General features: G+C 36.8%; 60 protein-coding genes and 11 tRNA genes (1 of these 71 running past the window's edge). 58 read left to right on the top strand and 13 right to left on the bottom strand.

Going from position 1 to position 57,671, the window contains the following annotated elements:
• From GH741_RS13425 to GH741_RS13410, 4 genes are all read left to right on the top strand, one after another.
• Positions 1-217 carry the end of a sensor histidine kinase gene (locus GH741_RS13425; protein WP_153737299.1) on the top strand. The gene continues 1,103 nt to the left of window position 1, outside the view, so only the last 217 of its 1,320 coding nucleotides appear in the window; the start codon falls outside the window, past its left edge; it ends in the stop codon at positions 215-217.
• A 106-nt stretch (positions 218-323) separates the two neighbouring features.
• Positions 324-2,150: a translational GTPase TypA gene (typA, locus tag GH741_RS13420; RefSeq protein WP_153737298.1), complete on the top strand. Its 1,827-nt coding sequence runs from the start codon at positions 324-326 to the stop codon at positions 2,148-2,150.
• A 105-nt stretch (positions 2,151-2,255) separates the two neighbouring features.
• The gene (locus tag GH741_RS13415; RefSeq protein ID WP_338079433.1) at positions 2,256-3,341 is read left to right on the top strand and encodes a PQQ-dependent sugar dehydrogenase; all 1,086 of its coding nucleotides are present in this window, start codon (positions 2,256-2,258) and stop codon (positions 3,339-3,341) included.
• A gap of 70 nt (positions 3,342-3,411) precedes the next feature.
• On the top strand, positions 3,412-3,711 hold the full coding sequence (locus GH741_RS13410) for a YkvA family protein (RefSeq protein WP_153737297.1): 300 nt from the start codon (positions 3,412-3,414) through the stop codon (positions 3,709-3,711).
• A gap of 28 nt (positions 3,712-3,739) precedes the next feature.
• Here GH741_RS13410 and GH741_RS13405 read toward each other — a convergent pair whose 3' ends face one another.
• Both GH741_RS13405 and GH741_RS13400 read right to left on the bottom strand, forming a co-directional pair.
• Positions 3,740-3,886 (bottom strand): YfhE family protein, encoded by a 147-nt coding sequence (locus tag GH741_RS13405; RefSeq protein ID WP_153737296.1) that lies wholly within the window; start codon positions 3,884-3,886, stop codon positions 3,740-3,742.
• 85 nt (positions 3,887-3,971) lie between these two features.
• Complete coding sequence (locus GH741_RS13400; RefSeq protein ID WP_153737295.1) at positions 3,972-5,330, bottom strand: transposase; 1,359 nt, start codon at positions 5,328-5,330, stop codon at positions 3,972-3,974.
• A gap of 186 nt (positions 5,331-5,516) precedes the next feature.
• Between GH741_RS13400 and tnpA the strand changes: the two genes are divergently transcribed.
• Positions 5,517-5,819, top strand: coding sequence for an IS200/IS605 family transposase (gene tnpA, locus GH741_RS13395; protein WP_240795501.1), 303 nt, complete (start codon positions 5,517-5,519; stop codon positions 5,817-5,819).
• 21 nt (positions 5,820-5,840) lie between these two features.
• On the opposite strand, the gene GH741_RS13390 is transcribed toward tnpA, so the two are convergent.
• The 3 genes from GH741_RS13390 to GH741_RS13380 all read right to left on the bottom strand — a co-directional run bounded on the left by GH741_RS13390 (position 5,841) and on the right by GH741_RS13380 (position 7,743).
• Positions 5,841-6,206, bottom strand: a complete 366-nt coding sequence (locus GH741_RS13390) for a cupin domain-containing protein (RefSeq protein ID WP_153737294.1) — start codon at positions 6,204-6,206, stop codon at positions 5,841-5,843.
• 59 nt (positions 6,207-6,265) lie between these two features.
• The gene (locus GH741_RS13385; protein ID WP_153737293.1) at positions 6,266-6,808 is read right to left on the bottom strand and encodes an HD domain-containing protein; all 543 of its coding nucleotides are present in this window, start codon (positions 6,806-6,808) and stop codon (positions 6,266-6,268) included.
• 125 nt (positions 6,809-6,933) lie between these two features.
• Positions 6,934-7,743, bottom strand: a complete 810-nt coding sequence (locus tag GH741_RS13380) for a DUF2935 domain-containing protein (RefSeq protein WP_153737292.1) — start codon at positions 7,741-7,743, stop codon at positions 6,934-6,936.
• A 317-nt stretch (positions 7,744-8,060) separates the two neighbouring features.
• On the opposite strand from GH741_RS13380, the gene GH741_RS13375 reads away from it, so the two are divergent.
• From GH741_RS13375 to GH741_RS13360, 4 genes are all read left to right on the top strand, one after another.
• Positions 8,061-9,269, top strand: a complete 1,209-nt coding sequence (locus GH741_RS13375) for a CapA family protein (protein WP_153737291.1) — start codon at positions 8,061-8,063, stop codon at positions 9,267-9,269.
• 192 nt (positions 9,270-9,461) lie between these two features.
• Entirely contained in the window at positions 9,462-10,277 is an 816-nt protein-coding gene (locus tag GH741_RS13370; RefSeq protein WP_153737290.1) for a DUF368 domain-containing protein, read from the top strand.
• Positions 10,278-10,340: 63 nt separating this feature from the next.
• Positions 10,341-10,661: a thioredoxin family protein gene (locus GH741_RS13365; protein WP_153737289.1), complete on the top strand. Its 321-nt coding sequence runs from the start codon at positions 10,341-10,343 to the stop codon at positions 10,659-10,661.
• Between the two features lie 771 nt (positions 10,662-11,432).
• Positions 11,433-11,927 carry a GNAT family N-acetyltransferase gene (locus GH741_RS13360; protein ID WP_153737288.1) on the top strand — a complete coding sequence of 165 codons (495 nt, stop codon included), beginning with the start codon at positions 11,433-11,435 and terminating at the stop codon, positions 11,925-11,927.
• A 50-nt stretch (positions 11,928-11,977) separates the two neighbouring features.
• On the opposite strand, the gene GH741_RS13355 is transcribed toward GH741_RS13360, so the two are convergent.
• Positions 11,978-12,643, bottom strand: coding sequence for a VOC family protein (locus tag GH741_RS13355; protein WP_153737287.1), 666 nt, complete (start codon positions 12,641-12,643; stop codon positions 11,978-11,980).
• Between the two features lie 162 nt (positions 12,644-12,805).
• On the opposite strand from GH741_RS13355, the gene GH741_RS13350 reads away from it, so the two are divergent.
• From GH741_RS13350 to GH741_RS13290, 13 genes are all read left to right on the top strand, one after another.
• Positions 12,806-16,048 (top strand): winged helix-turn-helix domain-containing protein, encoded by a 3,243-nt coding sequence (locus GH741_RS13350; RefSeq protein WP_153737286.1) that lies wholly within the window; start codon positions 12,806-12,808, stop codon positions 16,046-16,048.
• A gap of 141 nt (positions 16,049-16,189) precedes the next feature.
• Positions 16,190-17,479: a substrate-binding domain-containing protein gene (locus GH741_RS13345; RefSeq protein ID WP_240795500.1), complete on the top strand. Its 1,290-nt coding sequence runs from the start codon at positions 16,190-16,192 to the stop codon at positions 17,477-17,479.
• Positions 17,480-17,605: 126 nt separating this feature from the next.
• Entirely contained in the window at positions 17,606-18,373 is a 768-nt protein-coding gene (locus tag GH741_RS13340) for an ABC transporter ATP-binding protein (RefSeq protein ID WP_153737285.1), read from the top strand.
• Positions 18,357-19,064 carry an ABC transporter ATP-binding protein gene (locus GH741_RS13335; RefSeq protein ID WP_153737284.1) on the top strand — a complete coding sequence of 236 codons (708 nt, stop codon included), beginning with the start codon at positions 18,357-18,359 and terminating at the stop codon, positions 19,062-19,064. The genes GH741_RS13340 and GH741_RS13335 overlap by 17 nt, the downstream gene beginning before the upstream one ends.
• A gap of 11 nt (positions 19,065-19,075) precedes the next feature.
• Positions 19,076-19,939 carry a branched-chain amino acid ABC transporter permease gene (locus GH741_RS13330; protein WP_153737283.1) on the top strand — a complete coding sequence of 288 codons (864 nt, stop codon included), beginning with the start codon at positions 19,076-19,078 and terminating at the stop codon, positions 19,937-19,939.
• On the top strand, positions 19,940-20,956 hold the full coding sequence (locus GH741_RS13325) for a branched-chain amino acid ABC transporter permease (RefSeq protein ID WP_153737282.1): 1,017 nt from the start codon (positions 19,940-19,942) through the stop codon (positions 20,954-20,956). It abuts the gene before it with no gap.
• A gap of 13 nt (positions 20,957-20,969) precedes the next feature.
• On the top strand, positions 20,970-21,149 hold the full coding sequence (locus GH741_RS13320) for a hypothetical protein (protein ID WP_153737281.1): 180 nt from the start codon (positions 20,970-20,972) through the stop codon (positions 21,147-21,149).
• 18 nt (positions 21,150-21,167) lie between these two features.
• Entirely contained in the window at positions 21,168-22,172 is a 1,005-nt protein-coding gene (locus GH741_RS13315) for a 3-oxoacyl-ACP synthase (protein WP_153737280.1), read from the top strand.
• A 16-nt stretch (positions 22,173-22,188) separates the two neighbouring features.
• Entirely contained in the window at positions 22,189-23,100 is a 912-nt protein-coding gene (gene phaZ, locus GH741_RS13310; protein ID WP_153737279.1) for an intracellular short-chain-length polyhydroxyalkanoate depolymerase, read from the top strand.
• Positions 23,097-23,840 carry a 3-oxoacyl-ACP reductase FabG gene (gene fabG / locus GH741_RS13305; RefSeq protein WP_153737278.1) on the top strand — a complete coding sequence of 248 codons (744 nt, stop codon included), beginning with the start codon at positions 23,097-23,099 and terminating at the stop codon, positions 23,838-23,840. The genes phaZ and fabG overlap by 4 nt, the downstream gene beginning before the upstream one ends.
• A gap of 13 nt (positions 23,841-23,853) precedes the next feature.
• Entirely contained in the window at positions 23,854-25,026 is a 1,173-nt protein-coding gene (locus tag GH741_RS13300; protein WP_153737277.1) for a thiolase family protein, read from the top strand.
• Positions 25,027-25,094: 68 nt separating this feature from the next.
• Positions 25,095-26,603, top strand: a complete 1,509-nt coding sequence (locus tag GH741_RS13295; RefSeq protein ID WP_338079430.1) for an acyl-CoA synthetase — start codon at positions 25,095-25,097, stop codon at positions 26,601-26,603.
• Positions 26,604-26,724: 121 nt separating this feature from the next.
• Positions 26,725-27,102 carry a cupredoxin domain-containing protein gene (locus GH741_RS13290; RefSeq protein WP_153737276.1) on the top strand — a complete coding sequence of 126 codons (378 nt, stop codon included), beginning with the start codon at positions 26,725-26,727 and terminating at the stop codon, positions 27,100-27,102.
• 155 nt (positions 27,103-27,257) lie between these two features.
• On the opposite strand, the gene GH741_RS13285 is transcribed toward GH741_RS13290, so the two are convergent.
• Together GH741_RS13285 and GH741_RS13280 are read right to left on the bottom strand one after the other, a co-directional pair.
• Positions 27,258-27,566, bottom strand: coding sequence for a hypothetical protein (locus GH741_RS13285; protein WP_153737275.1), 309 nt, complete (start codon positions 27,564-27,566; stop codon positions 27,258-27,260).
• A gap of 151 nt (positions 27,567-27,717) precedes the next feature.
• Positions 27,718-28,338 (bottom strand): class I SAM-dependent methyltransferase, encoded by a 621-nt coding sequence (locus tag GH741_RS13280; RefSeq protein ID WP_420809403.1) that lies wholly within the window; start codon positions 28,336-28,338, stop codon positions 27,718-27,720.
• A 138-nt stretch (positions 28,339-28,476) separates the two neighbouring features.
• Between GH741_RS13280 and GH741_RS13275 the strand changes: the two genes are divergently transcribed.
• From GH741_RS13275 to GH741_RS13255, 5 genes are all read left to right on the top strand, one after another.
• Positions 28,477-28,944, top strand: coding sequence for a MarR family winged helix-turn-helix transcriptional regulator (locus GH741_RS13275; protein WP_153737273.1), 468 nt, complete (start codon positions 28,477-28,479; stop codon positions 28,942-28,944).
• Between the two features lie 350 nt (positions 28,945-29,294).
• Entirely contained in the window at positions 29,295-29,924 is a 630-nt protein-coding gene (locus tag GH741_RS13270) for an SDR family oxidoreductase (protein WP_153737272.1), read from the top strand.
• 199 nt (positions 29,925-30,123) lie between these two features.
• The gene (locus GH741_RS13265; RefSeq protein WP_153737271.1) at positions 30,124-30,402 is read left to right on the top strand and encodes a glutaredoxin family protein; all 279 of its coding nucleotides are present in this window, start codon (positions 30,124-30,126) and stop codon (positions 30,400-30,402) included.
• Positions 30,403-30,578: 176 nt separating this feature from the next.
• Positions 30,579-30,986 (top strand): YppG family protein, encoded by a 408-nt coding sequence (locus tag GH741_RS13260; RefSeq protein ID WP_153737270.1) that lies wholly within the window; start codon positions 30,579-30,581, stop codon positions 30,984-30,986.
• A gap of 215 nt (positions 30,987-31,201) precedes the next feature.
• Positions 31,202-31,888, top strand: a complete 687-nt coding sequence (locus GH741_RS13255) for an alpha/beta hydrolase (protein ID WP_153737269.1) — start codon at positions 31,202-31,204, stop codon at positions 31,886-31,888.
• A gap of 127 nt (positions 31,889-32,015) precedes the next feature.
• Here the strand turns inward: GH741_RS13255 and GH741_RS13250 are convergent, their stop codons facing one another.
• A complete protein-coding gene (locus GH741_RS13250; protein WP_153737268.1) occupies positions 32,016-32,939 on the bottom strand; it encodes a DMT family transporter in 924 nt (307 codons plus the stop codon).
• A 624-nt stretch (positions 32,940-33,563) separates the two neighbouring features.
• Between GH741_RS13250 and cshA the strand changes: the two genes are divergently transcribed.
• From cshA to GH741_RS13230, 4 genes are all read left to right on the top strand, one after another.
• Entirely contained in the window at positions 33,564-35,048 is a 1,485-nt protein-coding gene (gene cshA / locus GH741_RS13245) for a degradosome RNA helicase CshA (protein WP_153737267.1), read from the top strand.
• A gap of 772 nt (positions 35,049-35,820) precedes the next feature.
• Positions 35,821-36,363: an RNA polymerase sigma factor gene (locus GH741_RS13240; RefSeq protein WP_153737266.1), complete on the top strand. Its 543-nt coding sequence runs from the start codon at positions 35,821-35,823 to the stop codon at positions 36,361-36,363.
• On the top strand, positions 36,356-36,676 hold the full coding sequence (locus GH741_RS13235) for a hypothetical protein (protein ID WP_153737265.1): 321 nt from the start codon (positions 36,356-36,358) through the stop codon (positions 36,674-36,676). The genes GH741_RS13240 and GH741_RS13235 overlap by 8 nt, the downstream gene beginning before the upstream one ends.
• On the top strand, positions 36,666-38,810 hold the full coding sequence (locus tag GH741_RS13230; protein ID WP_153737264.1) for a carboxypeptidase-like regulatory domain-containing protein: 2,145 nt from the start codon (positions 36,666-36,668) through the stop codon (positions 38,808-38,810). The genes GH741_RS13235 and GH741_RS13230 overlap by 11 nt, the downstream gene beginning before the upstream one ends.
• A gap of 53 nt (positions 38,811-38,863) precedes the next feature.
• Here GH741_RS13230 and GH741_RS13225 read toward each other — a convergent pair whose 3' ends face one another.
• From GH741_RS13225 to GH741_RS13215, 3 genes are all read right to left on the bottom strand, one after another.
• Positions 38,864-39,925, bottom strand: coding sequence for a YkvI family membrane protein (locus tag GH741_RS13225; RefSeq protein WP_153737263.1), 1,062 nt, complete (start codon positions 39,923-39,925; stop codon positions 38,864-38,866).
• A 281-nt stretch (positions 39,926-40,206) separates the two neighbouring features.
• Positions 40,207-40,650: a hypothetical protein gene (locus tag GH741_RS13220; RefSeq protein ID WP_153737262.1), complete on the bottom strand. Its 444-nt coding sequence runs from the start codon at positions 40,648-40,650 to the stop codon at positions 40,207-40,209.
• 91 nt (positions 40,651-40,741) lie between these two features.
• The gene (locus GH741_RS13215; protein WP_153737261.1) at positions 40,742-41,506 is read right to left on the bottom strand and encodes a rhomboid family intramembrane serine protease; all 765 of its coding nucleotides are present in this window, start codon (positions 41,504-41,506) and stop codon (positions 40,742-40,744) included.
• A gap of 253 nt (positions 41,507-41,759) precedes the next feature.
• Here GH741_RS13215 and acpS point away from each other — a divergent pair, with 253 nt between their 5' ends.
• The 15 genes from acpS (at position 41,760) to GH741_RS13140 (ending at position 55,036) form a co-directional block, all read left to right on the top strand.
• Complete coding sequence (gene acpS / locus GH741_RS13210) at positions 41,760-42,116, top strand: holo-ACP synthase (RefSeq protein WP_153737260.1); 357 nt, start codon at positions 41,760-41,762, stop codon at positions 42,114-42,116.
• A gap of 164 nt (positions 42,117-42,280) precedes the next feature.
• On the top strand, positions 42,281-43,798 hold the full coding sequence (locus GH741_RS13205; protein WP_338079429.1) for an NAD(P)H-hydrate dehydratase: 1,518 nt from the start codon (positions 42,281-42,283) through the stop codon (positions 43,796-43,798).
• A gap of 58 nt (positions 43,799-43,856) precedes the next feature.
• Positions 43,857-44,873, top strand: coding sequence for a LolA family protein (locus tag GH741_RS13200; protein ID WP_153737259.1), 1,017 nt, complete (start codon positions 43,857-43,859; stop codon positions 44,871-44,873).
• Between the two features lie 716 nt (positions 44,874-45,589).
• Positions 45,590-46,720: an alanine racemase gene (alr, locus tag GH741_RS13195; RefSeq protein WP_153737258.1), complete on the top strand. Its 1,131-nt coding sequence runs from the start codon at positions 45,590-45,592 to the stop codon at positions 46,718-46,720.
• Positions 46,721-47,011: 291 nt separating this feature from the next.
• Positions 47,012-47,287, top strand: coding sequence for an antitoxin (locus tag GH741_RS13190; RefSeq protein WP_226038149.1), 276 nt, complete (start codon positions 47,012-47,014; stop codon positions 47,285-47,287).
• A gap of 4 nt (positions 47,288-47,291) precedes the next feature.
• A complete protein-coding gene (locus tag GH741_RS13185; protein WP_153737256.1) occupies positions 47,292-47,642 on the top strand; it encodes a type II toxin-antitoxin system PemK/MazF family toxin in 351 nt (116 codons plus the stop codon).
• 202 nt (positions 47,643-47,844) lie between these two features.
• The gene (locus GH741_RS13180) at positions 47,845-48,714 is read left to right on the top strand and encodes an RsbT co-antagonist protein RsbRA (RefSeq protein ID WP_153737255.1); all 870 of its coding nucleotides are present in this window, start codon (positions 47,845-47,847) and stop codon (positions 48,712-48,714) included.
• A 4-nt stretch (positions 48,715-48,718) separates the two neighbouring features.
• Entirely contained in the window at positions 48,719-49,075 is a 357-nt protein-coding gene (locus GH741_RS13175; protein ID WP_338079426.1) for an STAS domain-containing protein, read from the top strand.
• Positions 49,076-49,077: 2 nt separating this feature from the next.
• Positions 49,078-49,479, top strand: coding sequence for an anti-sigma regulatory factor (locus GH741_RS13170; protein ID WP_153737254.1), 402 nt, complete (start codon positions 49,078-49,080; stop codon positions 49,477-49,479).
• Positions 49,480-49,495: 16 nt separating this feature from the next.
• On the top strand, positions 49,496-50,506 hold the full coding sequence (locus GH741_RS13165) for a PP2C family protein-serine/threonine phosphatase (protein ID WP_153737253.1): 1,011 nt from the start codon (positions 49,496-49,498) through the stop codon (positions 50,504-50,506).
• Between the two features lie 59 nt (positions 50,507-50,565).
• Entirely contained in the window at positions 50,566-50,895 is a 330-nt protein-coding gene (locus GH741_RS13160) for an STAS domain-containing protein (protein ID WP_153737435.1), read from the top strand.
• Positions 50,895-51,371, top strand: coding sequence for an anti-sigma B factor RsbW (rsbW, locus tag GH741_RS13155; protein ID WP_153737252.1), 477 nt, complete (start codon positions 50,895-50,897; stop codon positions 51,369-51,371). Before GH741_RS13160 ends, rsbW begins: the two co-directional genes overlap by 1 nt.
• Positions 51,343-52,137, top strand: a complete 795-nt coding sequence (gene sigB, locus GH741_RS13150; RefSeq protein WP_153737251.1) for an RNA polymerase sigma factor SigB — start codon at positions 51,343-51,345, stop codon at positions 52,135-52,137. Before rsbW ends, sigB begins: the two co-directional genes overlap by 29 nt.
• Complete coding sequence (locus tag GH741_RS13145; RefSeq protein WP_153737250.1) at positions 52,134-52,724, top strand: SpoIIE family protein phosphatase; 591 nt, start codon at positions 52,134-52,136, stop codon at positions 52,722-52,724. Before sigB ends, GH741_RS13145 begins: the two co-directional genes overlap by 4 nt.
• A gap of 146 nt (positions 52,725-52,870) precedes the next feature.
• The gene (locus GH741_RS13140; RefSeq protein ID WP_338079425.1) at positions 52,871-55,036 is read left to right on the top strand and encodes a Tex family protein; all 2,166 of its coding nucleotides are present in this window, start codon (positions 52,871-52,873) and stop codon (positions 55,034-55,036) included.
• A gap of 88 nt (positions 55,037-55,124) precedes the next feature.
• Here GH741_RS13140 and cmpA read toward each other — a convergent pair whose 3' ends face one another.
• The gene (gene cmpA / locus GH741_RS13135) at positions 55,125-55,238 is read right to left on the bottom strand and encodes a cortex morphogenetic protein CmpA (protein WP_153737248.1); all 114 of its coding nucleotides are present in this window, start codon (positions 55,236-55,238) and stop codon (positions 55,125-55,127) included.
• Positions 55,239-55,326: 88 nt separating this feature from the next.
• On the opposite strand from cmpA, the gene GH741_RS13130 reads away from it, so the two are divergent.
• The 12 genes from GH741_RS13130 to GH741_RS13075 all read left to right on the top strand — a co-directional run bounded on the left by GH741_RS13130 (position 55,327) and on the right by GH741_RS13075 (position 57,530).
• On the top strand, positions 55,327-55,782 hold the full coding sequence (locus tag GH741_RS13130) for a SprT family protein (RefSeq protein ID WP_153737247.1): 456 nt from the start codon (positions 55,327-55,329) through the stop codon (positions 55,780-55,782).
• A gap of 348 nt (positions 55,783-56,130) precedes the next feature.
• A tRNA-Asn gene (locus GH741_RS13125) sits at positions 56,131-56,205 on the top strand.
• 2 nt (positions 56,206-56,207) lie between these two features.
• Positions 56,208-56,298 (top strand) — tRNA-Ser (locus GH741_RS13120).
• An 11-nt stretch (positions 56,299-56,309) separates the two neighbouring features.
• Positions 56,310-56,381: transfer RNA gene (locus GH741_RS13115), tRNA-Glu, on the top strand.
• Positions 56,382-56,399: 18 nt separating this feature from the next.
• A tRNA-Asp gene (locus tag GH741_RS13110) sits at positions 56,400-56,476 on the top strand.
• Between the two features lie 10 nt (positions 56,477-56,486).
• Positions 56,487-56,561, top strand: a tRNA-Gln gene (locus tag GH741_RS13105).
• 252 nt (positions 56,562-56,813) lie between these two features.
• Positions 56,814-56,886 (top strand) — tRNA-Lys (locus GH741_RS13100).
• A gap of 8 nt (positions 56,887-56,894) precedes the next feature.
• A tRNA-Leu gene (locus GH741_RS13095) sits at positions 56,895-56,976 on the top strand.
• Between the two features lie 55 nt (positions 56,977-57,031).
• A tRNA-Leu gene (locus GH741_RS13090) sits at positions 57,032-57,117 on the top strand.
• A 138-nt stretch (positions 57,118-57,255) separates the two neighbouring features.
• Positions 57,256-57,332, top strand: a tRNA-Pro gene (locus GH741_RS13085).
• Positions 57,333-57,370: 38 nt separating this feature from the next.
• Positions 57,371-57,444, top strand: a tRNA-Gly gene (locus GH741_RS13080).
• 9 nt (positions 57,445-57,453) lie between these two features.
• Positions 57,454-57,530: transfer RNA gene (locus tag GH741_RS13075), tRNA-Ile, on the top strand.
• Positions 57,531-57,671: the final 141 nt, after the last annotated feature.

The following is a 57,671-nucleotide window of genomic DNA, read 5'->3' as shown; positions in this document are numbered from 1 at the left end:
AGAGTCTGGTGACTCTGTAAATATTTCGATTGCAGATGATGGAAAAGGAATTTCTGAAGAACTAATGCCACATCTGTTTCACCGGTTTGTTAAAGGCGAAGGTGGGGAAACAGGTCTAGGACTGGCAATTTCACGTGCAATTGTAGAGCGCTCAGGTGGAACTATAACAGTGGGAAAATCGGATCTTGGTGGTGCTTTGTTCACGATCAAGATATAAAATGAAGTATTAACTATACTTCTTTGTATGTTATATGGTATAATTGGCAAGTTGTAATCGGAAATCGGAACTTGAACTCGTTACAAAAGAGGAGAGAATGTACATTATGCAATTAAGAGAAGACATTCGTAACATAGCAATCATTGCTCACGTTGACCACGGTAAAACTACGCTAGTAGACCAACTGCTTCGTTACTCTGGAACTTTCAGAGACAATGAACATGTGGATGATCGTGCAATGGATTCAAATGATCTTGAGAGAGAACGCGGAATAACCATCCTAGCTAAAAATACAGCAATTGAATATAAAGACACACACATAAATATTATGGATACACCAGGACATGCTGACTTTGGTGGTGAAGTAGAGCGAATCATGAAAATGGTTGACGGGGTACTTCTGGTTGTTGATGCTTATGAAGGTTGTATGCCACAAACACGATTCGTGTTGAAAAAAGCACTAGAGCAAAAGTTAAATCCTGTAGTAGTACTAAACAAAATCGATCGTCCAAGTGCTCGACCTCAGCAAGTAATTGATGAGGTACTTGACTTATTTATCGAACTTGGTGCTGACGATAGCCAACTAGAATTCCCGGTTGTTTATGCTTCTGCATTAAATGGTACATCTGGTAATGAACCGGATGAACAAGAAGAGTCTATGGAAGCTGTTTTTGAAACAATAATTGAAAACATACCAGCTCCAGTTGATAATTCTGAAGATCCTTTACAGTTCCAGATAACATTATTGGACTATAATGAATATCTTGGCCGTGTTGGTATTGGTCGTATCTTCCGCGGATCGATCAAAGTTGGTCAACAGGTTTCGTTAATGAAGAAAGACGGATCTGTTAAGAACTTCCGTATATCTAAATTGTTTGGTTTTATTGGATTGAAGCGAATTGAAATCCAAGAAGCTAAAGCTGGTGATATTATTGCATTAGCCGGACTTGAGGATATTAACGTAGGTGAAACAGTATGTCCTACTGATCACCCGGAAGCATTACCAATTCTTAGAATAGATGAGCCTACCCTTCAAATGACATTTGTTGTTAACAATAGTCCTTTTGCTGGTAGAGAAGGTAAATATATTACTTCAAGAAGAATTGAAGAGCGTTTAATGACTCAGCTTGAAACAGATGTAAGTTTGCGTGTTGATCCTACAAGCTCACCAGACGCATGGACTGTATCTGGTCGTGGTGAATTACACCTATCTATTTTAGTTGAGAACATGCGCCGTGAAGGATATGAAATCCAGTTATCTAAACCACAAGTTATTATTAGAGAAATTGATGGTGTTCGTTGTGAGCCAGTTGAACGTGTGCAAGTAGACGTACCAGAAGATCATACTGGTGCTGTTATGGAATCATTAGGTTCTAGAAAAGGTGAAATGATTGATATGGTTAACCAAGGAAATGGTCAAGTTCGTATGGAATTTAAAGTTCCATCACGAGGATTAATTGGTTACTCCACTGAGTTCATGACTCAAACAAGAGGATATGGAATCATCAATCACACATTTGACAAATATGAGCCTCTAATTCCTGGTCAAATAGGTGGAAGACAGCGTGGTGTGTTAGTAGCTTTAGAACATGGAAAAGCTTCAACATACGGTATTATGGGACTAGAAGATCGAGGTACAATCTTTGTAGAACCAGGTACAGAGGTCTATTCAGGAATGATCGTTGGAGAACATAATCGTGAGAACGATTTAACTGTTAACATTACAAAAGAAAAGCATCTTACTAACGTGCGTTCTGCTAACAAGGATCAAACGTCAACAATTAGAAAAACACGTACAATGTCGTTAGAGGAAGCAATTGAATATCTTAACGATGATGAGTATTGTGAAGTAACACCTGAGTCAATCAGACTTCGTAAGAAAATCTTAAATAAAAATGAACGTGAAAAAGCTTCTAAAAGAAAAACTGTATAAGTTGCTTGAAACCAGTGAATTAAATTCACTGGTTTTTTCTTTTGTAATAAAGGTAATAGTGTTTAAAAGAAGAATTAATCAACTAAGCAAAATATTTCATTAGGAGTGATTACTATTAAGTACTACCTAATTATGCTATCATCACTTCTTTTAGTGGCTTGTAGCGGGATGGAAAATAATGAAGATACTTCTACTGTTCAAGAACAAGAAGAAATGGAGGAATCCGTAAATGGAGGCAGTGAAACAGAGGTTACTGCCACCAATTTAGAGGTGCCCTGGGAGATAGTTGAGTTTAACGATACAATTTACGTCAGTGAGCGACCAGGTTCAATAACTAAGGTAACAGCTGATGGCGTTACTCGGAAGTCGGTAAAACTAGAAAAAAGTCTGGCGAATCGATCTGAAGCAGGTTTATTAGGATTGGCATTTCCTAGTTCGTTCTCTGAAAATAAAGAAGCTTTTGCCTATTATTCTTATGCTAATGAACAAGGAGTGTTTCAACGAATTGTTCGGATACAAGAGCAAAGTGAGCAATGGGTAGAAACAGCTGTACTCGTCGATGGTATCCCTGGAGGTCAATATCATCAAGGAGGGCGTATTGAAATAGGACCTGATGATAAGCTTTATGCTACAACCGGAGATGCAACCGTGCCTAATTTAGCTCAAAATAAAGATAGTCTTGCAGGTAAAATTTTGAGAATCAATCAAGATGGCACAATTCCAAACGACAATCCGTTTGCAGATTCTTATATTTACTCTATTGGGCATAGAAATCCACAAGGCCTTGCATGGGATGAAAAAGGTAATTTATATGCTACTGAACATGGTAACCAGGCTCATGATGAGATAAACTTAGTTCAACCAGGTAATAACTATGGGTGGCCTGAAATTGAGGGTGATCAACAAGCAAGTGAGATGCTATCACCAGTAGTTCAATCGGGAAATGATACATGGGCGCCTTCAGGAACTACTTTTTATAATGGCGACTTTTACTTTGCAAGTCTTAGAGGAGAAGCAGTACGAAAATTCGATGTAGTTTCTGAATCTCAGGAGGTCGTTTTGGATGGTTATGGTAGGATTCGTGATGTCCTTGCAACTGATGAGGGGATCTACTTTGTAACCAATAATACAGATGGTCGAGGAAATCCAATCGAACAAGATGATCGTTTAATTTTATGGAAACAGAATTAATGCTAAAGTGGAATGTTGATCGGCCACTTGAATAAAATAATTCACAGTCGAGTAGAGGGAGTTTTGTTAGATGATTAGGTTTACAAGAAGGTTAAAATTTTTATTTAACTTTAAGAAGTCAATTCCTTTTCTGAAGGAATTCTTCTTTTCAAGTCAGGTTAAATCAGCACCAAAGATTTTCTCTATCGTATTAATTTTAGGCTATATTATTTTTCCTTTTGACATTATTCCGGATTATTTGCTAGCGTTTGGAATTTTGGATGATGTGGCCATTGCGGGTTTAATATTACAGCAAATTGTTAAGGTAGCTCCAGAACAATTAAAAGAAAAATATGGTTTAAATAAAGTTAAAAATAAAAAGGTTAGGTAGCTCAGCTACCTAACCTTGTAAAATTCACTTATTCTTCTTTTCTATTCAGTGCTTGCTTTCTATATCCGCCAGCAATATCTGCGTGCTTGAATTCTTTGCTGTAGTGCACCTCTTGGGCGTCAGATAGTTCAACTCCAACCTGTTTAGTCGGTTGATATTGAGCTTTTCTTGCCATGTGTAAACATCCTGTGAACCTCTCCACCTAAATCATAGATTTTGATGGAGCATTCCTTGTCTTAAATACAGTACAAACTAAGCGATTAAGCCACCCTAGGTGCCTCTAGAGCCTGAATAAGACTAATGAATGAAGACAAGGTTTGAGATGTTCTTTTTGCCAATACAGGGACTTTTGCCTGCAAGGACAACCATGACTTTTCAGACATGGATTTTTGGTAAGCTCTAATAAAGTAACGAGCCGCTATATTATAGCTAGCTGAAAGATCAGCATGATATACCTTGCCCGTAGTAAATGTGGCAAGGTCTTTTTTATGGCTACGCACTACTTTTCCTGTGCCATCATAGGCCAATGCACTTGTGTTTCTAGGGTTTACTCTTGAAATTCGCATTCCTAAATAATGCGCCATTTCTTCTACTTTACTTTGGATAGCTGTTTTTCTCCAATAACGTAGTTTAAAACGAAGTTTCTTCGCTCCCCAAAAACCTTTTGGTACGCGCATTTTATTGAGGTACTCAAAGACAACAACATCGCAATTATACTCTTTTGCGAAAGTCGCAATCTCATGCGATGTATGGTTAATGATATGCTTTTGTAGTCCGTTAATTTGTCGCCAGTAATTAGGTGCAGGTACCCAACCTGATATGCGTTGTACTTTTCTTAGTTTATTCGTCATGCGATACAAATGGTCTTTTTCTTTGGCTTGATTAATGAACTTTCTAGCCAAGACAGCGCCTGCTGAATCCACGACCGAACAAACTGCAGAGTTATTAATACCAAGGTCTACCGAGCATACTTTTTGATCTTTCATTATTGTTTTATTTAATGTGACTTCGTTTGTATAACTAAAATTCAGAAAATATTTCTTTCCAACCCTAACAAGCTTCGGATTATGCTCTTTCCAATCCCAAATGTTACGCTTATAAAGGTCTTGTTCTTTGAATGTGATATCTATCCATACCCAATCATTTTGATAAAACACTTTTATTTGAGCGGAAGTATCTGAAGTTCTCTCGAACATGTTACCTTTATAAAACACAGGAAATTCTTTATGTGCTAATTGCAACGTTGGTGCCTTATTTTTAAATTTCTTTCCTTCAGAAAGCGCCATTTCTTTTTCTTGTAGCCAATTTCGATAGTTAGAACGATAGCTTTTCACTTTTCCAAAAGCAGATGCAATGGCCCCTCTTCTAAAGTAACATGGTAATTTATAAAACCTAGAATTAAACTCTCTATATTTGGGGATAGGGTTTGATTTTGTTCGATGTATTAATTTTTCTACAGCCGGAACAATAGACTTCGCCTGAAAATCATCAATAGTATCAAACTCAGTGTCTATCACTTCCATAATAAATGTTAAGGCTTCATTATAGATAGCCAGTGTAGCATCGAAGATGCGAGAATGGTTCGTAATTTTATGTCGTACTGACTTTGCCATCTTCATTATCAAACCCCCTTAACAAACATATGTTCCTATGATAAACTATACCATAAGAGTGAATCAGTTGTAAATGAATAGGTGGTGCACTAATGATCAATTATCAAAAGAATAGACATGCATATTATAAACTTACTTACCACTTAGTTGTCGTAACAAAATATAGACACAAATTTCATATCAGATAACATTATGGACCGCTTGAAAGAGATAACACTTTCTCTGTTTGACAGGTGGGACTGTGATTTAATTGAAATAAATGGCGAGGAAGATCATATTCATATTCTTTTTGATGCTCCTCCACAAATAAACCTCGCGAACACGATTAATAGCTATAAAACAGTTACATCAAGATACATAAGAAAAGAGTTCCCAGAGGAACTCTATAAGTATTATTGGAAACCTTATTTTTTGAGTAGAAATTATATGATATTAACTACAGGTGGAGCAACGATAGATGTGATTAAAAAGTATATTGAAGAACAGGGAAAGTAAAACCTTAGCGCCTAACCCCCGCTAAATCGCAGATTTTGAAGGGGAATGCGGCGCTAATTTTTGTTCAATATGTTTATGGCCAACGCCTGCAGGAATGACAACAGCATCACCTGCATATATGTTTAAAGATAAACCGTGGTTTCCGCCGAACATTATTTTGGCTTGTCCACTGATTACTCCTAGCACCTCATGTGAGTTACTGTGAAAATGGTGGTAACTAAAAACACCACCCGTCCAACTGTTTTTCCAATTATTAGTTCGAAAAAGCTCACTAAAATTTGAAAAATTATCCTCCATTATACTAGGGTAGACGAGCAGTGGCAGCTTAGAGTTCGGTATTTCCCCATCATCTTTAAAAAGAAAGGTTTGCTCTAGATTATATTCCACATTTACCCTCCTTCACTTTGATATGCCCTTTCAATCGAAAGAAACTTTGGTTAATGGGCCTAGACAAATATATCTAGCATTTTTTTAAAGTCATCAAATAATTTAGGGTGTTCATTTTCCTTAAGGCCAAAAGTTAGGCTTCGGTAGATATTGGAATAGTACCATTGTTGGGCCGATTTATCTCTTTTAAATGAATCCCACATACTTTCACCTAGTTCTTTTTCATTCTGTAAAAGGGAGGAAAGGTTATCGATCTTATCTGCGCACACTACAAGTTTAGCGCCGACAGAGGCTGTTTTTATTGTCTCAATCGTATGTTTTTTTCGCTCTTCCCAACTTAGGGATTTATCAGGCTCTGAAGCATAACTAACTAAACTTGCTACTTCCTTACCAAACATTGCTTCAATTTCATCCAGTGTCCCATCAGTATCTTCAACTACGTCATGTAAAAGACCAGCGATAACCACTTCTTCTTTGTGGCCATGCTGTAACAGTAACATCCCTACCTGAAATGGGTGGGAAATGTACGGTACATCATCAACTTTACGCTTTTGCCCGTCGTGTTTTCGTGCTGCATAGGATATCGCTTGTTTTATATTCATAACTTCACCTCAATTTCATTATAAGATAAATTAGTCTGTAGAGTGAGTGATATCACTAGAAAAATGAAATGAGCCGACTAATTTCTTAGCAGACTCACTGTTATAAAACCTTCTTGGGCAAAATTTTAATGTGGATCTTTAGTTCTTGGTTTCGTAGGATTGCAATCTGGTGGATTGGTATGGGTTGACTCTGCAAGTTTCATAAGGTAATAGCATTCTTCTCTAGCCATATGATCAGCCATTAGTCCAGAGAAAGTTCCTAGTACAGTTTCCGAAAGTTCCATTTCCTCTAGCTCATGAAGGAAAATTCGAAACAGATTTAGTTCTATCTCAACATCTGAATTAAACCTACTTAAAGCTGGAAATGTATCAACATTGGCGCGCAAATAACCTGTTAGTTCAACTGCTTTTAAGTAAAAATTGTTAAAATGCTTAGTGAATTCCTTACTTTTTTTCTTTAATCGTTTTTCTACCCCATCCATTTGGTCGTTAATAGCACCAGCATGCCCTGAAGCATCTATGAGCCAAACTAAGTGATGGTGAAGTTCATGAAAAATAGGAGGTAGTTCACCTTGCTTCAAGAAATTCAACACTAGCTGATACTCCTCCAACTCATTAACCATATGATTTAGAAAAGTAGGACCTAAATGGATGCCGATTTTCCCTTTTAATTGTCTTTCAATAATAGAGAGTTTAAATTGTTTAATATAATCAGTAGCAGACTCTGCCTGTTTAGTAAAAGAAATTGCATTTGATTCAGTTATTGATTTAGATTGTTCAAGTAAATCATCAAAACTTTTAACAAAATCCCTCGCCTTTTCTATATCCTTTGTTTCCTTTGGATATAGAGAATCTCGAATAAATCTTGAATGGTCACCTAAGACTTGTAACCAAAATTGGTGTTCAAAAGATGCCCCTTGAATGAAATCTTTCAATTATGCTCAGCCCCTTTGTTATACATCAAGATGATGCAGTTTATTCTAGCGAAGAATGAGAAAAATTAACGCTTAGGTAGGTAATTAGTTACGGTTTACTAGTGTCTATCTTTTCAGTTTATTCACCATCACCCTGAAATAGTATAAAAAAATAAAAATTAACACATTTCATTTTTAACTTAAAATTAAGAAGAATATTTTATTGAGACTCCTGTAAAATGATGATATTTCAAAAGTATTGTCATTTGTTGTAATATATAAATATAGAAGCGAAAAAAGAGAGCAACTATTATATTGAAAAAAGGGAGTCGTAATGAATGCAAAAACAGTTCGGATTAATCCTTTCTATTCTTTTAATTAGCATTTATATAACAGCATGTGGAGTAGAGAATGAAGAAAGTAAAAATTCCAATGAAAACAGTGAAGTGACAGAACAAGAGAAAAAACCAGAGGATACAATTGAAGTTCCGAAATTAGAGGAACCCGAAGAACCAAAAGAGCCTGAGACAATAACGAGTGAAATTACGATATCTGCTATTGGAGATATGTTAATTCATGACCGAGTATATGAAGAAGCACTAACAAGTGATGGATATGATTTCAGCTCAATGTTAGCGCCTGTAAAACCGTTTCTAACAAAATCAACAATCTCTATAGCTAATCAAGAGACAATGATTGGAGGAGTTGAACTCGGTCTCTCATCCTATCCTTTGTTCAACAGCCCTCATGAAGTTGGTGATGGTTTACGTGATATTGGTATCGACGTTGTGACCCTAGCAAACAACCATACATTGGACCGCGGAGAGGAAGCTGTTCAAAGTGCAATTAAGCACTGGGAAGAAATTGACATGATGTACACAGGGTCATATAAAAACCAGGAAGATAGTCAATTAATCCGTGTTTACCATACCGAAGAGGATATTGATGTTTCTTTTCTCAGCTATACTTATGGAACGAATGGAATTCCAGTTCCAGAAGGGAAAGACTATTTAGTGAACTTAATAGACAAAGAAAAAATGGCCAGTGACATTGAAGAAGCTAAAGATTTGGCTGATGTAGTAGTGCTCAGCCTCCACTTTGGTAACGAGTATGAAAGAATGCCTAGCCAACAACAGAAAGACCTAGTTCAATTTGCTGCCGATCAAGGTGTTCATGCTATAATTGGGCACCATCCACACGTTCTTCAACCAGTCGAATGGGTGGAAGGTAAGGATGGAAACCAAACGTTTGTTGCTTATTCTTTAGGGAATTTCTTATCAGGTCAAGTGGATTTTTATCGATGTGTTGGTGGTATCGTTAACTTTACCGTAGAAAAGACTGTCAAAGGTGAAGAGGAAACAATAAAGGTGAAAAGTCCTCAGTTTATTCCTACGTTCGTAGAGCGTGGCAAAGAACAATATTATCAAGTAACCCCTATGTATCAACTTACAAACAAAGATCTGCAAAATGCGGAAGAACATTATCAAGAAATTAAAGCACATATGTCCCAGTGGGTCCCAGAACTAGAATTCATCGAAAGTGAATAGTAAGTAGATAAATGGAGTCTCAATTTTTTATGAATTGAAACTCCATTTCTTTCTTGGTATAAAACTGTCATCAAGGTGTCTCCTTATGAATTATACATATATAATTCACTCGGGATTTTTGATATACTTACTGAGGTGAAAAGTACTGACATGAAGAGTTTTTGTATTACCTACTAAAAGGAGATAAACTAAATGAATTGGAAGAATATTTATCGTGGAATGCTTATGGGAGCAAGTGATGTTGTTCCAGGTGTTAGTGGTGGTACGATCGCAGTAGTTCTTGGCATATATGATCAATTGATTGAATCAATAAATGGGTTTTTTAGCAAGGAATGGAAAAAACATTTCGGTTTTTTGTTTCCATTAGGTGTTGGTGTTGTAATAGCCATCCTATTATTAGCAGATTTAATTGAATGGTTATTTGAACATTATCCTGGCCCAACGCAATTCACATTTTTAGGATTAATTATCGGGGTGTTACCGTATCTTTATACTAAATCCGATGCTCGAACTACGTTCAAAGCCCAACATTTTATCGTATTAATCATAGGTGCTGTACTAGTCGCATCCATGCTATTTTTTAGATCGGGAGAATCTGATCCAGTTACCGATGTAACATTGACAACGTATATCTGGTTGTTCTTTTCAGGATTTCTAGCAAGCAGTGCAATGATTTTACCTGGTATTAGTGGTTCTTTTCTATTGTTAATAATTGGTGCTTATACTACTATTCTAAATGCTGTGTCTGAAATGAAATTAGACATTCTTGTAGTTCTTTTCGTTGGTATTGTACTTGGATTGATAACAATGAGTAAAATAATCCATTATTTTATGGAAAATTATACAATTGGAACCTATGCATTAGTTATAGGGTTAGTTGTTGGTTCGGTTTTCGTTATTTTTCCAGGCTGGCCTTCAGATGTATCAGGACTGGTACTAAGTGTTTTTACGTTCTCAATTGGATTATTAGTTGCATTCTTATTGGGTCGAATTGAATATAAGCAGTAGGCACAAAACTTGATTTGAGAAAAATACAGTGGTAGTTTTGTTGCTAAAGAAAGGGGTTCGGATATGGAACAAATTAAATCAAAAGAGCAGTTTAATGAAGTGATTAATTCAGAGAAGCCAGTTATTGTGAAGTTTTACGCTGATTGGTGCCCCGATTGTAAAAGAATGGATATGTTCATCGGCGATGTCCTAGAGGAGTATAGCCAGTACGAGTGGTTTCAATTGAATAGCGATGAGGTAGAAGGGCTCGCACAAGAGCATGAGGTGATGGGAATTCCGAGTATTTTAATTTTCCAAAATGGAGAAAAATTAGCCCATCAGCACAGTGCCTATACAAAAACACCGGAAGAAATTGAAGAATTTTTACAACAACAGTTGGGTTAACAATAGCGAAACTCTCGTTCACTGAACGGGAGTTTTTATTTTTCTAAGTAGCTTTACTTCATGATCAACAAAAGGCTGTTTTCTAAAAGACTACTGTTTTAGACAGAATATCTATAAACTGTGTCGTAACTAATATGTTGATTTGCGCTCCGGGCAGTCGCTTTCCGCGGGCAACGCTTCAACTTCCTCGGAAGAATACCACTTCCTGCGGGATTTTCAGCCGTCGCTTTTCCCGCAGGAGTCGACTGCCCTACGCTTCAATCCCATCATATAAGAGTAAATAGCTATTGTTTGGTTTATGAAGTTACCAAATACAGACATTATACTACGTAAGAGAAAAGCAAAAACTTCTCAAAAATCCAATCATTTTTCTTCGTGAAAGTAGTTATATTGCATTAAGTAAACTTTTTTGGAGTTCATCACACTTGAACAGAAAGCTATTCTAAGCTGCGGATACCCCTTTTCAATTGGAGAAATGTCCATGAAACATAGATTCACGGGTATTATTTTTCGATAATCAGAACACCACTACTAGTGAAGGCAGAATACGTAGACTCCTGTGGGAACAGCACGCGTCCGAAGACCCCGGAAGAATCGTTCTTTGATTCTGAGGAGGCTAAGGCCGTGCCCACGGAAAGCGAAGTATTCTGCCGAAACGGTGTAAAGTAGTATTAAAAAAAGAAGGTAGAAGGCAAATCCCAAGTAGAAGTTACGACGCTTTTTATATCAACTTCGAAGCAACAAAACTTACAAAAAAACTGGAGGATTCAAATGATACGATTAGCTAAAGATGCAGATTTGACTAAGATAATGGATATAGTAAAAAACTCAGTGAAGGTGATGAATCAAAAAGGTAACTTTCAATGGGACGAGACGTATCCACTCGCTACTAATTATCAAGAAGATATTGATAGAAAAGAACTATACATCTATGAAGAATCCGGTCAAATTAAAGGGGTAATAACAATTAGTGAAAACGAACACAGTGAGTACCCCTCGATTTCGTGGAGTTCACCTGTAAAAGCACTAACCATTAAACGCCTTGCGGTTAATCCTGAAGCAAGAGGAGGAGACATTTCTGGCGCATTGTTTTTATTTGCGGAGAAAGTTGCCAAAGAGAAAGAGATTCCTTATTTAAAAACAGATACCTTTTCAAAAAACAGTTCGGCTCAAAGGCTATTTGATAAGAATGGATATCTATTTGTTCAGGCAAAAGAAGTCAAGGAGAAGGGCGATTCACTTTTGTATTTTGAAAAGTTTCTATAAGTGGAAGTCTCAGACTAAAGCATGGTAGCCCTGAAAAAGGCTACCATCTTTTAAACAGTACGGGTTTCAACAGTTATTTCTAATTTGTTTCCTTGCTGTATAATAAGGAATCCATTTTCCAACTGATATTCATTACTATTAGTTTTGAGCTGATATACCTTTAGAAAAAGATTTATCATCTTTGTTGGGTTTGGAACAATTAATTTCACGGTATTAATTTGTTTATTATTTATCAAAGATGAATCAGAAGGGACATTTCCTTGCCCACCCCATTCAATGATAAAAGGTAAAAGTTCTTCAGATTTATAATCGAAAGCAGGGAATAGCATTCTCCAGCTAAGAGTTGTTCCATCAGGACGTTTTCTATTACCTTCGAATGGCCCCGAATAATTGATGCCATTCTTTTCAAAATGCCTGATAAGCCCATCCATATCTTTAGTTCGTAATGCGAACTGTATAAGCCCCTCTTTCCCATGAGCTAGCTTGTATGTGAGGTGTTGGATAAGTGGATTATCTGCCTGTCTAGCTATTGATTCATCGTACACAGATAACCATTCTAGATAGCTATTATTCTCAAAGTAACTCAAATAATTGTATGTACCCCAATTGACATGGGATCCACCTTGTATGTTCTTCACGTTATTTAATTGACTGAAGCTCTCTGCAGTTTTTTTTGCATCTACCGAAGCGATAACAATGTGATCGATAGCAAGCATGATACTCCTCCTGACGAATAGTATATTTAATAATACTATACCATTTGAAATTAGAAGTTGTATGTTAGACTATTTTTAACTATATTAAAAGTTCTAATTTGCTTCTCAACTTATATGTTAGAATAGAGAAAAATCAAATTAATTTTTTAATGAGGGGATACAATGGGGAATATTTCAGTCATTCAAAGTCAGTTAATGCCTCCACCTGTTAAAGAAAGTTTTTTAAGACGTGCAAATCTACATAAAAAATTAGCCTCTATTCCTCACTATCCATTGACTCTACTACATGCAGGGGCCGGTTACGGAAAAAGTACAGCTCTAACTTTGTTTGTCCATGATATCGAGTCTTCCACTTGTTGGTATTCTATTTCTTCTAATGATGATGACGTTATACCTTTTTTAACAAAACTAGTTCATGCTATTAAAAGTAAACATCCAGAATACGGTGAATCGATCTTAGCTGAACTCAAGTTCTTAAATGAGTATATTAGTGATGAACAAATTTGGTTACTAGTTTCCATGCTAGTGAATGAGGCTGTTAGATTAGAACAAAAAATCATTTTAATTTTGGATGACTATCATCACATTCAGAAATCCGGAACAATTGAAAAATGGATGAAATACTTTTTAGAGCATATACCTGCTAATCTTCGCGTGGTTATTTCTAGTCGCAACAAACTAAATTGGGGTATTTTGACCTCTCTAAAAGTTAAGGGAGAGCTATTAGAAATCTCACAAGAAGATTTGTTGTTAAGCTTAGATGAAATGGAGCATCTTCTAGAGGATACATATAATATTTCCCTGGAAAAAACTGAACTAGATAAAATAAATCAATTAACAGAAGGCTGGGCTATCGCATTTAGCATGTTAGCTGATAATCTGCAAAACAGCATATCTCCTAGTTATATTCTGGATAATCGCAAAGAAACATTACAAGATTTATTCGACTTTTTGGCCTTGGAAGTATTATCAAAACAATCGCTAATTAATCAACAGTTCTTGCTACAGACAAGTATATTGGACGAATTGTCACCTGAGATGTGTGATGCAGTGTTAGAAGTAAATGGTTCCGAGTCTATTTTGTCTAATCTATCCGAACAAAGCGTTTTTGTTCAAGAAATAGACGGAAGAAATTACAGATATCATGCACTGTTTAAGGAGTTCTTACAAAATCAGTTGAGATTGAAACATGGTGATGAGTATCAAAAATTAAATAGAAGAGCAGCAAACATATATGAAGGTATAAATATAGAGAGTGCTATTCATCATTACCTGCAAATAAACGAATATGGGCATATAGCAAAACTGATAAGTAATCATGGTAGGGTGATGCTAAAGAATGGGAAACTTCAGACCCTATTGGAGTATTTAAAACCGATTCCGAGTGATCTGAACGACCAATTTCCTATTCTTTGGTTTTATCAAGGTGAAATTAACCGATTTAGGTCTTCCTATGAATGGTCTGAATCCTGTTATAAGAAGGCAATCAAGATAGGTGAAAGTAATGATGATCGCTATTTAACAAGTATAGCCTTAGAGGGAATTGCGAGAATATATTTAGATACTATTCAACCTGACAAGGCGGAACGAGTACTGCAAAGGGCGATCACTCTGAGAGAGGAATCAAGTGGAAGAAAAGAAGAGATGGCCAAGTTGTATCAATTATTGGCGGAAAATTTACTCAACTCCGGTCAAGCAATAAAGGCCGAAAAGTGGTATGAACGCGCTGAATCTCTTGATCTACCATTAGAAGACGGTAATCTAAAAGCTCGTCTTTACCTACGAACTGGTAGGCTAATTAATGCCAAAGAACTTCTCTTGAAACGAAAGAATTCCAGAAAAGATCAGGATACGGTCCACCTTTCCCAATCGCACCGTGAGACAGACATTTTATTGGCTATTATTGAATCCTTTTTAGGAAATCCAGAGGATGGTAAGAAATACGCGGAGCAGGGAATGAAGCTTGGAATGGATATACAGTCGCCTTTTGTTGAAGCATGTGGTTGGATGCGAATGGGGCACGCTGTACAGTTGATTGACCGTTATGAGGTAGTACTAGCTGAGAAATGTTACCAGACATCTTTAGATATAATGGAGAAAATTGATGTATCTAGGGGTAAGGCTGAGCCTTACATGGGTTTATGTATCCTTTATGGAAAACAAGGAAGATACGATAGAGCAATTGAAGCTGGACAAAAAGGGTTGTATGAAACGGAAAAAGTAAAGGATTTGTGGCTATCTACATTAATACAATTATGTATGGGAATATCCTCTATCTATTGTGAAAGATATGAAAATGCTTATAAGGTATTAGAAGAAGTGAAAATACAGTTTGAACAGTGCGGAGACAGGTATGGTATTATGTTGACGTCCTTTTGGAAATCATACATTTCATATAAGACAGAAGACTTAGAGCTATTTGAAGAAGAAATTCGACATTTCTTAACCGAGATACAAACAGGTGGTTATGAATTTTTTCTAACAAAACGAACCACATTTGGTCCATATGATATTCAGAGCTTAGTTCCATTGTTGCTACAAGCTCAAAAAAGTAATATTCATAGCTTGTTTATCTCTAAGATCATTTCCGAATTAGGTTTGAGTAGCATTGAAAATCATCCAGGTTATACATTGAAAATTCAAACGCTTGGCAAATTAAGACTTCAATTGGGTAATATCTTCATTGAAGAGACAGACTGGCAAAGAGGCAAAGCGAAAGAATTGTTTGAATTTTTCATTACGAATAAAAATAAGTTAATAGCAAGAGAAGTCATCTACCGAGAAATTTGGCCTGATCAAGATGATGATGCAGCTAATCGGAGCTTCAAAGTTTCATTTAATTCACTGCTCAAAACAATTGAACCCCATAGAAAAGCGAGAGAAGATTCATTCTTTATTAAACGTAAAGGAAGTTTTTATGGGATAAATAATGATTCAGTCTATCAATTGGACACGCTTTTATTTGAAGAGTGGGTGTCTAAAGGTTTGGCAGAAAATGATCCGTACCAGGCGAAGGAACTGTTAAATAGGGGGTTGAATTTATATGAAGGGGATTATCTACCAGATAGAAGGTTTGAGGATTGGTGTTTAACGGAAAGAGAGCGCTTACAGGTTATTTATTTACGTGCTGCTGAAAAAATAGCTCAGGTTTCCGTGCGATTACATGACTTTGAGTTGTGTATTTACTGGTGCGAAAAAATACTCATGGAAGACAACACTTGGGAAGAGGCATATCGTTTGCTTATGTATTGTTATTACCAGAAAAACAATAGACCACAAGCAATTAAATGGTTTAACAAATGTAAAAAGATATTGATCGCTGAGTTAGGCGTTGAGCCAATGGAACATACCAAAGAAATGTACCGGATGATTAGAGAGGCAGTTGAAATGAATCTATTTGATTGAACGATTGGTAGTATTATCTCTATATGTATTCTAAATATGACTTCCGATATGAAGGAAGTCTTTTTTTGTAACTCCGTTGTAACTTTGTTTAATTATGATGACCTCAGTAGGTAATCTTACAAAATCAAGGGGGAAAATAAGATGGCGTGGAAGCAATATTTAAGTGTACTATTTATGAGTCTTTTACTTGTAGTGTTTATGGTTGCTTGTGGAAATGATGAAGAAGCTTCTGAAACAGATGCTGAAACAGAAACCGAAACGGAAACAGAGACGGATACAGAAGCAGAAGAAACTGACACTACCGCAGAGGAAGAGGAACCAATGGAAACAGTGAAAATTGGTGTTTTAGCTTCCTTAACAGGTGCACTTGAGGCTTATGGTGTACAGACGAAAAATGGTTTTGAACTTGGGATTGATTATGCAACAGGTGGAACAGGCGAAGTTGCTGGAAAGAAGATAGAAGTAATTTTTGAAGATACTGAGACAGACCCAAAGGTTGCAAGGCAAAAAGCACTAAAGTTGATTGAGGATGATGGTGTTGATTTCTTAGTGGGATCATCAAGTTCTGGAGATACGCTTGCTGTAACACCACTAGCTGAGGAATATAAAAAAATTATGGTTGTTGAACCTGCCGTAGCTGATAGTATTACAGGATCTGAGTTTAACGAGTACATCTTCCGTACTGGAAGAAATTCTTCTCAAGATGCTGTTGCAGGCGCAGCAGCTATCGCTGATGAAGGAGTTAAAATAGCTACTCTTGCACCAGATTATGCATTCGGGCGTGATGGAGTTTCCGCATTTGTAAAGGCTGCAGAGGATTTAGGTGCAGAAATTGTTCATGAAGAATATGCAGATCCAGCTGCAACTGACTTTACGGCTAATATTCAAAAGATAATTAACTCTGAACCCGATTATCTATTTGTTATTTGGGCTGGAGCAAATACTCCTTGGAACCAAATTGCTGATATGAAATTACAGGATAGGGGAATTAAAATATCTACTGGGGCACCAGACATTGCAGCGTTAGCAACAATGCAACCATTAGTGGGTATGGAAGGATTCACTGTTTATTATCATGACCTACCTGATAATGAAGTCAATGACTGGCTAGTAGAAGAGCATAAAAAACGTTTTGATGGTGCGGTACCAGATCTATTTACGCCAGGTGGAATGAGCGCAGCAATCTCAATAGTCGAAGCGTTAACCCAAACAGAGGGCGACACGAATGCAGACTTGTTAATCGATACGATGGAAGGGATGAGTTTTGAAACTCCGAAAGGAACGATGACTTTCCGTCCTGAGGATCATCAGGCATTACAATCTTTGTATGCGATTACATTGGAAGAAAAAGAAGGATTTGACTATCCCGTACCAGTTCTAAACAGAGTATTAGAGCCGGAAGAAACAGAGCCTCCAATCATGAATCAATAAAGTAGAACTTCCACCAATGGGATCTCTCCCATTGGTGGTTGGATTATGTTTTAAATACCCTTACCACCTTTTAGGTGAGGGTATGATTTTACAAAAAGAAGATTTCTAAGTTATGGGGTGATTCCGTTGGAAACAATACTTGAATCAAAAGGTTTATCGATAGCTTTCGGTGGACATATAGCTGTCAATCAGATATCCATATCTATTTTGGAGAAGCAGTTTACTTCAGTAATAGGCCCAAATGGGGCTGGTAAAACAACGTTATTCAATCTACTAAGTGGTCAACTTTCTCCGACTGCAGGAAAAATATTTTTTAAAGGCCAAGACATAACTTCATTTTCACCCACTGATAGAGCACGACTTGGAATTGGGAGATCCTTCCAGATAACTAACGTTTTCCCAAATTTAACTGTTTTAGAGAATGTCAGGCTTGCAGTCCAATCCCAGGCAAAGGTACGCTATCAAATCTTTGCTCATTATAAGCACTACAAGCAATTTGAAGAGAAAGCTTTATCTCTACTAGAAACAGTGTTACTAAACAATAAAGCAACAGTAATAGCTAGCAATCTTGCACATGGAGAAAAAAGAAAACTAGAAATTGCTATGCTTTTAGCCTTAGAGACAGAAGTATTATTACTTGATGAACCAACTGCAGGAATGTCAATCGAGGAAGTACCCGCAATATTAGAAGTAATTAAGAAAATTAAAGAGCAAGGAGATAGAACCATCGTATTAATAGAGCACAAAATGGATATGATTCTCGATTTATCTGATGAGGTTATGGTCTTATTTCATGGTGAGTTGCTTGCTAGAGGTACTCCTGCTGAAATTATGGATAACGAGAAGGTTCAATCTGCCTATTTAGGAGGATCATATGATGAGCACCTTGCTTGAATTAAATAACGTACAGACGCATATTAACCAATTTCACATCTTACATGACATTTCATTTGAAGTGCCTAAAGGTGAAGTTACTGTTCTGTTAGGAAGAAATGGTGCTGGAAAAACTACTACTCTACGATCGATTATGGGACTTAATCCACCAACAGAAGGAACAGTTAGTTATAAGGGTCAAGTGATTAATAAATGGAAACCACATATGATTGCAAGAAATGGCATTGGGTATGTCCCTGAAGATCAGGGGATATTTGGTGACTTAACAGTGGGAGAAAATATTCGTGTTGCGATGCAGAAGGAAGATGAGACTACAACGGAACATCTAGAGTGGGTATTGGAATTGTTTCCGGATCTAAAAAAGTTTTGGAAAAAGCCTGGAGGTCAATTAAGTGGGGGTCAAAAACAAATGTTGGCAATTGCCCGTGCTTATGTAAACGACAATGAATTACTCTTAATTGATGAGCCAAGCAAGGGGCTAGCTCCAATTATCGTCGAAAAAGTAATGGAATCTATTTTATACATGAAGGAAAAAACAACAATTGTACTTGTAGAGCAAAACTTTATGATGGCTAGCAAAATAGGTGATAGCTTTCATATTATTGATGACGGAAAAACGGTTCACAATGGAATGATGAGTGATCTTAAACAGGATAAAAACTTAATGAAAAAATACCTTGGAATTGCTTAGGAGGTGTGGTTATGGATCTTTTTTTTAGTTTAACAGTAAACGGATTAGCAACTGGAATGCTTATTTTTCTTTTAGCTGCTGGACTCACACTTATTTTTGGATTAATGGATGTACTAAACTTTGCCCATGGTGGTTTATTTGTATGGGGTGCATTCAGTGGGGTTTGGGTTTATGACTTAACTGGTAGTTTTTGGTTAGGAATAGTCGGGGCAATTATTACAGGGCTAATACTTGGTGCAATAATTGAATATTTAATTATCCGACCAGTTTACGGGAATCATGTACAGCAAATATTAATTACTTTAGGTTTGATGCTTGTATTATCAGAGCTAATAAAAGTAGTATTTGGTCCAGACCAAAAAGCGGCAACTGCTCCAGAGTATTTACAGGGTAGCTTTATGGTTGGTGACGTTATTTTAATAAAGTATCGATTATTTATTATATTGGTAGGTTTTATAGTTTTTGGAGTAACTTCCTTGATCCTAAAACGAACTAGAATTGGTCTAATTGTTAGAGCGGGAGTTATGAATAAGGAAATGGTGCAAACCCTAGGAGTTAATATTCGCTTAGTATTCATGCTGGTGTTTATGGTTGGTGCAGCAATGGCAGCACTGGGTGGCATGTTGATGGCTCCATACTCGGGTGTAATCTATGCAGAGATGGGTTTAGAATTTGGTATTTTAGCATTCATTGTTGTAGTTATTGGTGGAATGGGAAGTTTTTCTGGATCGTTGCTCGCCGCAATATTAGTTGGGCTTGCGCAAGCATACATGGCTTATTATGTCCCAGCACTTTCACTAGCCGTAAACATGCTATTAATGACAGTAGTCCTTATTTTCAGACCACAGGGACTATTTAGGGTAGGGGTGAAATAAATGCAACAGTTACGCTTAAACTTCGAAAAAAGTACGTGGATTTATTTAGTTATAGCTTCCTTGTTATTTATTCTTCCCTTTATGATGTCAGGAAGAAGTATCATGTTTCTAGTTATGCAAATATTCATCTTTGGTATATTTGCAATGAGTTATGATCTACTGTTGGGATACACAGGTATCGTTTCATTTGGACACGCGATGTTCTTTGGTATTGGTGCTTACTCAATAGCGATTGTATTTGATCTAAATGAACCGACGATGTTTTATTTAATTGTTGGAGTTTTAATAGCTGTCTTATTAGCAGCAATTGTAAGTTTTGTTGTTGGTATTCTTACTTTGCGATTAAAAAGTCACTTCTATGCAATGCTGACATTAGCTCTAGCAGGTCTATTTTTAGTTGCTGCTGAAAAATGGAGAAGTGTAACAGGTGGAGCTGATGGTTTTACCATTTCAGTTCCGGAATTTTTCAAGGATCGGACAAATCTGTACCTTGTTTGTTTAATAGTAATGGTTCTTTTTTTCTTTGGATTGAGACGATTTACTAACTCTCCACTTGGAAGAGTACTAATGGCGATTCGAGAAAATGAAGGGCGTACAGAATCGTTAGGCTATAAGGTATTACATTATAAAGTGATTGTCAGTGTTGTGTCAGGTGTTGTGGCTAGTATTGCAGGTGTCTTATATATGCTATCACTACGATTTGTCGACACGAGTGTGTTTGCTACTGAAGTAACCCTAGACGCGTTATTAATGACCATTATCGGTGGAGTTGGTACATTAGTTGGGCCGATTATTGGAGCCGCTCTAATAGAGTTTGCGCATCATTGGTTATCTGATTTATCTGATGTACATTGGATATTTGAACGATGGATCATACTATTTGGTGCGGTATATATATTAGCAGTTATCTTTTTCCCGAAAGGAATTGCAGGAACAATACAGGAGTTGTATAGGAAAAAGAGGAAAAAACGACAGGACAATAAGGAAATTAAATCAGAAGATAAAATGGCGGGTTAAAGGAGGATGTGATTTGAGCCAGTTAATTACTTCATTCATAGTTAGATGTCACATTATTGAATCTGATAAACCGGAAAAGAAGGATTACCGAATCAAGTTGACACATGTTCAAGAAGAAAGCGAACTTTCCTTTGATTCGTTTGAGGAAGCAATGAATTATATGAAACAAACAGTTAATAACATACAGAGCTAGTAAATGGGGGAAGAGCTTATGAATGTCGGCATAAGAAGTACTGGTATTTACATCCCAAATCAAAAAATGACTTCTAAAGAATTAGCGGAGCAATCAGGGCTTCCGATAGAAGTTATTGAGCAAAAAATGGGGATCAAAGAAAAACCATTACCTGGTCCTGACGATCATACTTGTGCAATGGGTGTCGAAGCAGCGAAGGAAGCAATTGATAGAGCAGGTATTAATCCAACTGATATAGATTTGGTTATCTATATTGGCGAGGAACACAAAGAATATCCGTTATGGACAGCAGCAATTAAGCTTCAGCAAGAGGTAGGAGCAATTAATGCATGGGCATTTGATGTGGCACTTCGGTGCGGCACAACAATCATGGCGATCAAGATGGCAAAGGACATGATGATCGCGGATGAAACCATTAAAACGGTATTGTTAGCGGGTGGCTACCGTAACGTTGATTTTATTAACTATCAGAACCCTAGAACAAGGTTTATGTATAATCTCGGTGCTGGTGGCGGTGCAATAATACTAGAACGAGATATTAATAGAAACGTAGTGCTAGGAAGTCATCTAATTACCGATGGATCATTTTCCGAAGATGTAGTAGTAACTGCAGGGGGTACCAAAAATCCAATCACTGTGGATAACCTGCAAGCAGGAAAATATCAGTTGGATGTATTGGATCCAAAGGGCATGAAGGAACGCTTAGAAGAGAAATCAATTAAGAATTTCTTAGAATGCATTCGAAAGGCTTTGACCAAAAGTGGGTATAGTCAAGAAGATATTGATTATGTTGCCATGCTCCATATGAAACGTTCTGCCCATCATTATGTATTGGATGAATTAGGTGTATCATCTGAAAAATCTATTTATCTAGAAAATTACGGACATATTGGTCAAATCGATCAAATAATTTCTTTACAACTTGCAGATCAACAAGGGATGTTGAAAAAGGGTGATATTGTTGTTTTAGTAAGCGCAGGAATTGGCTATGCCTGGGGAGCTAACGTAATTCGTTGGGGGTAATAGAAAGGGTGAAAGTATGTCCAGTTTAGATTTAAAGCAAGCCACAATCCAAAACGGTGAAACATTAGGTTATAGGGAAAGAAGCGGTGGAGAAAAAGTAGTAATTCTAGTGCATGGGAATATGACTTCTTCGGTTCATTGGGATCTTGTACTAGAAAGTATGGATAACAAATATAAGCTTTATGCAATCGATTTGCGCGGTTTTGGAACATCTTCCTATCATAAACCAATTGAAACAATACAAGATTTTTCGAAGGATCTTAAGGAATTCATAGATCATTTAGGTTTGTCTGATTTTGCTCTAGTAGGTTGGTCTTTAGGTGGGGCAGTATGTCAGCAATTTTGTATCGATTATCCGGGTTATTGTAATCGCTTACTCTTAATCGCGTCAGCTTCTACCAGAGGATACCCGTTCTTCGGTACAGACGAAAAAGGCTTGCCGGATACGACAATGAGGCTAAAAACACTCGAGCAGGTGAAACAAGACATAGGAAAAACAAAAGTCGTTCAAACAGCTTACGATAATCGCGATCATAATGTATTAAAAATGATCTGGGATTATGGTATCTACACCAATAACAAACCAGATACAGAGCGGTATGAAAAGTACTTAGATGATATGTTAACACAACGAAACTTAGCTGAAACTTACCAGGCGTTAAATCTATTTAATATTAGTGGCTATGACAATGGGTTAACCAAGGGGAAAAATGAAGTAAGCATCATTACTATTCCTGTCTTGGTTATAAGAGGTGACCAGGACCTAGTCGTTACAGATAGAATGACGAAGGAACTCCTTGAAGACTATCAAGGTAGAGCTGAGTATGTTGAGATGAAAAACTGTGGTCATTCACCATTAATAGATAATTTAGATCAGCTATTAGGACACATGGAGCAATTTTTAGAGAGAGAGGAGCAATCCACATGACAAGACTAGAAGGTAAAGTTGCAATTATTACAGGTGCAGCGAATGGAATCGGTCTCCAGGCTGCAAAAACTTTTGCCATAGAAGGAGCTAAAGTCATTATTGCTGATTTTGATGAAGCTGTTGGTAGAAAAAGACAAGAGGAATTAAGCCAATCTGGATATGAAGTCATGTTTATCCAGGTAGATGTTTCCAACAGAGATAGTGTTGACCAAATGGTTGATAAAGTTATTGATCAACATGGCAAAGTTGACATTCTTATTAATAATGCAGGTATTACTAGAGATGCAATGCTATCCAAAATGACTGTGGAACAATTTCAACAAGTAATCAATGTTAACTTAACAGGAGTGTTTCACTGTACACAAGCAGTATTGCCTCAAATGGTTGAACAGGGCAAGGGAAAGATTATTAATACTTCCTCAGTATCTGGAACCTATGGCAATGTAGGACAAACAAATTATGCAGCAGCAAAAGCTGGAATTATTGGTATGACGAAAACATGGGCCAAGGAGCTAGGTAGAAAAGGAATTAATGTAAATGCTGTAGCGCCGGGATTTACTGAAACAGCAATGGTCACGGATGTCCCAGATAAGGTAATCGACCAAATGAAAAGCCAAATTCCAATGGGACGATTAGGCAAGCCTGAGGATATTGCAAATGCATATCTATTCTTGTCTTCGAACGAATCCGACTATGTAAATGGTCATGTTCTTCATGTTGATGGAGGAATAATGATGTAAGGAGGAAAGAATGATGAGAGATGTAGTTATAGTAGCCGCAAAACGAACCCCGATTGGTAGTTTTGGAGGTGCTTTTAAGGACTTATTACCAACAGACTTAATTGTGCCGGTTATCAAGTCAATTCTTTCAGAAAGTAAACTGAGTAATAGTGATGTCGATGAGGTAATCCTGGGGCATTGTATTCAGCGAACTGATCAGCCAAATACAGCAAGAACGGCAGCATTATTAGCAGGTCTTGATCAAACAACCACCGGATATACTGTTCAACGTCAATGTGCATCTGGTATGCAAGCAATTATATCAGGAGCCTTACAAATTCAGGCTGGTCTTTCTGATGTAGTTATTGCTGGTGGTGTAGAAAACATGAGCTCCAGCCCATATATATTAAATCAACATCGATTTGGTCAACGCATTCAACACGGACAAATAAGAGATAGTGTATGGGAGATTCTTGAAGATCCAATCGATCACATTATGATGGGAGAAACAGCAGAAAATTTAGCAGAAATGCATGATATATCAAGAAAAGAACAAGATGATTTAGCTTTACTCAGTCACTCTAGGGCAGTTCACGCAATGGAATCAGGAAAATTCGACTCACAAATAGTACCGATTACTGTGAAAAAGCGGAAAGAAAACATAGAGGTAACTAAAGACGAAAGCCCAAGAGCAGGACTGACATTAGATCAGCTTACGAAACTCAAGCCAGCTTTTAAACAAGATGGATCGGTTACTGCAGGTAATTCTTCTAGCATTAATGACGGAGCGGCTGCGCTATTATTAATGACAGCATCGGAAGCTGAGCGAAGAGGACTAGAACCGATGGCTAAGATAAAAGGTTACTCAGTTGCTGGTGTGGATCCAAGGATTATGGGACGTGGGCCAGTTCCTACGATAAAACAAGGGCTATCTAGTGTTAATTGGCAATTGCAAGACGCCGAATTAATTGAAATCAATGAAGCTTTTGCTGCGCAGTACTTAGCCGTGGAGAAGGAGCTTGGATTAAATCGTGAAATAACAAATGTAAATGGCAGTGGAATCAGTTTAGGGCATCCAGTCGGTTGCACAGGTGCAAGAATTACAGTGTCGTTATTACATGAGTTAATTTTACAAGATAAACGTAAGGGGATCGCATCGCTATGTGTTGGCGGGGGTATGGGTGCTGCATTATTTCTAGAAAGGTAGGTTCAGTAACTAGGTTGTAACTCTTGTTTACTATACTTTCCTTAACAAGTTAAAGAGGAGAGATTGGTGTGGGCTTTGAGCTGGATTGGATTAAAAGTAGATCCGTTTTACTTCCAAATAAATGTGCAGTGATTGACACAGTGTCAAACAATGCATGGACATATAGTCAATTAAATGATCGTTCAGCTTATTTAGCTGAGTATTTTTTATCAATAGGGGTTCAAAAAGGTTACCGGATTGCGTTATTAGCAACCAACCATGTATGTTATTTTGACTTTTTATTTGCTTGTATAAAGATAGGAGCGATATTTGTCCCATTAAATTGGCGACTATCTACTAGTGAGCTAGGTTATATGTTAGAAGATTGCACACCAACAATTGTAGGAATACAGTCATCTTTTATCAAACAAACCGACCAGTGGAAGTTGGATTTTCAGTTGTTAGAAATTGACTCAAATAATTATATTTCGAGACTAAACAACAGACCAAGAAATACAAAAACGAAACTGGATTTATCGGAAAACGACCCATTGGCCATGATCTACACCGGTGGGACCACAGGAAAACCTAAAGGTGCAGTCCTGTCACATCGATCTATTGTATGGAATGGTATTAATACGATAGTTAGTTGGAATCTAACAGATCAAGACACAACCTTAACATGCTTGCCAATGTTCCATACTGGTGGATTAAATGCACTATCGATTCCAATCTTAATGGCAGGTGGAACCGTTGTGCTATCGCCAAGTTTTCGGCCAGAACAGGCGGTAAAACACCTAATCGATTATAAGTGTACAATTGTGTTGTTTGTCCCAACGATGTACCATATGTTAATTAAATCAGCTGACTTTGAAAAAGCTAACTTTCCAAATATGAAAGTCTTTTTATCTGGTGGTGCTCCTTGTCCACTGGGGATTTATGAAATATTTAGTCTTAGAGGATTTGCTTTTAAAGAAGGATATGGTTTAACAGAGGCCGGTCCAAATAATTTCTATATTGATCCTAAGGATGCTAAAAGAAAACCGGGTTCTGTCGGAAAGCCAATGCTATTTAATGAAGTCAAAATAGTAAATTCCAATGGAAATAAGACTAGTGATGATGAAGTAGGTGAGCTATTATTACGCGGAAATCATTTGTTTGACTATTACTGGAATAAAAAGGATGCTACAAGCCGTGCAATTGTAAAGGGATGGTTGCATACAGGAGACTTAGCTAGAATGGATGACGAAGGTTATGTCTATATTGTCGGCAGAAAAAAAGACATGATTATTACTGGTGGAGAAAATGTTTATCCTTTAGAAATAGAAAATTGGATGGAATCCCACGATTCAGTTGAAGAAATAGCTGTGATTGGAGTTTCAGATGAAAAATGGGGTGAAATGGTTATTGCATTTGTCGCTCCCCATCATAACGTTTCAGTTACCGAGGAAGAATTAAAGGAATATTGCAAGAAAAAAATGGCAAGTTACAAGATACCAAAACGGTTTTATATCGTTGATCAATTACCCAAAACGCATGTAGGAAAAATTAATAAGAATCAACTAAAAAAACAATTGAGAAAAGTAAAAGAAGACTAAACATAACCCTTGGTCTTCTTTTATTTTTTTTCACTAAAGTTTCACAAAAAATTAGGTTTAATAACTTTATTGAGGAGAAATAGTTATTGTACACAGTTTTTGAAGGAGGGTAACTCAATCTATGAAAAAAAGTTTATTGATTATAATAATGTTAGGAATGATAGCAATTCTTGTAGCATGTGGAGGAGCCTCGGATGATACCGATCAACAAGCAGAAGGGGATTCTAATGAGCAGGAAGGACAAGCTCTTACAATAACCGCAACGGACTTTGAATTTGATCAAGAGGAATACACCGTATTAGCAGGAGAACCTGTAACAATTGATTTTGCAAGTGAACAAGGAACACATGGTATCGGAATTGATGAATTTGAAGTAAATATTAAAGGCGATGGATCAGCAACATTTACCCCTGAAGCATCTGGTGAATATGAAATTTATTGCACTGTGCCTTGTGGTACCGGTCATTCAGATATGAAATCTACTTTAGTCGTTCAATAATAATCTTACTCGATAAAGATACTCAAAATAGTAACTAGTGTTACTTACTTTTACCCTGTAAAGTAAGTGTGAAATGGAACTAAAAGCACCCTTTATGGGTGCTTTTAATTTCCAGAAAAGTTCAGTTTATAACGAACTATTATTTGTGTTAAATTTCAAAGGCCCCCTCTACTTTGAGTAAACCCTTCATCTATAGTTTTCTTCTTAAAAACACCTGTTAACAATATAATAAGTCCTACTATGAAAAGGATTGGAAACAAGTACCACATAATCAGTCCAGCCCATGCGTTTTCAACAATAATTGCATAAGTTAATCCAATTGAGAAGGATAGGAATGGGGCTATTGCTACCATAGTGGTGATGCCCCAAATGATATACTTTTTTCTTTTCGGCTTTCCATTGCTTAATTGCAATGCAACTACTGAACCTAGTATTGCTATGGCTAATCCTAAAAAAATAGCCATTGTATTTCACCTCTCTTTTCACTTAAAAACGTGTTTATTATTAGTACAACCTATCCATATGTACTATCATCTTTTTGTTGTACCTATTTGTAAAAAAGCCATAAACAGGCTATCAATAAACTAAAACACCATCCCTGAGAAAGCGAATGGTTTACTTTGTGCATACTGCAATTCCTAGAGGATAGTTACGGTCTTTCTGGAAGGGTTCAATTAACACACCTTTCTGACAATAAAACTCTTGTTGAGAATATCGATCAAATAAGGAATAAAACTCTTCAGGTGTTAATTGATGAACATGAAAAGGTGATCCACATGGTATACCTCTTCCTTTCCCAAAAGGGGTTGAGATGACTACAGTTCCTCCTTTTTTTAATAAAGAATAATAATTACTTAATATTTTCTCTTCCTGTTCAATATGCTCTAGGGTTTCAAAGCTGACAATCGTATCGAATAGTCCAAGCTTATTAACAAGTTTTTCGTCAATGGCATCTTCAACCTGGAAAAAGGATTTTGGGTGATAGTAAGTGCTTTTGGCATATTTAATAATTTTCGGATCAATATCTACACCAATTACTTCATCTACATTAGACTGCTTATCCTTTGCAATTAAATGTGTTCCAAATCCAGAACCGCACGATAAATCAAGAACTCTACCTTTGACAAAATTTAAAACGAATTGATATCTAGCAATGTGTTCTAATAATAATTTGTTCATTGGTTTCATGTATTCTGGTATAACTCGTTCCCCTGTATCTTCTAACAAACAGAGCACCGCTTTCTATTAGTTTCTATTCTAATTATGCCATAAGGTTCCTAGACATCCAAGGGTCAAGTGGAAGGGTAGTTGACAAGAATTTTACTACTTTAATATAATACGTGTAATTCGAGATAATAAGAGAGGGTGAGTGTAATGGATAAAGAAGATTTGTATAATCGGAAAAAACAGGATCCCTCGTTAAAGCTATTTGTAGTATTATCAAAAGCTTACCGTTCAGTTGCAGATCAAGTTACGGTTGATATTCGGAAAAAAGGGTTAAATCCCACTGAATTCGGGGTGCTAGAACTACTGTATCACCAAGGGGATCAACCCTTACAGAAAATTGGCGATAAAATCTTGTTGGCAAGTGGAAGTATTACCTATGTAGTAGACAAACTAGAGCAAAAAGGATTTGTCTTAAGAAAACCATGTGAACAGGATCGTAGAATAACCTATGCATCTATTACTAGCGAAGGAAAAGATCTGTTAAATGAAATTTTCCCGGAACACTGGAAACAAATTGAGTCGATAACCGATGGCCTTACAACTGAAGAGAAGCAACAGGCAATACAGTTGTTGAAAAAAATTGGAATGCATGCGGAACAATTAAAATTCAAATAAATAATCACTAACAAAAAACAGTGAATCTTGTGACTTTTGTCACTGAATAAATTCATAAAGGCAATTAACATAGAAATTGAGATTGGGATGTCTCTGCTCTATAAATAATCGGTATGCTAGTGTCGGAACGCTAGTTTATCTAAGAGAATCTGAACCTAGGTTTTCGACAAACGAAACGCTTGTCCATTATTGGATAGGCGTTTCGTTTTTTGCTTTATATAAGTGAAATCTCAGTATAGTCGTGTGTAGTGTTGCCTCTTTCCTTGCATAAATTTTTAACGGTAAGTTTATTACGTTTAGGAACTGTTTCCGCTGGGAATACCATGATTAGATTGAAAAGGAGGCAGGTCATGAATGTATTAGTAATAGGTGCTAATGGCAAGGTTGGTAAGCACATAATTAAGAAATTACAGGAATCGAATCACCAACCTGTTGCCATGGTTAGAGACACAGAGCAAGTTCCTTACTTTGAACAGTTAGGTGTAAAAACGGTCTTAGGTGATTTAGAAAAAGACTTTTCCAATGCCTTTTACGGTGTCGATGGTGTAATATTTGCGGCGGGGTCCGGTCCAAACACTGGAGCTGACAAAACAATAATTATTGATCAAGAAGGCGCAATAAAATCGATAAATTATGCAAAACAGTTCGATATCCAACGTTTTATGATGTTAAGTTCAATCAAAGCTGATCAACCCGAAGAGGTTCCTGAAATGAAACATTACCTATTTGCAAAACATCGTGCTGACGAGTACTTAAAAAGCTCAGGATTGAACTACACGATTGTCAGGCCGGGTGGATTAACCAATGAAGTAGGCACGGGTAAAGTGCAAATGGAACAGCATATCAAAGAATTCGGAACGATACCAAGAGAAGATGTTGCTGCCACTCTCGTTTATCTTTTATCTGTTCCAAGAGCTAAAAACAAAAGCTTTGATTTGGTAAGTGGAACGACAATACTAGGTGAATTACTAGCTTATTAAAGCTCCTTTCCAATATTGGAGAGGAGTTTCACTCATTCCATTTCTCGGCATAACGCAGAACCGACCTCTTTTTAAGGCGAAGATAGCTTGATAGGAGTATGGATAAGCATTTCAAAAAATGGTTTATCTATGCAAAAAAAGGGTATTTAAATAAGGAATGAGCGATGGACAGGTTCATAATAGTTATAGGAGGGGCAACATGACTAATCATGATGTGGTCGTTTATGTGAGTAGTAATTGTAAACAATGTGAACAGGTACTCTCTTTATTAGACGATTGGGGTGTTACCTATCAAGAAATAAATACATCTAAAGATAGGGATTATATGAAGGAATTACAAAAAAACAACATTTACGGTACACCTGCAACATTTATTGGCAATGAAATTGTATTAGGATTGCAAAAGAATAAACTAAAGCGGGAACTCGGACTTGAAGCTAATAAGACATTTTTATATACAAGTTCATTTAATAGGTAATGGTCAAGTAGGTAACGAAACCTGCTTGACTTTTTTAAGGTAATTCTGTTACACATACTCCAAATGGTTAACCTGCTCAAGATAGTCCTCTGCAGATAAGTTTTTAGTCTATTAACAATTCTTTTTCCTATTGCATAAACTAAAGTAAATATGAAAGTTCCGAAAGAGGTGTTCACATGACTAACTTTAGAGCGCCATATTTCCCTCAACAAAACTATAACTACATGCAATCATTTCCTTACCCTGAGCAACCACCGCAAAATCAAAATATAGGAATGATACAGGGAAATGACGCACCAATATCTGTATCACCATATCACTACTTTGCAAAACCTTTACAGCCCATTGAACAGCCAGTACAGCAAGCCCAACACTGGAATACTAACTATCAACCGGTACCAAATGCACCAAAGCAACCATTGAACCAGCCACCTACTAAAGGACTAATAAGCTATTTTCAGGACAGTAATGGGCAGGTTGATATTGATAAAATGTTAAATACAGTAGGGCAAATGGCTAACACGTACCATCAAGTCTCGCCTATTGTGAAGGGAATTGGATCGTTTGTAAAAGGTTTCAGATAATAGGGAACGCTAATCCTTGTCAATTTGGCAGGGATTTCAAAATTTAAGTATTTTACTATTCGTTAAAAAGCAAATTTTAATCAAACGATTATTTTGACGTATGAAATACTTCTAGGAACAGATTATAAGTTCTACAAGGATATGGTTACACAGCCTGTGGTAATCTCCCAGTTTTTCAAAAAAAGAATGATTATCAATATAAAAGGAGATTCATTATGGTAGTAGGATGTTTATGTATTCACGGTTTTACTGGAGGAGCTTATGAATTAGATCCACTAGCTAATTATTTAAGAAATTATACCGATTGGCAAGTAGAAGTTCCAACATTACCCGGCCATGGTGAAGTTCTCAACCTAAATGAGGTCACCTTTCGGCAGTGGATTGATCAAGCGGAAGTTGCATTAATGAAATTAAAGAAAAAATGCGACAAAATTTATCTTATTGGATTTTCAATGGGAGGTATGATTGCCTCTTATCTCGCAGCAAAACATAATGTGGCTAAATTAGTCTTGCTATCAACATCCAGAAAGTACATTAGCTGGACGCAAATGACAATGGATATAGGGCGGTTTGTTAGGATGGGTTTTTCAGGTGAATTAAATGATGACCCATTATTCAAACGATATATGAGTAAAAGAGGTGCTGTTCCGGTCAAGGCAATGATTGAATTTTTAAAATGCATGAAATTCACGAAGCCTTATATAAAAAGAGTGAAATGTCCGGTATTAATTGCACAAGGTATACAAGATGGTATGGTGCCATATAAAACAGCCGTTTACTTAGACAAAGAAATTCCAACAGATACTAAGGTTATCTTCTTTAATGATTCCAAACACCATATATGTTTAGGGTCGGATAAAGATGTACTAATCGATAGAGTGAACTTGTTCCTGTTGCAATGAAAATCGCTCTAAAATTTCTGTTAGCTAGTTTAGGGTAGGAATGACAGGGCCATAACTTATTCCCTGCCAATAACCCTACATTTTCTACCATAATATAGGTGGGTATTATATGAGCACCACAAATTGATTACTCATTTTGTGAATTGTCTTTTCTCTGGGATATAGTGATTCTAGTTTTTCTAGAAGTGCTAACAGCAAACAAAAACAAACCGAAGATTACTATGGTACCACCTAGCCATTGTGACCAGGAAATTAGTTCACCCAAGATCAGGTAAGCAAGAATGGAAGCTCCTATAGGTTCAAAAATTATACTCATGGAAATAACTGATGTACTTACCCACCTGATTGCCCAGTTAAATAATGTGTGACCAAAAAATGTAGGAATAATAGCTAGTGCTATAAATACCCACCAATGATCCAGAGGATAACCAGTAAAAGGATGCTGCAAAACTAAATTGTAAATTATTAATGTTATTGCACTTATACCATAAACAATAAAAGTATAAGTCATTAGGGATAATCTTTTTCTAACATTTTGACCCATTAAAAAATAGACGGTTACCATCACAGCACCTATCAATGCAAGGATATCACCAAACAGGGCTAAACCACTTACTTGAAAGTCCCCCCATCCGATTATGATACTTCCTGTGATAGCAATAACCATGCTAATGATCGCACCAGCAGAAAAGCGCTCTTTAAAAAAGATGTATGTTCCAATAAAGGCAAAGAGAGGTTGTAAGGTAACTAAAACAACAGAACTTGCAACAGATGTATAATTTAACGATTCAAACCAAAAAATAAAGTGAAATGCTAGAAATACACCTGCTAAAACCGAAAGTAACCAATCTTTTTTAGAAACTAACCGAAATTCATTTCTGTGTTTTAACAAGACATAAGGAGCCATAATCAGAACAGCGATAAGTAAACGATAATTAGCAATTATAGAGGCCGGAGCGGTATTAGCTAATTTAACTAACACAGCAGCAGTCGATACCGATAGTACTCCAATTACTATAGCTATATATGGATTAATCGGAGGTTTATTCATAAAAATCCCTCCCTATAATAGTCATTTTTTCTTATTTTAACACTCATTTGTTTGAAAATCATTTCTATTACAGGTAGAATTAGTAAACAGAGTGTGATAAGATGTATTAATCCATTGAGTGCTCGCTATTAGGCCTCTTCCGTTGTGTGGAGGAAGGCTTTTTTCACGTTAAAAAGTAGGACTATTTTGTACTATCAAAATTTATCAAGTTGAGCAATTGTTCGTAAACCTTACATCAAAGCATTAATAAAAATCCATAACGTCTTGTAAGGAACAAACGCTATTAACCTGGTTGATTCAACTACTTTGTATAGGAAGGTTGAATCGGGTGGTAGTACGACGACCTGATGGTCTGTCTAGGATAGGCTTTGGCAAGTTCTGTGGTGAGGAATGTTGGTCTCACGACATGTTTAGTTTTGCCGAGTTAAGAAAAACTCAAATCTGTTATTTGAAGTGTTATGCAGAGTTTTTCTAATCAAGTCAGTTTGAACTAGTCGAACTTTAAGATTAACCATATATAATAAAACGTATTTGATCGTCGCTTAAGGGTCGACATGTAATTTAACGTGTTTTAATATAAACGTGCTGAATATGAGATCTAAGTAAAAAGGAGTAGGTAAGAAATTGACAACATTTAATGAATTAAATATTTCCAAACCAATTATGAAGGCATTAGAAAAAATGGGGTTTGAAGAGGCAACGCCGATTCAAGAGCAAACAATACCTCTAGGTATGCAAGGGAAAGATGTTATCGGACAAGCTCAGACAGGTACTGGTAAAACAGCAGCATTCGGTATTCCAATGATTGAAAAGATTGATCAAAATGTTAAGAAAATTCAAGGTTTAGTTGTGGCTCCAACGAGAGAGCTTGCTATTCAGGTTTCTGAAGAAATTCACAGACTTGGTAAATTTAAAGGGGTTAGAGCCCTACCTGTATATGGTGGACAACACATGGATCGTCAAATTAGAGCTCTTAAAGATGGTCCGCATATCGTTGTAGCTACACCGGGTCGTTTACTCGATCATATTCGTAGAAAAACGATCAATATAAGTAATGTTCATACAGCAGTTCTAGATGAAGCAGATGAAATGCTCAACATGGGATTCATTGATGATATTCGTGATATTTTAAAATCAATTCCTGAGGAAAGACAAACACTTTTATTTTCTGCCACAATGCCAAAGGAAATCAGAGATATTGCTTCAACGTTAATGAAGCAACCAGAAGAAGTAAAAGTTAAATCAAAAGAAATGACTGTTTCAAATATTGCTCAATTTTTTGTTGAGGTTCACGAAAAACAAAAGTTTGACACTCTAACAAATCTTCTAGATACTCACACACCTGCACTTGCTATTATCTTCGGCCGTACGAAGAAAAGGGTCGATGAAGTAACAGAAGGTTTGCATGCTCGTGGTTTCCGTGCGGAAGGAATACATGGTGACTTAACACAAGGTAAACGTATGTCAGTTTTAAACAAGTTTAAAACTGGTAAAATTGAAATCCTTGTTGCAACAGACGTTGCCGCTCGTGGATTAGATATTTCTGGTGTAACTCATGTGTACAACTTAGATGTTCCACAGGATCCGGAAAGCTATGTTCACCGAATCGGTCGTACAGGAAGAGCTGGAAAAACTGGAGAGGCAATTTCATTCATTACACCAAGAGAGATACCTCATCTACATTTAATTGAAAAAGTAACGAAAAGCAAGATCAAACGACTTCAGGCACCATCAATGGATGATGCTAGACGTGGTCAGCAACAGATTACAGTAGAAAAGCTGAATGACACTATTAATAAAAAAGAATTACAAGAGTACAGAGAAACAGCAACAGAATTGCTTGATCAATATGATTCTGTAACAGTTGTTTCCGCAGCATTAAAAATGTTAACTAAAGAGCGTCGTGACTCACCAGTTACCCTGACATCAGTTTCACCTGTTAGTATTAAAGGTGGAAAAGGTGGCGGTGGTAAGAAAAATTACCGTGGTGGCGGCGGAGGTGGCGGTGGCGACAAGAGAAATAACTTCTCTCGCAAAGGTAAACCAGCCGGCCGTAACCGTAAGTTCCAAAATAAACGTGGCTCTAGTAGTCGTAACCAAGATTCTTAATATAATTAATAAGAAGTGCCGTCAATTGTTGATGGCACTTCTTTTTGTTTTATTTGAAAATAGTTTTACACTTAATTTAACTGAAATGAAATTTCATTTTGTTGTTTTTTAATCTTCGCACTTGATATAAAAAGCGTCGTAACTTTGCCGTGACTGTACCCCATCCTTTATAGGATGAGTGATCATCCCTCGCTTCGGAAAAACACTCCCTTTCCATGGGGAACGCTTCAGCCTCCTCCGAGAAAACCGCTCGTTGCGGGGTCTTCAGACTGTTCCTTTCCCATAGGAGTGTCGCATTTTTCCGAAGCTTTGATTAGCTTTCTGTTCAGGTGATAAGAACTCCAAGATATGTTTAATAATGAAAATAAACTACTCATAAAATAGAATTTTCATGTATTTATTACACTAATGGAGTGTTTGATAATTTCAGACACAATAGCTATTTATTTGCTTTTATATGATGGTGATTGGAGCGGAGGGCAGTCGACTCCTGCCGGAACAGCACGGGTCTGAAGACCCCACAGTGGCGGTTTTCCACGAGGAGGCTGAAGCCGTGCCGGCGGAAAGCGACTGCCCGGAGCGGAAATCAACATAGCAGCACATTAAGGAAAAGTGTTAGAAATAAAATTAAAAAAGGTTACGTCGCAGTTTATAGATTTGCGTCAAAAACAATTATCTATTACAAAACAACTTTTAAAAAATATAGTAAATCATGCAACCTGATTCAATTGAATTGCATCTATACAAGTAGATGGTTTAGGGAGAGAGTCTATTGGATATTATCGATCGTTTAAAAGCACAGGAGGAATCTGCATTAATAGAGATTATGGACCAATACGGCTCGTATTTAAAGCGTACAGCTTATTTGACTTTAAAAGATAATCAATTAGCTGAAGAGATTGTCCAAGATACATTTATCAAGGCATTCCAAAAGATTGATCAGTTACAAGAAAAACAAAAGTTGAAAAGCTGGCTTACCACAATTGCAGTTAATTTATGTCGATCAACACTGAGGAAAAAAAAGTTACAACTTTTATCTATTGAGGAGGATTACAAGCAATTTGAAAGTGAACCAGACCAAACACCTGAAGAACAGATGTTAAAACTATTGAGGTTCACAAACCTCTCAGAAGCAATTATGTCATTGGATTACAAGTATCGCGAAGTTATTACATTACATTATTTTAATGAGTATAGCATTAATGAAATTGCAGATATAACTAGTTCCAAGGAAAATACAATCAAGAGCAGACTTTTAAGAGCACGACAACAATTACATGAGTTACTTGAGAAGGAGGAAATACGAATTGGATAAAGTAAAACAAAAGCTGGATGAAGAGTTAAAACAAATCACATTTTCTTCTAATCAAAAAGTACTCAATAAAATTAAAAAGAAGTCTGTTTATCAAAAGTGGAAAGATCTCTTAAATAATGAAGTGACTATTCCTTTAATTCCAGTTACAGGAATAGCGATGGGGCTAGTTGCTATAATTTCCATTTATCCAATCATTAATAATAACCCCACTGTACACAAAGAGGAATATCCTGTAGAAAATAAAATTATCGAGAGAGCAGGCAGTCTCTACTGGGAATCTTGGTTTAACGAGGTGAGTAAACATGAAAGTTAAAATCAAGGTTAAATATTTAATTTTGCTTGCTATTGCTATTCTAATTTTAGCAGTAGGAATTACTCAATGGTTATTACCATCCATCCAGGTAGAGATAGCAGAAAAAAGTACCGGTAAGCCTTTTGAAGAAACTGAAAATATTATTGAGTTATTAAACAGTGGTGATATTCCTGATTACAAAAGGCTTGATTTAATTGAGGAACATTTAATCCATTATGGCTATACAAATAGTTATGATGTTGAAGCGGGTCCATCAATGAGACAGGGTCCAACGTTACCATTGAATGCCACGCGCACAAAATATGTTGAGTGGTATGTAGAAAACAGCGATGACAAGAATGAAAGTTATTTTCATGCAGTTAATCAGCTGGCTTATAGCTATGCAAAACAAGGCGAGTTACAAAAAGCACAGCAATTCCTAACTAGCGTACTTGACTCGATGGATAATCTAAATGTTGACTATTGGAATTTATACAAAACAAGGGCTGAAGTTATGGCCCATATCGATCCTGAACAAGCTATTATTGATATAGACAAAGCAATTGGTTATCCGTATTTAACGAGTGAATTCACCGCGTTAAAGACCCATATTTTAAAAAATCAGGGTAACTATCAACAAGCATTAACTGTCATAAGTGAGACCGATTCTGGGGAAATTTCATCCCAACTAGCGAATCAAAAAAGGAATTTAGAAAACTGGGAAAAGGGTGCGTCATTACAAAAGGTACAGGGGAATTTTACTACCTCGAACGGAGACCCGATTTCTTTTGCTAAAGTATATTTACGAGTTCCGGGGAGTACAAATCACAGTATTATGCCAGAAGAGGAAATCCATTATGCAGTGACTGACGCGGAAGGAAGCTTTACAATTGCTGGTGTTCCTAGAGGATATTATCAGGTTCACTTAGGCATAGACATAAATCAAATGAATGGATATAAATGGGCAGTGGAGAATGATGAATGGCTAGAGATTGAAGGAGATATGACAAAAAACATAATCCTACAACCGTTAATCACAACTTCAAAACCTAGTAATTATCAAGAACTTACCGATGATGAGGTTCACTTTGAATGGGAACCAGTTGAAGGGGCTGCATATTATCAACTTGGGCTTGGTCTAGAATATGGGGATCACGGCAGTTCTTCAAGTCCAATGGGTGGAAAAATAGAAGGCAATAAAGTAACTATACCTGTTGAACTTATTTTTTCGCATCAAACTGGTATAAGTTTCGATGAAAATGAAGACGGGGATTTGCAAGTAATTCCTGAATCTTTACTTGCTTTTGCTAATCCAAATGCTGACCTCTATTGGTATGTCGAAGCATATGATAAGGAAGGAAATTTAATCACAGCTAGTAACGGATTTAGATTATCGAAGGAAACCATGGGAGACGTACCATACTTTAAACTAAAGCAAAGAAAACTAACCAATGCTGATCAATTACTTTTAAACAATAATATTAGTGGTGCACTTGAACAATATAAAAAGGCGTTAACTGATGATCCTAACAATCTTCATGCATTAAGAATGGTTGAACGTATAGTTTTATACGGTGATCGCGACAAATCATATGAAGAGGCTCGCACAGAGGCTAGGGCTTATACCGAAAAGTTAGCCGAGTTAACTAATTCTTCAACATACTGGTTTAGTTTATCGCAGGCCGCGTTCGCTAATGGGAAATGGGACGATTACTTCAAGTATTCTCAAAAAGTATCTCAAGCCCTAAATGGTGATATGTCTGATTATAGTAAAAGTATTTATGCGATTGCCCTAATGAAAAATGCCAAATTAGGTGATGCGGAAGAGCACTTCCAAGAAATTATGGAATCAGATAACAGCAATCGATTTTTGCCAGCATGGACCGCACTAAGACTTTATCAATCCAAAGACTTTGAAAGTGCAAAGCAATTAACCGAAGACTATCCAATACTCTCTCCAAATGAAAATTTAAACTGGGCGAGCCTTATTGAACGGTTGAGAGACCATGTAACGGCAAATAGTGAAAATAAGCTGCAATTCGAACGTGGATTAGAATTATATATGAGTGGAAAAGAAACAGAGTTTGAACAATGGTTAAAGAATCAGGAAGAAGGTATTATCAAGAGTTATTTTACGGAATTATCTAGGTTATAAGGATGAAGCTCAGACATAAATTTAGTGTCTGAGCTTCATTTATAAATTCAAGATTAATCACGTTTAAAGAACCAACTGTAGAGTAAACCAATTAGTAATAGCACAGCAGCATAGCCAACTAAGGGGTAGAGGTATTCTACCATTGTAGAGAAGCCTAGTTGGCTAAAGGTAAACGCACTTAAAGTTGTGATAACAATTAGTCCCTTTTGGTTCTTTTGTGAAATGAAATTCAATCGAGCGATAAATCCGTATAAATTACTAACGGCCGTGGTATAAATGGCGATAAAAAGAATCACTGCAAAAATTAGTTGAATGGTCGGTGAAATATTTTTTGCAATAAGGATCATTGGAATCTCAACTTCAGATGCAGCAACAATATTAGTTAGGATACTAAAATTAATCGTAACTATGCCAATACCAAGTCCAAGTCCACCGAATAAAGCACCCCAAAATAATGTTTTCTTTTCAGATGTTTGAGCCCCTAGTGGAGCTAAGATTGCAATGGCTAGTACTAAATTAAAAGAAACGTAAAGAACTGCGGATATAAACCAGTTTGGAGTGGCTGCGTCAAATTCAGCTGCCAATTTTAATTTTTCGGTAGTTAATGGATTTGTGATGAAGTTATAGAGGGTTATGAACAGAATAGAGACTATTAAGATAGGTACAACATAGCTAATAGCATTAATTACACCAGATATACCCTTTAGTACAGTTACTAAGCAAACAATAGCCATAATTGTCGTCCCAATTAATGGTGACATGTAAAATTGTTCCTTAAAAATAGCACCTGCGCCAGCAATCATAGCTGCAAATGCTCCAAAAAGAACAACTGTAATAATAATATCTATCACTGTCCCAAAGATTTTCCCATTAGTGTACTGAACCACATTAAGATAAGATTTTGCTTGTAGTTTATTACCCAAATTTAAAATGATATAGCCTGCAAAGAAAAACAGAATTGTGGCAAGAAGAATTCCCCATATCCCCCATATCCCAAACACACTAAAGAATTGGAGTACTTCTTGTCCTGATGCAAAACCAGCCCCTACTATTGTACCTATATAGGTTGCAGCAATTTTAATCGCACTAATATTTTTTTCAGTGGAATCATCCATAAAAGTTACCTCCTTGCATAGACAAATCGGTTTCTAATATGTTAAAGATGTTTATGATAAACATCTAACCGTTTGAATCAAATTATAGTCTTTATTATACATTAAATTTTCAGGAATTTAATACTTAATAACTAGTTTTGTTACTTTTAAAGGGGTAATACAAAAAGGCTATGCCACTGATAAGTGGGATAGCCTTTTAGAATTAGAATGATTCTATGGTAAGCATAACTTGTAAAAGGTGGTATATTTGCTTGCTAAAAAACCTGTTGGTGGGTAGCCTTTTAAAACAAAAACATACCTACGACTGAAATAGCAGGGACACCCATAATCATAGCTAATCCAGTAAATGTTAGAGTATTGATAAAGTTTTTATATTCCTCAGGGTCATCTGCGGAATTAGTCAATGCATCGTTACGGGAGACAAATACATTGAAAAATGCATAACTTAAAATCGCGATTATTGTTAACAAAGGTAAGGCCACATTATTACTAGTATCATTGCTTTGCATTTGGATAAAACCAAAGATAACCAATAATATCGGTATAGCTTCGATTAAGGCAACCCTTAGAAAGAAGCTTGATTGAAGCTTTGAATAAGCACCTGTAGTTAAGTTTTCATTTTCATTCCTAATTTGAATAATAGTAATGATGTTTTTGTAAGCATAAAGAATTCCCAATACCGCAATCGTAGAAGCTAGCACAAATAACCAAGCTGGAGCTATCATTGAATTCCCTCCTGTTATATTTTTGATCGCAATCGTTGTCTTAAATTAAAACAGTCATAAGGAGTTGTTCCCTCCTTTTATAAACTTTATGCTAAAAGAACCTACTTACTAATCCCAGCAATACTAATACAACAATAATTACCCAAAGTGCTGGCTTGAAATATTTTCTTATCGGTAGTCTTTTTTTATTCCAACGGTTTGGGTCGAATTGAACGGAATCACTATTACTTGGACGACGATTTTTCCAAACCGAAAAGGGCTTTACATTGTTTAATATTAGTGGGCCAAGTGCCACCCCGCCAATAAAGCCAAATAGATGTCCTAGGATATTAATCCCTGGTCGTAAAAAGGTCATGACTAACCCGATAATTAAAATAGTGGTGATAATCTGCGCGTTCCCTCGATCAATCAAATGCTTCCTAAAGAAAACCATAAACATGTAGACACCAAACAAACCATAAATCGCACCTGATGCCCCTACATGTACATAATAGGCTTCAGGGTTTGTGAAATAAGTGAAGAAATTACCTATAATACCAGTTAGAAAATAAGTGAATATAAATTTTGTTTTTCCAAGCATCTGCTCAAGGGCGGGACCAAATAGTACAAGTGAGAAAGAATTAAACAGAACGTGCATAATACCATTTGGATCATGAAGAAAAATTGGTGTGACCAACCTCCAATATTCTCCTTGGTTAATTAATAAATTAACTCCTGCACCCCATTGAAAGATTAGATTCCCAAGTGGTGGTATGATTAAAACTGATAACCATATAACAAGTTGAATCGCGATTATAATTGTTACAATAGGATAAAAACGAATGAATTCTTTAAAATTCTCCGTGCGTATAAACATAATTTAGCTCCTTTAGGTAGATATTTACTTTATCAATTGGTTAATCAGTCGTTAACCCTTAAAAGAAACAGGTCAATTTTAAGGATAACGTGATTGGATCAACAGTTAAGATGAGCCCTCCAACTAAAGGAGGTTCTCTTATATATAATACTTCACTTAATCTGTTATTCACAAACAATAGCAATAATGGAATATAACACTAAGGATTCATTTGTTATAATTATTTTTAAAAAAAAGAAAAGAGTTGAATGTTATGATTAAAGGAATTGGGGTAGATATCGTAGAATTAGAACGTATAGAAAAAATACTACATCAAAATGAGCGGTTTATAGAAAGGGTACTAACGGAAGAAGAGAAAGTTATTTTTGATAAACTTCAATCAGACAAAAGGAAAATTGAATTTTTAGCAGGCAGATTTGCAGCTAAGGAAGCTTATTCAAAGGCAATTGGAACAGGTTTAGGAAAACTAAGCTTTCAAGATATTGAGATAATAACTGATGAACTTGGAGCACCCAAAATAAGTGTAAAGGAAGCCTATGGATCTTCTATTTTTGTTTCTATTTCACATAGCCAGGCTTACGCAATCGCTCAGGTTATAATAGAGAAATAGGCGGAATAGCACCTAGAATGCAGACTTACATCTATTACATGTATAATCTATAATATCTATAAAATTCGGTTTAATTATAGTAAGCTTTTTAATACTTGTCAGGGCTAGTCTGCATAATTACATAGTTTGTCTCATATATTCTAGTGCGGGTAGGAGGGAACTTTGTGCATATTGTCACCGCAAATGAAATGTACGAAATAGATCGGTTTGCTATCGAAAACGCAGGTGTTGATGGAACTATTCTGATGGAAAATGCGGGAAGGGCTATTGCTGAAAAGGTAGTAAGCCTAGTAAAAAAGTCAGAAGAGATTCTTGTATTGGTTGGAAGTGGTAATAATGGGGGAGATGGCTTCGTCATCGCTAAAACCTTGTTAAATCAAGGGTATAAACCAACAGTATTACAACTAGCTGCTAATGAAAAAATCAAAGGCGCTGCTCTCTACCATAAACAACTATTCATTAATTATGGTGGTACTATTCAACAACTACAAGCTTCTGATGAGATTACAGTTTTCCTCAATAACACGGATGTTGTCATTGATGCGATGTTAGGAATAGGTATAACTGGTACATTAAGGCCACCATTTGATCAAGTGATCAAGGCTGTGAACGAAGTTGATAAACTTACTATTTCTGTTGATATTCCAAGTGGGGTTCCTGCTGATGAAGGCGTCTTGGACTTTATTGGTATTGAGGCTGACTATACATTTGTTATAGAAGAACCTAAAATGAGTGTTTTTCTTGAACATTGTACAGCTTACTATGGTAATTGGTCCGTAGTTAAAATCGGTTTACCTCATCAAGCTTACGCGAATCAGATAAAACGTAACACTTGGGTTGAACAAAAAGTAAGAACAACGCTTCCAAGTAGAGATGCTTTCTCTCATAAGGGGAGTCATGGTCGTGGCTTAATTATTGGTGGAAGTCGTCAGATGCCTGGTTCTGTAGCGATGACTGCTCTGGCTTCACTTCGAGCAGGTTCCGGTCTTATTACTATTGCTACTGTAAAGGAAGCTATATCTTCTATTGCACAGCAATGTTTGGAAGCAACCTTTTTACCTCTTGCAAGCCAAGAGGGTGTCATCTCGGAGCGCCAGCAGATTGATATTTCAACATATGATGCTATTGCGATAGGCATGGGAATGGGGAGAAAAAAAGACACTGGACTTCTAACCAGGAAGATTGTTGCAAAAGCAAAAGTTCCTGTACTGATTGATGCTGATGGTCTTTACCATATTAGTGAGGAATTGTCAGTGATTACTAATAGGAAAAGTCCAACAATCCTTACTCCTCATTTTGGTGAAATGGCAATGCTCTTGGATACAACTATTCAGAATGTAATCGCACATCCTTTCTCTTTGGCTGAAAGTTTTTCTCGGAAGCATGGAGTTTATCTTGTACTCAAAGGTCCAAATACAATTGTTTCGGATCCAGAGGGTAATCAATGGGTAAACACAACAGGGAATGCAGGCTTAGCAAAAGGTGGAAGTGGTGATGTTCTATCAGGGATACTGCTTGCGATGATTATGCAGAGACAAAAAATGACTGAAGCACTTTCGAATGGTTGTTTTATTCATGGAAAAGCTGCAGATAATTTAGTTGTCAAAAAGCATTCTGAACAAGATTTACTGGCGACCGATGTTATTAAAGGATTAGCTTCCGTTTTTCGTACATTTTCATAACGTTTGCAGGTGAACAAGTTCCCTTTGTCCTTTGAAATGAGACAAAGGAGTTGTGACCATGAGAAAATATTTCGGCATAGGGATCATTACCCTGTTGATCCTAGTTTTAGCTGCGTGTGGGGAAAAAACGAAAGAAGACGTAGTCAATAAATTGGAAGGCAATCTTGAAGAAATGAGTGGGTATCAAGTACAGGCGAGTATGAGCTTGAAAACTGGCGAGGATAACCAAACGTATAATATCGACATTGCCCATAAGAAAAAGGACTACTACCGAGTACTGTTAAAAAATGAAAAAGATGAAGAGGGCAGTCAAATTATTCTGAGAAATGATGATGGTGTATTTGTGTTAACGCCTGCACTGAATAAAAGTTTTAAATTTCAGAGTGAATGGCCAACCAATAGCAGTCAACCATATTTATATCAATCATTGGTACAGGATATATTAAAAGATTCAGATGCTACTTTTAAGTCTACTGAAAATCACTTTGTATTCGAAACTAAGACAAACTATCAAAATAATAATAACCTTCCATATCAGGAAATATACTTTGATAAGAAAACATATACACCTGTTATGGTGAAGGTTTTGGATAAAGATAAAAACCCTCTAATTGAAGTTCAATTTTCTGGGTTTACACTTAATCCGGAATTTGCAGATGATACATTTGAGATTGAGAAAAATATGACGAGTAGCTTATTTGGTGTCCCTGTTATGGCTGAGGGAGCAACAAGCAATGATTTAAACGTTTTGTATCCGTTAGAAATGGCCGGAGCAGAGTTAATTGAAACAAAAGAAGTAAGTATTGATAGCGGGAAACGGGTAATTCTATCTTATGGAGGAGTAAAGAACTTTACTTTAGTTCAAGAAAAAGTAGATGCATATCCGACTAGTGCAGCCATGCCTAAAACTATACAAGGTGAACCGGTAAGTTTAGGGTTTACAATGGGCGCATTAACAGACACCTCTTTAGAATGGAGTTATGATGGCACAAGCTATTATTTAGCAAGTGAAGAACTAACTAGAGAAGAAATGATCGATGTAGCAAGCTCAGTATTAGGCCAACAGGTTAAATAGTAATGGATCAAGCAGGCTCCGCCATAAGGGTCTGCTTTTATTTTTGTTGTTTTAAAAAAATGATGATTTTCTACACAAGATCTATAGACTGCGTCGTAACTTACACCACTTCGGAAATACACTACGCTTTCCGCGGGCGGCTGTTGAGCCTCCTCGTGCTACGCACTGTGGGGTCTCAACTATGCCTTTATATCCCGCAGGAGTCTCCGTGTATTTCCTCCGTTGAACTTTATTTTCGAGGAGCCTACATATTCTGCCTACGCTGTTAATAGTCTTCTGATTTTCGAGGGAAAAAGTCTATGGTTTTACGTGAAAAGAATCCATCTTCTTGAACACAAGCTATCCAAGCTACGAAACTACACTAGATTTAGGTTTTTATCCATCTTCCTTTCTTTATTGTTACATATAAGATGGTGATTGGAGCGGAGGGCAGTCGACTCCTGCGGGAAAAGCAACAGCTGAAATTCCCGCAGGAAGTGGGTTTCTTCCGAGGAAGTTGAAGCGTTGCCCGCGGAAAGCGACTGCCAGGAGCGCAAATCAACTAGTAGCTACGTTACCTCGGATTTTTCATTAATTGTGCAGTCAATCATAATAGTAAACAATCATAGATTGCAGTAGTGTAATTCGTTGTAGTATTCTTATAGTCAATAGGATCGAACCTTAATTGGCTTTCCTTGTAAAATGAATATAATAAACAGCAGGAGAGGAAGCTAGATATGGAGCATAAGACTTTTTATCGTGATTCATGGGTTGAAGTAGATTTGCAACGAATAAAATATAATATTACCCAATTAACAGAACGCCTCTCTGGTGGTACAAAAATATACGCAGTCGTGAAAGCAAATGGTTACGGTCATGGTGATATTCAGGTTGCAAGGATAGCCCTTGAGTCGGGTGCTTCAGGTTTAGCCGTAGCAATTTTAGATGAAGCAATAAAATTAAGAAAATTAGGAATTAAAGCCCCAATACTTGTTATGGGATGGATTCGACCAGAAGATGCTCCAATCGCTGCTCAACATGATGTTGCAGTGACATTTTTCCAAAAACAATGGCTACAACAAGCGAAGAAGAATAGTTTTGATTGTCCTTTGAAACTACACATGAAGTGGGATACAGGTATGGGTAGGATTGGGATTAGGGATGAGGAAGAACTAATCGACACCCTTAAAGAACTTAATGATGCTAGGTTTGAACTAGAGGGTATTTTCACACATTTTGCTACAGCTGATGAGGATAATAAAACCTATTATCAAAAACAGTTAGATAATTTTAATAATCTCTTGGACACGTTTAAGTCTATCTGGGGGAAACCAGTAACCATTCATACTGGTAATAGTGCTGCGAGCATGCGGTTTCCTGAAGATATGCAACATTATGTTCGTTTTGGAATTAGCATGTACGGCTTATACCCTTCCCAAACGGTGAAAATGGAAAGGCCTATCGATCTAAAACCAGCTTTTTCACTTCATAGTAAATTAATCCACATTAAAAAAGTATCCGCTGGAGATTCTATCAGTTATGGAGCAACATATACTGCTGAAAAGCCTGAATGGATTGGAACAATTCCACTAGGTTATGCTGATGGGATCCGCCGTAAGTTACAAGGCTCAGATGTACTTGTTAACGGTAAACGTTTTCCGATAGTTGGAAGAATCTGTATGGATCAATTAATGATAAGATTAGATAAATCCTATCAAATAGGGACCAAAGTAACTTTGATAGGCGAACAGCAATCTAATGAAATTACTATGGATGAAATTGCCACAATTTTAGATACGATTAATTATGAAGTTACTTGTATGATTAGTAATAGAGTTCCAAGGGTTTACGTAAACCATAATAGTTGATTCGATAGCCTTAATTAGTGAATGTTGCATGATTTCACCCACTTTTGTATAAAATGTAGTAGGATGATTAATCTTTTTGCTGTTTCTATTTATTTAAACATACCAACCTTAGCAATATTATTATTTATTGATTGTATTCTAAATATGTTGAGAGCTTTCACTATAAATAGGAAAAAACCAAGTTTTTCTAACAAAAAAGTTGTAGAATGGCTTTGCAATGCTCCCTAGAGAATGATATGATAAGAATGGATTATTAGACTGGGCTTGTAGATATGGTGGAGGTGTTTGGTTGTGTCAGAGAGTTTGCAAGAAATTGTTGTGAGACTACCTAAAAACCTACTAAATGAGGTGGACGGATTGATGAAAAATGAGAACAGTGATCTGAGCGACTTTATTTGTCAGGCTACAAAATCGTATTTGCGCGAAAAGAAAAAGCGTCATATCCGAGAATCCATGCAAAGAGGTTATATGGAAATGGCTAAAATTAATCTCAACATTGCTTCAGAAGCTTTTCAGGCTGAAGAGGAGGCAGAAAACACCCTAGAGCGTATAGTGAGCGGGGTGTAAAGACTTGATTGTAAAACGAGGCGAGGTTTATTTCGCCGATCTTTCCCCTGTAGTTGGATCGGAGCAGGGGGGAGTTCGTCCTGTATTGGTCCTACAAAATGATATTGGTAACCGTTTTAGCCCCACGGTTATTGTTGCGGCCATTACTGCGCAGATACAAAAGGCTAAATTGCCGACGCATGTAGAGATAGATGCGAAAAAATATGGTTTTGAACGTGATTCTGTTATTTTATTAGAACAAATTAGAACCATTGATAAACAACGGTTAACAGACAAGATAACACAATTGGATAATAGCATGATGGAAAATATCAACAAAGCATTAGAGATTAGTCTTGGATTGACTGATTTTTGATGTTTACATAACTTTGGCTATGTCCAACAATTAATTTATATGATTAACGCACCCTTGTCATTAATTACTGGCAAGGGTGTTTACTGTTTTAAGACTAATAATTCTGAGATAAGGTCTAGTCCGAATGGGTCAAAAGATTTGCGAAGAATTGATAAACATGTGACAATAATATAAAAAATAAAGGTATTTTGGGGGGAAGAGAATGGACAATAACTTAAACAGTATTGTAATAAATAATAGTGATACAATCGTCAAAGATTGGTTAGAACAAGTATCGAAGAATCGAAAAAATGATTACACTTCAACTATATCAGAGGAACTGTTTGAAAGTACAAATCGTCAATTTGTAAATGTTATTTTTTCTAGTCTTGAAAAACAAGGAATCAGTACTGAATTAGATGATTTCTCTGAGAGATTAATTAACCTCGGATGGCCTTTAAGCTATTTGACAGACGGCTTGCAGGCATTTCGAAGAGTTACTATAAATTTTATTTTAAGCCAGTCAGAGCAGGTGGATTCAGAATACTTAAGTGAAGTCTTGGATATGGTTGATAATTGGGTCGATCCAATTATTAATCAATTAGTTAATGAATATTCTGGAAGCTGGGAACATATTGTTTCATTGCAACAAGTAGCTTTGCAAGAGCTTTCGGCCCCATTAATTCCTGTGATGGAAAATATAACAGTAATGCCTTTGATTGGTACGATTGATACAGAAAGAGCAAAATTAATTATGGAGAACCTACTTGAAGGTGTAATTAAACATAATGCAGAAGTGGTCTTAATCGATATAACAGGTGTTCCAGTTGTTGACACTATGGTAGCGCACCATATTATACAGGCTGCTGAGGCAGTTAGATTAATAGGGTCTACTTGTATTTTAGTCGGCATACGTCCAGAGATAGCTCAAACAATCGTGAACTTGGGAATCGACCTTGGTAAATTCCCAACTAAAAGTTCACTCAAAAAAGGTTTTAAAACAGCACTTGAATTAACAAATCGGCGAATTGTTAAATCGGAAAACTCGGATGAAGGAATTGAGAAATTATTAGATTCTCTGGATAGGGAGTGAGCGAGTGAGAATTCCAATTTTAAAGCTTCATAATTATTTATTAGTATCAATCCAAATAGATTTAGATGATAAATCAGCCATTGAATTCCAAGAGGACCTTTTAAGTAAAATTCATAAGAGTGGGGCAACGGGTGTAGTCATTGATTTAACATCTGTAGATATTATTGATTCATTTATAGCGAAAGTCCTAGGAGACGTTGTAACTATGTCTGATCTAATGGGGGCAAAAGTAGTCTTAACTGGGATTCAGCCAGCAGTAGCGGTGACATTAATAGATTTAGGGATACATCTACAAAATGTTCCGACTGCATTAGATCTGGAACAAGGATTAATCAAACTTCGCCAGGAATTGGAGGAGTGACTATGGACTTCCAATCCTGTGTTAAAATACAAAAAGAATGGGATATTGTAGGTGCTCGTCAAATGGGCCGAGAATATGCCAAAGAAATAGGCTTCGGTACAGTAGACCAAGCTCGCATTGCAACAGCCATATCAGAATTAGCTCGTAATATTTATTTATATGCAGGAAAAGGAAAGGTTTGTTTTGAAACAATTGATGAAATTAACCACAAAGGATTATGTGTAGTCGCCCTTGATGATGGGCCAGGCATTCAAGATATTAGTCAGGTGATGGAGGACGGCTTCTCTACTTCTGGAGGGCTAGGTGCTGGTTTGCCTGGAGTAAGACGTTTAATGGATCAGTTTGATATTATCTCACAACCTGGTAAAGGAACTGAGATACGAACTGTGAAATGGGTTCGTTAGTAGAGGAGGTCACTGATTGAACAGCAAGAATTTTGATTTAGAAAACTATCGTAAACTTTTAAAACAATACATGATGACACAAGATGAAAAAGCACTGTACCAAGCAGAACAGTTTACAAAACTCTCGATGCAGAACAATATATCGCCAGAGGAAATCGTAAATGTTCACATTCAAGCGCTAAGACAAATCTCCCCAACTATTCCTAAAGAAATAGATGTTTCCTTGAATTTTTTGTTGGAGGCAATGATTTCTTATGGGTTAGCTTACCAGGAGTTTCAATCATTACGTGAAAAACAATTGGAGTTAAAATCGGAGATTTCGGTAGCAGCCAGTATGCAACAAACACTTCTGTCTACTGTAAAACCATCTATTAAAGGCTTGGATATAGGAGCAGTTAGTGTTCCGGCTAATCAGATGAACGGAGACTATTACCATTTCGTAAAAGATAACCAAGATACACTCGGAATAGCTGTTGCTGATGTAATAGGAAAAGGGATACCCGCTGCACTTGCTATGTCGATGATTAAATACTCAATGGATAGTTTTCCGTTAAGTCAGAGAAACCCAAGTGCAATACTCGAAAATTTAAATAGAGTAGTTGAAAGAAACGTTGATCCAAGTATGTTTATCACTATGTTCTATGGCCTCTACGATCCAACGACTAGCATTTTTCAATATTCATCTGCAGGGCATGAACCAGGTTTCTATTATAATGCCAAGAAAGCTGAATTCCTCGAAATAGAAGCAAAAGGCCTAGTATTAGGGGTATCTAGTGATACATACTATCAACAGTATGAATTGGAAATTAACAAAGAGGACATGATTATCTTGTTGACAGATGGAGTAACAGAGTGTCGATTAGCTGATCGTTTTATTGAACGAAATGAAGTCTTAGAAGTTATAAAACAGTACACTCATTTATCTGCTCAGGAAGCGGTTGAACAGGTGTACAAACATTTTGAACGGATACAAGACTTTCACTTAAGAGATGATTTCACGTTAATCATCATTAAGAAGGACGTTTGAATCAATTAAATATCGGGTATAAGCCTAGAACAACGAATTTATGGGGGTAAAACATGATTATGAACCTAGAAGTTGAAGTTCTGGAAGAAGGGTCAACTACTAACGTTCTACTTATAGGGGAAATCGATGCTTATACAGTTCCAAAACTAAAGGAAGCATTGTTACCACTAACTGAACGAGAAGGACAACTAGTAGAGGTCAATCTTGAACGAGTGAATTATATGGATAGTACGGGTTTAGGTGTTTTCATCAGTGCCCTTAAATCAACAAAGGAACATAAAAGCGAACTACATTTAATCGGTTTGCAAGATAGAGTGAAACGATTATTTGAAATAACTGGTCTAGATAGTATTATTGCTATTGATTCAAAAGTACGAGGTGGAAACTAATGGAACTTTTTGATTTCATAGAAATAAAAGTACCTGCAAAACCAGAGTATGTTGGAATGGTAAGATTGAGTACTTCTGGAGTTGCTAACCGTATGGGATTTACTTATGAGGAGATAGAAGATTTAAAAGTAGCAATTTCTGAGGCAATGACTAATGCGGTTACACATGCATATGGTAAAGAAGAGGATGGGGAAGTCACTGTAGGGTTTGGAGTATATCCGGATCGATTAGAGGTAATGGTAGCGGACCACGGCGGAAGCTTCAATCTTAGTGAAGTAAAAGAAAAAATAGGACCTTACGAGCAAACAGAAACAATTGAAAACTTGCGCGAAGGCGGATTTGGACTTTTCCTCATTGATGCTTTGATGGATAAAGTCGAGATAAAAAATGACTATGGAGTTATCGTTCTAATGACAAAATATCTCCATGAGAATGAGGTGGGAATAGATGACGACCAAATCTCAACCACACAATAGGCGTGAGGATGAGGTTTACCAGTGGATAGAATACCTTCAAGAGAATCCCCAAAATAAAGAAATTCAAGAGAAAATTGTGTTAGCCTACCAAGACCTAGTCAAATCAATTGCACGTAAGTATTCTAAGAATAATACCATTCATGAAGATTTAGTTCAGGTAGGCATGCTAGGATTATTAGCGGCGATTCGAAGGTATGATTCCTCGTTAGGTAAATCTTTTGAATCCTTTGCTATTCCAACAATTATCGGTGAGATTAAGCGATTCATACGTGATAAAACTTGGAGTGTTCACGTGCCTCGTAGAATAAAAGAATTAGGTCCTAAAATAAAGAAAGCAGTCGAGCAATTAACAACAGATAACCAACAATCCCCATCTGTGAAGGAAATTGCGAATTATTTAGAAGTACCTGAAGAAGAAGTTTTAGAAACAATGGAAATGAGCCAAAGCTATAAGGCACTCTCTGTTGATCGCAAAGTTGAAGCGGACTCTGATGGAAGTACTGTATCTATTTTAGAGCTTATTGGTAATTCGGAAGAGGGATACGAAAACACTGATCAACGTATGTTGCTTGAGAAAATACTACCGATTTTATCAGATAGAGAAAAAGAGATTATACAATGTACTTATTTTGATAACATGAGTCAAAAGGATACGGGTGAAACATTAGGAATTTCCCAAATGCATGTGTCGCGCCTTCAGAGACGAGCTTTACGAAAGCTTAGAGAGGCCCTCCAATCTGAAAGCTCGGAGGTCTTTGATGGATGAGTAATGACAGTGTAGAGGTTTCTATTTATCAGAAGCCTAAAAAAGGGAATTACTATTGTGGTGATAGCTATTATTATAAAGAATCAGCAACCCAATTTATTTGTGCTCTAGCTGATGGTCTTGGTAGTGGCGAATATGCAAAAGAATCCTCGCAAGCAGTTGTCGACATAATTGCTAATGACAATGAGGCTTCAGTTGAGCAAATTTTCAATGAGTGCAATAAAGAATTGACTGGTAAACGTGGCGTGGTACTAGGTGTATTGAAAATGGATTTAGAGAAAGGTACGTATGCTTTCACATCATTGGGAAATATCGGAATTATGGCCATCTCCGATAATTGTGAAAAAAAAAGAAACATACCTAACTCAGGGTACCTTGGAGGATATCGACGACCATTCAAGATTTTTCAAGGGAAATTAGATGAAGGTATGGTTTTTATTATGTTTTCTGATGGAGTTACCTCTAGGGCTCTATCTTCAAAGTATTTTTACAGTAAAGATGTTCATACAATTACGGAAACATTTTCAGCTGTAAGTGCCACAAATCAAGAAGATGATACCACATTGATTGCAATGAGATATTCGTAAAAATGTGATGAATAAGGAAACCTCTTATCTATTAAGGTAGGGGTTTTTGTTTGTTAATAGAATTTTTACGGTTAAGTTTCAAAGTGGGAAGTAGCCAGTATGTTTGATATGATAAGATGGATAAGAGCATTAAGGAGGAAACAAATGTGAGTGAAGAAAGACTGAACGAAAATTTAATTCAATGGGTTTCTAAAGAGACTAATGTATCTATCTCATCCATTAAACAAGTGATTGGGTTATTAGAAAAAGGAAATACAGTCCCATTTATAGCTCGGTACCGTAAAGAGCAGACAGGGGCATTAGACGAGGTTCAGATTAAGGATATAGAAGATAAGTGGAACTATGCCTTGCATTTAGCTGATCGAAAAGAAGAAGTGATTCGTTTAATTGATGAACAAGGAAAGCTTACTCCTGAATTAAAGGCAGAAATAGACAAGGCAAAACAGTTGCAGCGTGTTGAAGACTTGTATAGACCATATAAACAAAAACGAAGAACAAGAGCAACAGTTGCGAAAGAAAAAGGCTTAGAACCGTTAGCTCAGTTGGTATGGGAACAGAAGCTGCAGAATTTAAATGAAGCTGAGTTTTATCTATCTGAAGAGAATGAGCTTACTACAATTGAAGAAGTCGTTGCAGGTGTAAGTGATATTATTGCTGAATGGATTTCTGATGATCCTAGTTACCGAGAATACATAAGAGACAAGACCTTCAAACTTGGTCGCATCCAAAGTGACGATAAAAATAAAGAAAAAGATGAAAAAGGCATTTTTGAAATGTATTATAACTATCAAGAGCCTATTCGTTCGATTGTATCGCACCGTGTACTTGCTTTAAATCGAGGAGAAAAGGAAGGGATAATAAAAGTTGCTATCGTCCCTCCAGTTGATGAAATCAATACCTATTTAAATAAAAAAGTTATTAAAACATCTACTTCTGAAGAAATTAAAGGTTTGTTAGAGCAAACGATAGAAGATAGCTATAAGCGTTTAATTCAACCTTCCATAGAACGAGAAATTAGAACTTCATTATCAGAAATCGCAGAGACACAAGCGATAGATATATTCTCGAAAAACTTAAAAAGCTTATTACTTCAGCCGCCTTTAAAGGGGAAAACGGTTCTAGGGGTAGATCCTGCGTTTCGAACTGGTTGTAAATTAGCTGTAATTGATGAAACTGGAAAGGTGCATGCTATTAATGTCATTTATCCTACAGCGCCTAAAAATGACGTTAAGGGTGCGGAGGAAGTTGTTGTAGGTCTTCTAAAAAAACATCAAATTGAATTGATAGCAATTGGTAACGGCACTGCTTCCCGTGAGACTGAACAATTTATCGCTGATTTAATCACAAAGCATGGTTTACCAATTTCTTACTTAATTGTTAATGAAGCTGGCGCAAGTGTATACTCTGCATCTAAATTGGCTAGAGAAGAATTTCCAGACCTTCAAGTTGAGGAAAGAAGTGCAATATCGATTGCTAGACGTGTCCAAGATCCACTAGCAGAGCTTGTGAAAATCGATCCCAAATCAATTGGTGTTGGACAATACCAACATGATGTAAGTCAGAAGAGTCTTAGTGATTCACTAACCTTTGTAGTCGAAACAGCAGTTAACCAAGTCGGAGTTAATGTTAACACTGCTTCTGCGTCTCTATTGCAGCATGTTTCTGGACTAAGTAAAACCGTCGCAAACAATGTTATTAAGCAAAGAGATGAAGCTGGTAAATTTAAAAATCGAGGTCAGTTAAAAAAGATACCTAGATTGGGTAACAAAACCTATGAACAAAGTATTGGTTTCTTACGAGTTCTTGATGGAGAAGAACCGCTAGATCGTACGCCTATTCACCCCGAAAGCTATCAGGCTACAAAGGGCCTACTGAAAATGATTGGTTGTACAACAGACGATTTAGGAACAGAGAAACTACAAAATCAATTGAAAGATCTTAATTTAAATACTATTTCCGAACAACTTAACATAGGAAAACCAACGTTAGAAGATATAATGAATGCGCTAGTTAGTCCTGAAAGAGATCCGAGAGATGATTTGCAAACCCCGTTATTAAAACAAAATGTATTAGCGATGGAAGATTTAACACAGGGGATGGAATTACAAGGAACTGTTCGAAATGTAGTGGACTTCGGAGTATTTGTTGATATTGGTGTAAAGCAGGATGGTTTAGTTCATATTTCTAAAATGTCACAGAAGTTTGTAAAACATCCAATGGATATCGCATCGGTTGGAGATGTAGTAACTGTATGGGTTGATAATGTAGATGCACAAAAACAACGAATTGCACTTTCAATGGTTCAGAGCTAACACTTAATCGAACAAATTACTTTAAATCTAAGGTAGAAATAATAACAAAGATACCAAGTTAACCCTTTGGTATCTTTGTTTCCTATTCCTATGACAAATGTTTATTTCGGTAAAAAAACCAACATTGATTGAGAATTTTGATTTGATATAGGTCTTTTGTGTGGAAGGCTTCCGTCATTTGCTTTTTAAACCAATTGGGCATCTGTCTCTTCCTCCTCGACAAATGAAATGGTAATAGGCGATTATCCAGTTGTGTTAGGATATGCAAGATATAAATGGGGTGTGACTTTATGAAATTGATAACCCAAGTTGAATTGGAAAGTTTGGTAAACAGGTTATCTATGCGTTATTTTAACAAACCGTATATAGATGATGTATCATTTAATCCCCGTCTAAGGACTACAGGTGGGAGGTACATCCCTTCAAAAAGAAAGATAGAATTGAATCCGAAATATCTAGAGGAATTAGGGGAAGTGGAATTCCAAGGGATAATAAAACATGAACTATGTCACTATCATTTACATATAGAAGGTAAAGGTTTTAATCATAGAGATCAGGAATTTAAGCAACTATTAAAACAGACCGAATCACCTAGGCATTGTCAGCCGTTACCCTCGATGAAAAAAAGTATCAAGTACAGATATATTTGTTCGCAATGTGGGCAAGTATATAATAGAATGCGAATCATTAATGTGAAAAAGTATAGGTGTGGAAGATGCAAGGGAAGCTTAAAACAACTTAAATAGAAGAAGGTCTCCGGATAGGGAAAAAGGTTTTATAAAATCATTGACGAACAGACTCTTCCATGTTAAATTAAATAAGCCTTTGAAATACAAGGTCTGTTCCGAGGATTCTAAATTATATTCGATTACTTGACCAAACGTTATTATCATTAGTAAACTGTAACTAAGGCCTGGCTTCGATATGTTGAATCTGAAGAAGCATATAAAACAACCTCAAAACTATTGACTTCTATCTAAAATTGTAGTATTATATTTAACGTCGCTGTTACTTAAGTTATTAACGACATATATTTAATGTCTTTAAGTATGAGTGTGTTCATCCAATTTTTTAAAAAAGTTCATTTACATTATTCCACAGTAGCTCAGTGGTAGAGCAATCGGCTGTTAACCGATCGGTCGTAGGTTCGAGTCCTACCTGTGGAGCCAATGGAGAAGTACTCAAGTGGCTGAAGAGGCGCCCCTGCTAAGGGTGTAGGTCGTGTAAGCGGCGCGAGGGTTCAAATCCCTCCTTCTCCGCCATCTTTTTTTATGGCCCGTTGGTCAAGTGGTTAAGACACCGCCCTTTCACGGCGGTATCACGGGTTCGAATCCCGTACGGGTCACTTATCTAAATATGTTTTGGTCCGGTAGTTCAGTTGGTTAGAATGCCTGCCTGTCACGCAGGAGGTCGCGGGTTCGAGTCCCGTCCGGACCGCCATTATTGTTTTTGGGCTATAGCCAAGCGGTAAGGCAACGGTTTTTGGTACCGTCACGCGCTGGTTCGAATCCAGCTAGCCCAGCCATTTTTTATTTCAAATAACATATATATTAATATAGATATGCACCTTAATCCTGAAGTATTAATATAAAATATAAGAGCGATTAGCTCAGTAATTGAAATATCATGAGCCATTAGCTCAGTCGGTAGAGCAACGAGCAATACATCTTCCGAATAAACTACGAGTAACCTCGAAGCACATTACCTCATTGAATATGCTAGTAGATGAAGAGGTCCTTTAGCTGAGATAAACTATTTAGTTATTGAAATAATTCATGAGCCATTAGCTCAGTCGGTAGAGCATCTGACTTTTAATCAGAGGGTCGAAGGTTCAAGTCCTTCATGGCTCATCATTTTTGCGGGTGTGGCGGAATTGGCAGACGCGCTAGACTTAGGATCTAGTGTCTTATGACGTGGGGGTTCAAGTCCCTCCACCCGCATTTTAAACTTTATGCTGTGAAACTACACAGCATTTTCTTTTTTAATAGATAATATGCGGTCGTGGCGGAACGGCAGACGCGCTAGGTTGAGGGCCTAGTGGGGGAAACCCTGTGGAGGTTCAAATCCTCTCGACCGCACCAGAAAAAAACCTTGACTTGATATCGTCATTATGTTATATTTAAATATGTCGCTTTGTTGAGTATCAGTAGTTAATAGGATAGAATGTTTGACTACGGATCAAGAGGTTGAGGTTCGACTCCTCTCGGGCGCACCATTTCCGGGAAGTAGCTCAGCTTGGTAGAGCACTTGGTTTGGGACCAAGGGGTCGCAGGTTCAAATCCTGTCTTCCCGACCATTGAATTTATGAAACAAATCAACTATTCTTTTTAATATGCGGGTGTAGTTTAGTGGTAAAACCTCAGCCTTCCAAGCTGATGTCGAGGGTTCGATTCCCTTCACCCGCTCCATTATATAATGGGCCTGTAGCTCAGCTGGTTAGAGCGCACGCCTGATAAGCGTGAGGTCGGTGGTTCGAGTCCACTCAGGCCCACCATTTGATCCTTGAAAACTGAACGAAACAACCAGTATGTGAAGTAAGAAATTAAGCTAGTTTTTTGAACGAGCAATCAAGCTCATAAACTTTATGGAGAGTTTGATCTTGGCTCAGGACGAACGCTGGCGGCGTGCCTAATAC

It is taken from the genome of Aquibacillus halophilus, assembly GCF_009649745.1.
Taxonomy (GTDB): Bacteria; Bacillota; Bacilli; order Bacillales; family Amphibacillaceae; genus Aquibacillus; species Aquibacillus halophilus.
Note: the sequence above shows the minus strand (reverse complement) of the source record. Positions and strands in the feature narration are given on the sequence as shown.

Coding starts and splice junctions, on each gene's coding strand:
- GH741_RS13300 (WP_153737277.1), top strand. CDS start 23,854: ATGAGAGATGTAGTTATAGTAGCCGCAAAACGAACCCCGATTGGTAGT.
- GH741_RS13200 (WP_153737259.1), top strand. CDS start 43,857: ATGAGAAAATATTTCGGCATAGGGATCATTACCCTGTTGATCCTAGTT.
- GH741_RS13360 (WP_153737288.1), top strand. CDS start 11,433: ATGATACGATTAGCTAAAGATGCAGATTTGACTAAGATAATGGATATA.
- GH741_RS13410 (WP_153737297.1), top strand. CDS start 3,412: ATGATTAGGTTTACAAGAAGGTTAAAATTTTTATTTAACTTTAAGAAG.
- GH741_RS13285 (WP_153737275.1), bottom strand. CDS start 27,566: ATGGCTATTTTTTTAGGATTAGCCATAGCAATACTAGGTTCAGTAGTT.
- GH741_RS13290 (WP_153737276.1), top strand. CDS start 26,725: ATGAAAAAAAGTTTATTGATTATAATAATGTTAGGAATGATAGCAATT.
- GH741_RS13225 (WP_153737263.1), bottom strand. CDS start 39,925: ATGGATGATTCCACTGAAAAAAATATTAGTGCGATTAAAATTGCTGCA.
- alr (WP_153737258.1), top strand. CDS start 45,590: ATGGAGCATAAGACTTTTTATCGTGATTCATGGGTTGAAGTAGATTTG.
- GH741_RS13365 (WP_153737289.1), top strand. CDS start 10,341: ATGGAACAAATTAAATCAAAAGAGCAGTTTAATGAAGTGATTAATTCA.
- GH741_RS13160 (WP_153737435.1), top strand. CDS start 50,566: ATGAACCTAGAAGTTGAAGTTCTGGAAGAAGGGTCAACTACTAACGTT.
- GH741_RS13145 (WP_153737250.1), top strand. CDS start 52,134: ATGAGTAATGACAGTGTAGAGGTTTCTATTTATCAGAAGCCTAAAAAA.
- GH741_RS13315 (WP_153737280.1), top strand. CDS start 21,168: ATGAATGTCGGCATAAGAAGTACTGGTATTTACATCCCAAATCAAAAA.
- GH741_RS13230 (WP_153737264.1), top strand. CDS start 36,666: ATGAAAGTTAAAATCAAGGTTAAATATTTAATTTTGCTTGCTATTGCT.
- sigB (WP_153737251.1), top strand. CDS start 51,343: ATGACGACCAAATCTCAACCACACAATAGGCGTGAGGATGAGGTTTAC.
- GH741_RS13170 (WP_153737254.1), top strand. CDS start 49,078: ATGGACTTCCAATCCTGTGTTAAAATACAAAAAGAATGGGATATTGTA.
- GH741_RS13260 (WP_153737270.1), top strand. CDS start 30,579: ATGACTAACTTTAGAGCGCCATATTTCCCTCAACAAAACTATAACTAC.
- GH741_RS13220 (WP_153737262.1), bottom strand. CDS start 40,650: ATGATAGCTCCAGCTTGGTTATTTGTGCTAGCTTCTACGATTGCGGTA.
- GH741_RS13130 (WP_153737247.1), top strand. CDS start 55,327: ATGAAATTGATAACCCAAGTTGAATTGGAAAGTTTGGTAAACAGGTTA.
- GH741_RS13370 (WP_153737290.1), top strand. CDS start 9,462: ATGAATTGGAAGAATATTTATCGTGGAATGCTTATGGGAGCAAGTGAT.
- GH741_RS13270 (WP_153737272.1), top strand. CDS start 29,295: ATGAATGTATTAGTAATAGGTGCTAATGGCAAGGTTGGTAAGCACATA.
- typA (WP_153737298.1), top strand. CDS start 324: ATGCAATTAAGAGAAGACATTCGTAACATAGCAATCATTGCTCACGTT.
- GH741_RS13250 (WP_153737268.1), bottom strand. CDS start 32,939: ATGAATAAACCTCCGATTAATCCATATATAGCTATAGTAATTGGAGTA.
- GH741_RS13255 (WP_153737269.1), top strand. CDS start 31,202: ATGGTAGTAGGATGTTTATGTATTCACGGTTTTACTGGAGGAGCTTAT.
- cmpA (WP_153737248.1), bottom strand. CDS start 55,238: ATGCCCAATTGGTTTAAAAAGCAAATGACGGAAGCCTTCCACACAAAA.
- fabG (WP_153737278.1), top strand. CDS start 23,097: ATGACAAGACTAGAAGGTAAAGTTGCAATTATTACAGGTGCAGCGAAT.
- GH741_RS13345 (WP_240795500.1), top strand. CDS start 16,190: ATGGCGTGGAAGCAATATTTAAGTGTACTATTTATGAGTCTTTTACTT.
- tnpA (WP_240795501.1), top strand. CDS start 5,517: ATGGACCGCTTGAAAGAGATAACACTTTCTCTGTTTGACAGGTGGGAC.
- rsbW (WP_153737252.1), top strand. CDS start 50,895: ATGGAACTTTTTGATTTCATAGAAATAAAAGTACCTGCAAAACCAGAG.
- GH741_RS13385 (WP_153737293.1), bottom strand. CDS start 6,808: ATGAATATAAAACAAGCGATATCCTATGCAGCACGAAAACACGACGGG.
- GH741_RS13335 (WP_153737284.1), top strand. CDS start 18,357: ATGAGCACCTTGCTTGAATTAAATAACGTACAGACGCATATTAACCAA.
- GH741_RS13330 (WP_153737283.1), top strand. CDS start 19,076: ATGGATCTTTTTTTTAGTTTAACAGTAAACGGATTAGCAACTGGAATG.
- GH741_RS13325 (WP_153737282.1), top strand. CDS start 19,940: ATGCAACAGTTACGCTTAAACTTCGAAAAAAGTACGTGGATTTATTTA.
- GH741_RS13265 (WP_153737271.1), top strand. CDS start 30,124: ATGACTAATCATGATGTGGTCGTTTATGTGAGTAGTAATTGTAAACAA.
- GH741_RS13375 (WP_153737291.1), top strand. CDS start 8,061: ATGCAAAAACAGTTCGGATTAATCCTTTCTATTCTTTTAATTAGCATT.
- acpS (WP_153737260.1), top strand. CDS start 41,760: ATGATTAAAGGAATTGGGGTAGATATCGTAGAATTAGAACGTATAGAA.
- GH741_RS13400 (WP_153737295.1), bottom strand. CDS start 5,330: ATGAAGATGGCAAAGTCAGTACGACATAAAATTACGAACCATTCTCGC.
- GH741_RS13180 (WP_153737255.1), top strand. CDS start 47,845: ATGGACAATAACTTAAACAGTATTGTAATAAATAATAGTGATACAATC.
- GH741_RS13215 (WP_153737261.1), bottom strand. CDS start 41,506: ATGTTTATACGCACGGAGAATTTTAAAGAATTCATTCGTTTTTATCCT.
- GH741_RS13350 (WP_153737286.1), top strand. CDS start 12,806: ATGGGGAATATTTCAGTCATTCAAAGTCAGTTAATGCCTCCACCTGTT.
- phaZ (WP_153737279.1), top strand. CDS start 22,189: ATGTCCAGTTTAGATTTAAAGCAAGCCACAATCCAAAACGGTGAAACA.
- GH741_RS13275 (WP_153737273.1), top strand. CDS start 28,477: ATGGATAAAGAAGATTTGTATAATCGGAAAAAACAGGATCCCTCGTTA.
- GH741_RS13405 (WP_153737296.1), bottom strand. CDS start 3,886: ATGGCAAGAAAAGCTCAATATCAACCGACTAAACAGGTTGGAGTTGAA.
- GH741_RS13355 (WP_153737287.1), bottom strand. CDS start 12,643: ATGCTTGCTATCGATCACATTGTTATCGCTTCGGTAGATGCAAAAAAA.